The 49,714-nt window shown below is 62.6% G+C and carries 39 protein-coding genes; 16 read left to right on the forward strand and 23 right to left on the reverse strand.

Features of this window, described 5'->3' with window-relative positions:
- Nucleotides 1–231: 231 nt before the first annotated feature.
- The gene (locus tag CKO42_RS18345; RefSeq protein WP_200247219.1) at nucleotides 232–1,713 is read right to left on the reverse strand and encodes an ISKra4 family transposase; all 1,482 of its coding nucleotides are present in this window, start codon (nucleotides 1,711–1,713) and stop codon (nucleotides 232–234) included.
- 409 nt (nucleotides 1,714–2,122) lie between these two features.
- Between CKO42_RS18345 and CKO42_RS27490 the strand changes: the two genes are divergently transcribed.
- Nucleotides 2,123–2,371, forward strand: a complete 249-nt coding sequence (locus CKO42_RS27490) for a DUF2887 domain-containing protein (RefSeq protein ID WP_338034947.1) — start codon at nucleotides 2,123–2,125, stop codon at nucleotides 2,369–2,371.
- Between the two features lie 350 nt (nucleotides 2,372–2,721).
- Here the strand turns inward: CKO42_RS27490 and CKO42_RS18355 are convergent, their stop codons facing one another.
- From CKO42_RS18355 to CKO42_RS18370, 4 genes are all read right to left on the reverse strand, one after another.
- Entirely contained in the window at nucleotides 2,722–4,980 is a 2,259-nt protein-coding gene (locus tag CKO42_RS18355) for a putative bifunctional diguanylate cyclase/phosphodiesterase (protein WP_200247222.1), read from the reverse strand.
- A 70-nt stretch (nucleotides 4,981–5,050) separates the two neighbouring features.
- On the reverse strand, nucleotides 5,051–5,533 hold the full coding sequence (locus tag CKO42_RS18360; RefSeq protein ID WP_200247225.1) for a circadian clock KaiB family protein: 483 nt from the start codon (nucleotides 5,531–5,533) through the stop codon (nucleotides 5,051–5,053).
- A complete protein-coding gene (gene kaiC / locus CKO42_RS18365) occupies nucleotides 5,530–7,248 on the reverse strand; it encodes a circadian clock protein KaiC (RefSeq protein ID WP_200247227.1) in 1,719 nt (572 codons plus the stop codon). Before kaiC ends, CKO42_RS18360 begins: the two co-directional genes overlap by 4 nt.
- Before the next feature lie 129 nt (nucleotides 7,249–7,377).
- Nucleotides 7,378–10,356: a sensor domain-containing protein gene (locus CKO42_RS18370; RefSeq protein ID WP_200247230.1), complete on the reverse strand. Its 2,979-nt coding sequence runs from the start codon at nucleotides 10,354–10,356 to the stop codon at nucleotides 7,378–7,380.
- Nucleotides 10,357–10,473: 117 nt separating this feature from the next.
- On the opposite strand from CKO42_RS18370, the gene CKO42_RS18375 reads away from it, so the two are divergent.
- The 4 genes from CKO42_RS18375 (at nucleotide 10,474) to CKO42_RS18390 (ending at nucleotide 13,934) form a co-directional block, all read left to right on the forward strand.
- Complete coding sequence (locus CKO42_RS18375) at nucleotides 10,474–11,739, forward strand: NAD(P)/FAD-dependent oxidoreductase (RefSeq protein ID WP_200247232.1); 1,266 nt, start codon at nucleotides 10,474–10,476, stop codon at nucleotides 11,737–11,739.
- A 111-nt stretch (nucleotides 11,740–11,850) separates the two neighbouring features.
- Nucleotides 11,851–12,420, forward strand: coding sequence for a DsrE family protein (locus tag CKO42_RS18380; protein WP_200247234.1), 570 nt, complete (start codon nucleotides 11,851–11,853; stop codon nucleotides 12,418–12,420).
- A 133-nt stretch (nucleotides 12,421–12,553) separates the two neighbouring features.
- Complete coding sequence (locus CKO42_RS18385; protein ID WP_200247237.1) at nucleotides 12,554–12,985, forward strand: FKBP-type peptidyl-prolyl cis-trans isomerase; 432 nt, start codon at nucleotides 12,554–12,556, stop codon at nucleotides 12,983–12,985.
- A gap of 226 nt (nucleotides 12,986–13,211) precedes the next feature.
- Nucleotides 13,212–13,934 (forward strand): RibD family protein, encoded by a 723-nt coding sequence (locus tag CKO42_RS18390; RefSeq protein WP_338034949.1) that lies wholly within the window; start codon nucleotides 13,212–13,214, stop codon nucleotides 13,932–13,934.
- A gap of 346 nt (nucleotides 13,935–14,280) precedes the next feature.
- Here the strand turns inward: CKO42_RS18390 and CKO42_RS18395 are convergent, their stop codons facing one another.
- The gene (locus CKO42_RS18395; RefSeq protein WP_200247239.1) at nucleotides 14,281–14,823 is read right to left on the reverse strand and encodes an EF-hand domain-containing protein; all 543 of its coding nucleotides are present in this window, start codon (nucleotides 14,821–14,823) and stop codon (nucleotides 14,281–14,283) included.
- A gap of 304 nt (nucleotides 14,824–15,127) precedes the next feature.
- Here CKO42_RS18395 and CKO42_RS18400 point away from each other — a divergent pair, with 304 nt between their 5' ends.
- The 3 genes from CKO42_RS18400 to CKO42_RS18410 all read left to right on the forward strand — a co-directional run bounded on the left by CKO42_RS18400 (nucleotide 15,128) and on the right by CKO42_RS18410 (nucleotide 18,594).
- The gene (locus CKO42_RS18400; RefSeq protein ID WP_420844330.1) at nucleotides 15,128–17,023 is read left to right on the forward strand and encodes a glutamine--tRNA ligase/YqeY domain fusion protein; all 1,896 of its coding nucleotides are present in this window, start codon (nucleotides 15,128–15,130) and stop codon (nucleotides 17,021–17,023) included.
- A complete protein-coding gene (locus tag CKO42_RS18405; RefSeq protein WP_200247244.1) occupies nucleotides 17,020–17,601 on the forward strand; it encodes a DinB family protein in 582 nt (193 codons plus the stop codon). Before CKO42_RS18400 ends, CKO42_RS18405 begins: the two co-directional genes overlap by 4 nt.
- Nucleotides 17,602–17,823: 222 nt before the next feature.
- Nucleotides 17,824–18,594, forward strand: coding sequence for an LOG family protein (locus tag CKO42_RS18410; RefSeq protein ID WP_200247247.1), 771 nt, complete (start codon nucleotides 17,824–17,826; stop codon nucleotides 18,592–18,594).
- Nucleotides 18,595–18,643: 49 nt separating this feature from the next.
- Here the strand turns inward: CKO42_RS18410 and CKO42_RS18415 are convergent, their stop codons facing one another.
- On the reverse strand, nucleotides 18,644–19,285 hold the full coding sequence (locus CKO42_RS18415) for a L,D-transpeptidase family protein (RefSeq protein WP_242479513.1): 642 nt from the start codon (nucleotides 19,283–19,285) through the stop codon (nucleotides 18,644–18,646).
- A gap of 103 nt (nucleotides 19,286–19,388) precedes the next feature.
- Nucleotides 19,389–20,837 (reverse strand): cryptochrome/photolyase family protein, encoded by a 1,449-nt coding sequence (locus CKO42_RS18420; RefSeq protein ID WP_200247249.1) that lies wholly within the window; start codon nucleotides 20,835–20,837, stop codon nucleotides 19,389–19,391.
- 190 nt (nucleotides 20,838–21,027) lie between these two features.
- On the opposite strand from CKO42_RS18420, the gene CKO42_RS18425 reads away from it, so the two are divergent.
- Both CKO42_RS18425 and CKO42_RS18430 read left to right on the forward strand, forming a co-directional pair.
- Complete coding sequence (locus tag CKO42_RS18425) at nucleotides 21,028–21,495, forward strand: hypothetical protein (protein ID WP_200247251.1); 468 nt, start codon at nucleotides 21,028–21,030, stop codon at nucleotides 21,493–21,495.
- Nucleotides 21,496–21,608: 113 nt separating this feature from the next.
- On the forward strand, nucleotides 21,609–22,025 hold the full coding sequence (locus CKO42_RS18430) for a nucleotidyltransferase family protein (RefSeq protein ID WP_242479514.1): 417 nt from the start codon (nucleotides 21,609–21,611) through the stop codon (nucleotides 22,023–22,025).
- Here CKO42_RS18430 and CKO42_RS18435 read toward each other — a convergent pair.
- Together CKO42_RS18435 and CKO42_RS18440 are read right to left on the reverse strand one after the other, a co-directional pair.
- Nucleotides 22,022–22,342, reverse strand: coding sequence for a hypothetical protein (locus tag CKO42_RS18435; protein WP_200247254.1), 321 nt, complete (start codon nucleotides 22,340–22,342; stop codon nucleotides 22,022–22,024). The genes CKO42_RS18430 and CKO42_RS18435 overlap by 4 nt on opposite strands.
- On the reverse strand, nucleotides 22,332–23,267 hold the full coding sequence (locus tag CKO42_RS18440) for a histone deacetylase family protein (protein ID WP_200247256.1): 936 nt from the start codon (nucleotides 23,265–23,267) through the stop codon (nucleotides 22,332–22,334). The genes CKO42_RS18435 and CKO42_RS18440 overlap by 11 nt, the downstream gene beginning before the upstream one ends.
- Nucleotides 23,268–23,366: 99 nt before the next feature.
- On the opposite strand from CKO42_RS18440, the gene CKO42_RS18445 reads away from it, so the two are divergent.
- Nucleotides 23,367–26,060, forward strand: coding sequence for a bifunctional acetate--CoA ligase family protein/GNAT family N-acetyltransferase (locus tag CKO42_RS18445; RefSeq protein ID WP_200247262.1), 2,694 nt, complete (start codon nucleotides 23,367–23,369; stop codon nucleotides 26,058–26,060).
- Between the two features lie 47 nt (nucleotides 26,061–26,107).
- Here CKO42_RS18445 and CKO42_RS18450 read toward each other — a convergent pair whose 3' ends face one another.
- Nucleotides 26,108–26,422 carry a P-II family nitrogen regulator gene (locus tag CKO42_RS18450; protein WP_200247265.1) on the reverse strand — a complete coding sequence of 105 codons (315 nt, stop codon included), beginning with the start codon at nucleotides 26,420–26,422 and terminating at the stop codon, nucleotides 26,108–26,110.
- Between the two features lie 87 nt (nucleotides 26,423–26,509).
- The gene (locus tag CKO42_RS18455) at nucleotides 26,510–27,502 is read right to left on the reverse strand and encodes a sodium-dependent bicarbonate transport family permease (RefSeq protein ID WP_242479515.1); all 993 of its coding nucleotides are present in this window, start codon (nucleotides 27,500–27,502) and stop codon (nucleotides 26,510–26,512) included.
- A gap of 359 nt (nucleotides 27,503–27,861) precedes the next feature.
- On the opposite strand from CKO42_RS18455, the gene CKO42_RS18460 reads away from it, so the two are divergent.
- On the forward strand, nucleotides 27,862–28,176 hold the full coding sequence (locus CKO42_RS18460; RefSeq protein ID WP_200247270.1) for a hypothetical protein: 315 nt from the start codon (nucleotides 27,862–27,864) through the stop codon (nucleotides 28,174–28,176).
- On the opposite strand, the gene CKO42_RS18465 is transcribed toward CKO42_RS18460, so the two are convergent.
- Entirely contained in the window at nucleotides 28,160–29,854 is a 1,695-nt protein-coding gene (locus tag CKO42_RS18465; RefSeq protein WP_200247272.1) for a SulP family inorganic anion transporter, read from the reverse strand. The genes CKO42_RS18460 and CKO42_RS18465 overlap by 17 nt on opposite strands.
- Nucleotides 29,855–30,099: 245 nt before the next feature.
- Here CKO42_RS18465 and CKO42_RS18470 point away from each other — a divergent pair, with 245 nt between their 5' ends.
- From CKO42_RS18470 to CKO42_RS18480, 3 genes are all read left to right on the forward strand, one after another.
- Nucleotides 30,100–31,011: a TonB-dependent receptor gene (locus CKO42_RS18470; protein ID WP_200247275.1), complete on the forward strand. Its 912-nt coding sequence runs from the start codon at nucleotides 30,100–30,102 to the stop codon at nucleotides 31,009–31,011.
- A gap of 96 nt (nucleotides 31,012–31,107) precedes the next feature.
- A complete protein-coding gene (locus CKO42_RS18475; RefSeq protein WP_200247277.1) occupies nucleotides 31,108–31,455 on the forward strand; it encodes an STAS domain-containing protein in 348 nt (115 codons plus the stop codon).
- Between the two features lie 621 nt (nucleotides 31,456–32,076).
- The gene (locus tag CKO42_RS18480; RefSeq protein ID WP_200247279.1) at nucleotides 32,077–32,985 is read left to right on the forward strand and encodes an EAL domain-containing protein; all 909 of its coding nucleotides are present in this window, start codon (nucleotides 32,077–32,079) and stop codon (nucleotides 32,983–32,985) included.
- A gap of 130 nt (nucleotides 32,986–33,115) precedes the next feature.
- On the opposite strand, the gene CKO42_RS18485 is transcribed toward CKO42_RS18480, so the two are convergent.
- The 9 genes from CKO42_RS18485 to CKO42_RS18525 all read right to left on the reverse strand — a co-directional run bounded on the left by CKO42_RS18485 (nucleotide 33,116) and on the right by CKO42_RS18525 (nucleotide 45,420).
- Nucleotides 33,116–35,761, reverse strand: coding sequence for a glycosyltransferase family 2 protein (locus CKO42_RS18485; RefSeq protein ID WP_200247281.1), 2,646 nt, complete (start codon nucleotides 35,759–35,761; stop codon nucleotides 33,116–33,118).
- A 3-nt stretch (nucleotides 35,762–35,764) separates the two neighbouring features.
- Nucleotides 35,765–36,310, reverse strand: a complete 546-nt coding sequence (locus CKO42_RS18490) for a hypothetical protein (RefSeq protein WP_200247283.1) — start codon at nucleotides 36,308–36,310, stop codon at nucleotides 35,765–35,767.
- Nucleotides 36,307–37,917: an FAD-dependent oxidoreductase gene (locus tag CKO42_RS28315; protein ID WP_200247285.1), complete on the reverse strand. Its 1,611-nt coding sequence runs from the start codon at nucleotides 37,915–37,917 to the stop codon at nucleotides 36,307–36,309. Before CKO42_RS28315 ends, CKO42_RS18490 begins: the two co-directional genes overlap by 4 nt.
- Before the next feature lie 301 nt (nucleotides 37,918–38,218).
- Nucleotides 38,219–39,529: a peptide-methionine (S)-S-oxide reductase MsrA gene (gene msrA, locus CKO42_RS18500; protein WP_200247287.1), complete on the reverse strand. Its 1,311-nt coding sequence runs from the start codon at nucleotides 39,527–39,529 to the stop codon at nucleotides 38,219–38,221.
- Nucleotides 39,530–39,706: 177 nt separating this feature from the next.
- Nucleotides 39,707–39,937, reverse strand: coding sequence for an antitoxin TumA (gene tumA, locus CKO42_RS18505; protein ID WP_200247289.1), 231 nt, complete (start codon nucleotides 39,935–39,937; stop codon nucleotides 39,707–39,709).
- A 114-nt stretch (nucleotides 39,938–40,051) separates the two neighbouring features.
- Nucleotides 40,052–43,492, reverse strand: a complete 3,441-nt coding sequence (locus CKO42_RS18510; protein WP_200247291.1) for an efflux RND transporter permease subunit — start codon at nucleotides 43,490–43,492, stop codon at nucleotides 40,052–40,054.
- 7 nt (nucleotides 43,493–43,499) lie between these two features.
- The gene (locus tag CKO42_RS18515; RefSeq protein ID WP_200247293.1) at nucleotides 43,500–44,612 is read right to left on the reverse strand and encodes an efflux RND transporter periplasmic adaptor subunit; all 1,113 of its coding nucleotides are present in this window, start codon (nucleotides 44,610–44,612) and stop codon (nucleotides 43,500–43,502) included.
- Nucleotides 44,613–44,658: 46 nt separating this feature from the next.
- Nucleotides 44,659–44,931 carry a hypothetical protein gene (locus CKO42_RS18520; protein ID WP_200247295.1) on the reverse strand — a complete coding sequence of 91 codons (273 nt, stop codon included), beginning with the start codon at nucleotides 44,929–44,931 and terminating at the stop codon, nucleotides 44,659–44,661.
- Between the two features lie 48 nt (nucleotides 44,932–44,979).
- Nucleotides 44,980–45,420: an FKBP-type peptidyl-prolyl cis-trans isomerase gene (locus CKO42_RS18525; protein ID WP_200247297.1), complete on the reverse strand. Its 441-nt coding sequence runs from the start codon at nucleotides 45,418–45,420 to the stop codon at nucleotides 44,980–44,982.
- A 244-nt stretch (nucleotides 45,421–45,664) separates the two neighbouring features.
- Here CKO42_RS18525 and CKO42_RS18530 point away from each other — a divergent pair, with 244 nt between their 5' ends.
- The gene (locus CKO42_RS18530) at nucleotides 45,665–46,765 is read left to right on the forward strand and encodes a glycoside hydrolase 64/thaumatin family protein (protein WP_200247299.1); all 1,101 of its coding nucleotides are present in this window, start codon (nucleotides 45,665–45,667) and stop codon (nucleotides 46,763–46,765) included.
- Between the two features lie 240 nt (nucleotides 46,766–47,005).
- On the opposite strand, the gene CKO42_RS18535 is transcribed toward CKO42_RS18530, so the two are convergent.
- Entirely contained in the window at nucleotides 47,006–49,654 is a 2,649-nt protein-coding gene (locus CKO42_RS18535) for a PAS domain S-box protein (RefSeq protein WP_338034948.1), read from the reverse strand.
- Nucleotides 49,655–49,714: the final 60 nt, after the last annotated feature.

Raw genomic sequence — 49,714 nt, forward strand, 5'->3', positions numbered from 1 at the left:
GTGACCAAGATGCTCGTCTGAACGACCCCATTTTCAAGAATGGCGACTTTGTAGTGCCACTCGCCGATTTCATGCAGCGCAAGCTAATGATCTAAAAGGAATTATAAATATGGGTGTTAAAGATGGGTTAACGCAGCAGCGGCTCCCGGTTGCCGTGACTTATTGAGAAGTTACCCGAGCGCGCCGCTAAGTGATTGATTCACCGTTGTCCCATCGCGTGACACAAGGCCCTCAAGCAGCGATCGGCAAGGCCTGATCATCGTTGGCGGCCTGATCGCCATACAGGCGTGTCAGCTCGCTGTGGATGCGAAAGTCCATAAACGGCCCCCACAGCTCGCTGAGCGCGACGCTGCGCAGCTGCAGCATGGCGTGGGCACCCGGCACGGTCCAGCGCATGCCGGAGCGCTCCATGCGATCCTTGACCAGATGCCGACAGGCGCCTTCGATCACACCAGTGGCGATCGGGAAGCCAGCCTCCAGATAAGCGTCATAGGCCATGCGATGGCGGTTGCCATCGAGGTAGGTGTACACGCTGTCGAGGCGTTTGCGCGCCCGGCCCCGGCGGGGCTTGCGCTGTGCATCGAGGTCGGCGAGGACGTCAGCGACCTGGCCATGGAGCACCTGACCCAGGGCGGTTTTGACCCAGGCCCGGCGCTGTTCCTGCGTGTCCTCAAGCACCTCGGCGGCCTCCCAGAGGTAGCCGGCGACATGGATGATATCGAGGATCTCGGTGACATCCTCGCCTGGCAGATAGGTGGCGGCGGCCTGCCACAGCGAGCGCTGCCCATCGATGAGCACCACCGTGTGCTGCGCGCCGTCGGGATTGCGCAGCCGATTTTGCTGCTGCAGCCACGCGAAGATCATCCGCGTTTGCTCGCCGCTGTGGTCCTCGGCATCGCGGATCAGGCCGGCGCGCACGGCTTTGTGCAACGGCTTCGGACGCGCCGTCGGCGGTCGCTTCAGCGCGGAGGTTTTCTCGGCAAACAGCGCCTCGAGCACCGCGTCTGGGGTGCGCACGAACGGGGCGATGCTGTAGACGCTGCCGAGCAGGGCCATCTTCTTCTTGCCACCCACCCCCTGGGTCTCGCTGGCACGCATCGCCACCCCTTTGCCATCGACGGTGTTGACCACCAGGGTCTCTGCTGACGCCGGCGTGGGTGGCGGCTGCTGCGCCCAAAACGCGTCCACAGAGGTGCTCAACCCGGCCTGCTGACGTTCCAGTGTCTGCACCGATTGGCGCACCTCGAGCACGCGCTCGAGCAGGTCGTTGGTCTGTGCGTAGGGCTGCTCGATCATCAGCTGTTCGTTCCAGGACTGCAGCAGAAACGAGGTGCAGGTCTCGGGGAGTTTCAACCGCGCATCCAAGGGGATCAGCTCGATGGCCTGGCCTTCGCGCTGGCCATAGACGAACCGCTCGAGCTGAAACTCACCAAACACGCTGCGATAGGGGCGCGTGCGCGGCGCCAAGCGCTTGAGCACGCGTCCCTGCTCCGTGAGGTGCTCCTCACCGACATCCCCATCACCACTGGCGGCAAAGAAGGCCCCCAGCAGGCTATGACCCAAGGCCAAGACCCCGCGCCAGAGGCCTTGTTCGACCTCGTGGGTCGCCCGTCTGTCCTCAAGCGACGCCTCAACGAAGTTGACCAGTTCTTGCATCTGCTCGATCAGTTGGGGGCCGTGGCTGGTGAGCGTGGACGTGTGTAGACTGAACATGGCGGCCTATCAGGCGGTGGCGGTTCAACGGGATGGTTGTCCTGATCAGCCTACGCCTGTGAGCACCGCCTTGCTCAAGGGCGTCGTTTCATGCCCTGTGGGTGGGGCACGCTCCGGCGCCGGTCGGCGCGCTCGGCAGGTTGCACCCTAGCGCGCCTTGCCCATCGACTTGTTCGGCACTTGCTTTGGCTAACAGCTGGCGTCTAGCGGGTTCTGCGACGAGCTTCTGGAGCGCCAGGCGCAACCGCTCGCTCCCAATGGCCTCTTGGTGTCCAAGATAGTCGATCAGGCCAGCATCGGCCAGTGCCGCGCAGGCTGGACGTTGGTTCTCGGCGATGCTGATGACCAGGCTGGGTAGGCCAAGACAGTCCTCTGCCTGCTCACCAACGGCCTGCGCATCGACGGCGTCGTGCTAACGGCAGACCCCAAGCAAGCCATCTGGGCGATCGAGGTCCAAGCCCAGAAAGACGACGCCATCTACCACCGCCTGCTCATCGACATGGGCCTGCTCGGCGAGCGCAGTCTCGAGCAACCGGTGCGCGGCCTGCTGCTGTTCCTCAGTCCTGAGCACGACCACCAGACCGAGCCCTCCCTGGCTCAGCGCCATCGACCGCGCCCGCGACCCGCAGTGCCCCATCCGCCGCGTCTACCTCATTGAGGTGTTTGAACACCTGCGCCATAGCCAACCCGAGCATCCGCTACTCGCCAACTTATCTGCCCTATCTGGTCGAAGACCGCGAACGCTTGCGCGAACAAGCCCCGCTCGCCTATGGTCAAATCCAACAGGCCCCATTGCCTGAACAAGCACGCCGCTATTGTCTCGACGTCTGCCCTCGCGCTCCACCTGATGGAGATCGCGCCCGCTGGTCATCAACAGCGAGGACGTCGGGCGTTATGCCTATCGGCAAGGGCTGTTCGTGCTCGCCCAATCGGGCGATGCCATGGTGATTCACAATGATGACCGGGCTGATGCCTCGGGGAGCGCTTAGATAGCGCTCTGGTCGAGGTTCAGGTCGCTGAGTGACTCGGGCTGCCGGCAGTGCTGTAGCTCGACAGGGCCGCAGGTGGCCCAGGACGACCGAACAAATAGCCCTGGAAGGCACGACAGCCATTGCGTGTCAGGAAGCGTCTTTGGGCCTGTGTCTCGACGCCCTCGGCGATGACCGAGAGCCCGAGCTGCGGCGCGAGGGCGAGGATGGCGCGTACGATCGCAGCGGCATTGGCGTCGTGGGTGACGTCGTCGACGAAGGAGCGATCGATTTTTAGCGTATCGAGAGGCAGCCGTTTGAGGTAGGCGAGTGACGAGTAGCCAGTGCCAAAATCGTCGAGCGCAAACCGCAGCCCAAGTGTGCGCAGGGCCACCATCTTAGTGATCGTGTCCTCAACATCCTCGAGCAATAGACTCTCCGTGAGCTCAAGCTCGAGCAGGCTCGGGTCAATGTCATGTGAGAGGACTGCCGAGCGCACCATGGCGACGAAGCCTGGGTCACGAAACTGACGTGCGCTGATGTTCACAGCGAGTGAGCGTTGTGCGCTGCGAGTCTCGGCTGCCCAGTCGGCCAGCTGCGAGCAGGCTGCGTGCAGCACCCATTTACCGAGCGGCAGGATCAGTCCAGACTCCTCGGCGAGATGGATGAAGATATCTGGACCCAATAGCCCGCGCTCGGGATGTGCCCAACGCACTAGGGCCTCGGCGCCAATCAAGGCCCCGGCGCTGTCGACTTGGGCCTGGTAGTGCAGTACGAACTGCCGGCTCAGTAAGCCCATGCGTAGATGCGCCTCGAGTTCGGTACGCTCCTCGAGTGCGATCTGTGTCTGCGGGTCGAAGAAGCGAAAGGTGTTGCGGCCGGCGTCTTTGGCTTGGTACATCGCCAGGTCCGCGCGCTTCAGCAGCTCGTCGACGCTCGCGTCGGCGGGCTCGATCAGGGTGGCGCCGATGCTTGGGCTTACATGATGGGGCTTCTCCCCGAGCTGATAAGGCTCGGTGAGCGCCTGCTGAACCTTTTCGGCGACGGTGCGGGTCTGCTGCGCGGCCTGATCGGCCTCATCGCTCAGGCCTTCCAAGACGACAACGAACTCGTCACCGCCGAGCCGGGCGACGGTGTCGCGTGCCCGTACGTTTTGCATCAGACGCTCAGCGACCTGCTGCAAGAGATTGTCGCCCATATCGTGGCCGAGGCTGTCGTTGAGGTCCTTGAAGTGGTCGAGATCGATGAACAGGAGCGCGCCATGATGGCCGTCGCGGCGGATCGTCGCCAGGGCGTGATTGAGTCGGTCGAGCAGGAGGCGCCGGTTGGGCAGGTGGGTTAAGGCATCGAAGAACGCGAGCTGCTTAATCTGATTCTCTGCGACTTTACGTGCGGAAATGTCCTGATTCAGGATCACCGCACCGACGATGCCGCCATCGTTGTCCTGGATCGGGACGGCCGAGGTCAGGATGGTCTTTGCTGAGCCGTCGATACACTCGATGTCGACCTCTTTATTCAAGATCGTCTCTCCGCGGAGAATGGCGCGTGATGCTGGGCAATCCTGGGGCGCGACTGCGCGACCACACTTGCTCGAGCAGGCTTTGCATTGGCGGAAATGCTCGAGCCCAATGCATTGGGTGCCGCTCCAGATCTGCTGTGCGACCGAATTACCGTAAGTGATCTTACCGCGACGGTCTAGGAACCAGACCCCGACGGGTAGGTGCTCGACAATGGTCTTGAGCTGGTGCTCACTCTGTCGTACCGCGGCTTCGGCATGCTTCTGCTCGGTCAGGTCGGTGGCGACCACGCAGAAGGCACCCTGCTTCTGCTCCAACGGTAGCTCAGTCAGCGAGAGGTGGCAGGGAATCAGGGCGCCGCCCTGACGAATCAGCTGCAGCTCTAAGCGTTGTTGGGGGCGCGGTGATTGGGTTTCCAGCCAGGTTTGGTAGGCCAAGCGATCAGTCGCGCTGATCAGCGCGCTCAGCAGGGTGCCGGTGAGAGCCTCACGTGGAAGGTCGAGCATTGCCGCCATGCGGCGGTTGGCAAAGTAGATGTGGCCGGTGGCGGTCAGCGTCATGGCCCCTTCGCCCATCTCTTCGACCATCAGGCGATAGTCGTGCTCGGCGCCTTGCAGCTCGAGCACTCGGCCGCCTTGATGGCCGGCGATGAGCAGGGCGTCGATCTCGCCGGCGCGGATCGCGTCGAGCACCGCCTCGGCCTCGGCCAAGCGCTGCTGTAGATCTCGAATCTGCGCTTTAGCGTCGGCGGGCGAGTCAGGGGGTTGGTCGGTGACAATCATGGGCGTGGTAGGGGGATCAACCGGTTGCCGGTGCAGTGCATCTGTCCGGCGTAGGCCTGGGCGTTAACCGCTAAGGGTTGACGTGCCAGATCGACTGCCGTAAGTCGAGGCCGACAATGGCGCGCTCGGTGTCGGAGAGGTCGCCGATGATCTTACGCATGGGAAGTGGAAGCCGGCGCACGACGGTCGGAATCGCGAGGATCTGATCACCTTGCGCCAAGTGTGGCTTCTCGAGCAAGTCGATGACCTCGATCTGGTAGCGCCCGCTCAGATGGGCCTCGCACATGGCCTGCAAGTTAGCGAAAGCGGCCAGCGACTTCGGCGTCTGGCCGGCGACATACAGGCGCAGCGTCCAGCGCTGATTCCCTTCGCTGGTTTCGGCCTCATCCAGGGTGACGGTTGCGTCGGTCGCCGCAGCCGTTGGGGTGTCGGCCGCGCTGCTGGCCAACGGGATGCTCGATTCGCTGATCGCGTGGCGAAGGTTGCGGTCTTGGGGCTCGGCGACAGGCTCGGTGCGAACCGGCGGTTTGTCGTCGTCGGCGGTTGCGCTCATGTTTTATCCTCCTCCGCCATCTGGCTGTGTGCATCGGCGCGGCGTACCGAGGCCATCGATGCGCGATGTTGAACCGACCGTGCCTGACGTTGTAGCTCGCGGTCGATGAGCGCTAGGGTTTCGGATTCCTGCGCCTCGAACTCCTGCTGCATTGCGGCAATTTGGGCGGTCAGGATGGTGCGGCGGCGTTCGAGGTCGTGCTTGCGCCGTTCGATCTCCTGCTGCCGCTCAAGTTGCTCGCTCTCCTCAACGGATTCTTGCGCCAGCCGGGCACTGCCGGTCAAGACCCCGCCTGGCCCAACATAGACGTCACGGAGCTGGATGCCATTGTCGGTAATCAGGAATTCGCGCGTCTGATTGGAATGGGCCATGCCGCGAGACTTGAGGATGCTGAGGGCGCGGTTACGCTCGCCGCCGGTGTTCACTGACATCAACAGCAGCCAGGTATCGATCAGCGAGGAGATGGCCGAATCGGTCCGCTCCAAGGATTCGCCGCCGAGCGTCAGGCTGGTAAAGAGCGCCGTGATCTGGCGCGTCTTGAGAAAGTCGATGAGCCGGGTCAGCATGCCTTTGACCTCGAGCTCATTACCTTGGGTGATGAAGCTGTTCAGTGGGTCCAAGATCACCACTGATGGTGCGAACTGCTCAACCGCCCGATGGATGAGCGTGAGGTGCATCTCAAGGCCGGTGAAGCTAGGACGAGCGGCGTGAAAACGCAGTAGATCCTGCTTGGTCCAGCGTGCCAGGTCGAGACCGATCGTGCTCATGTTGCGCTGAATCTGGGCTGCAGGCTCCTCAAAGGCGAAATAGAGCGTGCGCTCGCCGCGGGCGCAGGTGGCCGCGGCAAAATGTCCCGCCAGACTCGATTTACCGGTGCCGGCGGTGCCCGAGACGAGCACGCTGCTGCCACGAAAGAAGCCGTTGTCGCCGAGCATGGTGTCGAGCCGCGCGACACCACTCGAGATCCGCTCGGTAGAGACCGGGTGGTCGAGGCCAAGCGAGGTGATTGGGGTCACCGAGATGCCGTCGGCATCGATCAGGAAGGGGTAGTCATTGGTGCCGTGGCTTGAGCCGCGGTATTTGAGCACGCGCAGGCGGCGGGTCCAGGTCTGATCGCGCTGCTGATGATCGAGCGTGATGACGCAATCGGAGACATATTCTTCGAGGCCCTGGCGGGTCAGCTGACCGTCGCCGCGCTCGCCGGTGATGATGGCGGTGACGCCTTTGTCTTTGAGCCAACGAAACAGGCGTCGCAGCTCGGCGCGCAGAATCAGCGGATTCGGTAGGCCGGCGAAGATCGTCTCGATGGTGTCGAGCACGACGCGCTTGGCGCCGATCGAATCGATCGCATAGCCAAGACGGATAAACAGTCCGCTGAGATCGAAATCACCGGTTTGCTCAAGCTCGCTGCGCTCGACCGCGACAAAGTCGAGCGCGAGCTGGCCGCGCGCGACCAGGTCGTTGAGGTCAAACCCTAGCGAGGCGACATTCTGGGCCAGTTCCTCGGCGGTTTCTTCGAACGCAATAAAGACCCCTGGCTCGCCAAAATCGGTTGCACCTCTGACCAGGAACTCCATGGCTAGAAGTGTCTTGCCGCAGCCTGCGCCGCCGCAGACCAAAGTCGGGCGGCCGCGGGGCAAGCCGCCGCAAGTAATCTCGTCGAGTCCAGAGATCCCTGTTGCGGCCTTCGGCAATGCACTGTCTATGGTGCTCACGCGTCTCCTCAAGCTAATCAGTATTCGTTAATGCTCGGGCATCATACAACGGCTGGCGGAATCGAGCTTGCGCAGCATGACGTATTGTGATTCGGCATTCGGTGCCGCCAACGGGGGTTCACCCGTGCGTCAGAATGCTCCGGTGCGCGCAGCACTGTTAGGGCTGAGCCGCTCGCGCCAGTGCGTGAGTAGATCGTCGGCGGGTAGCGGCTTGGCAAAGTGATAGCCCTGGCCAAGATCGACCTGCTCGTGGCTGAGGAAGGCAAGCTGCTCGGCGTCCTCGACGCCCTCGGCGACAGTCTCTAATCCCAGTGTGCGGGCCATCGCGATGATGGTGCGCACGATCGCCTCGTCGTTGTCGTCGGCGCCGATGTCACGCACGAAGCTTTGGTCGATCTTCAGTTGATCCAGGGGGAGTATCCGCAGCATTGCCAGGCTGGAATAGCCGGTGCCGAAGTCGTCGATGCTGATGCGTGTGCCAAGCCGCTTGAGTTCGGATAACAGTGCGCGCGCGGCATCCGGGTTGCGCATGAGCATGGATTCGGTGACCTCTAGCTCGAGCCGTTCGGGTTGGAGCGTGAAGGCTTGCAGGGTTGTCGCGATGGTTGCGGGCAGGGCGACCTCGTCGAGCTGACGCGCGGATAGATTGACCGCGATCCGCGGCAGATGGAGGCCTTGTCGGTCCCAGTCTGCGAGCTGCTGGCAGGCGGCTGCGATGACCCAGGTGCCGATCTCACTGATCACGCCGATGTCTTCAGCGAGCGGGATGAACTGGCCGGGTGGGACCAGGCCGAGGTCTGGGTGTTGCCAGCGCACCAGTGCCTCGACCCCGACGAGCGCACCGTCGCTGAGCCGCACCTGCGGCTGGTATTGCAGCCGCAGCTCGTTGCGCGTGACCGCACCGCGCAGCGCGTGCTCGGTGATCAGCCGTTCTAACGCACCTTCCGTGAGCGAGCGGTCGAAGAACTGAAAGCTGTTGCGACTCAGGCGCTTGGCCGCGCCAAGCGCCTGGCTCGCCTGACGGGCGAGGCTATCGGCGTCGCTCCCATCAGCCGGATACAGGCTGATGCCGATGCTGGCGGTTACCACCAGCTCGCGATCGGCAACAGTGACTGGCTTGGCGATGCGCGTCAGCAGCTCGCGCGCGAGGGCCGCAACCGGCGCCGCCTTGGCGCGCTCTTCAAGCAGCAGTGCGAATTCGTCGCCGCCGAGCCGCGCCAGCGTATCACTTGGCAGCAGCTCGGAGCGGATGCGGCGCGCCATCTCGATGAGGAGTTGGTCGCCGTCCTGATGGCCGAGGGTGTCGTTGACCTGCTTGAAGCGGTCGAGATCGAGATTGAGCAGCGCCAGATGGCCTTTACCCGATGCGCGCGTCAGCGCGTGCTCAAGGCGCTCGTTGAAGAGTGCGCGGTTGGCGAGGCCAGTGAGGGCATCATGATGCGACAGATAGTCGATCTTCTCTTGCGCCTGTTTTGACTCGCTGAGGTCGGTAAACAGGCCAACGTAGTGGCCCACCTCGCCGTTCGGATCGTGCACGGCACTGATCGACAGCCACTGCGGATAGAGTTCGCCGTTCTTGCGCCGATTCCAGAGCTCTCCGCGCCAGCTTCCGTGCTGGGCGATCTCGGACCAAATCGCGCGGTAGAAGGCGCTGTCGTGCATTCCAGATTTCAGCAGCCGAGGATTTTGCCCGAGCACCTCGTCGGCGCTGAAGCCGGTGATGCGGGTGAAGGCCGTATTCACCCGCACCAAGGCGCCATCGGCGTCGGTAATCGCGACGCCCTGCGGGGTCTCGGCGAGCACCTGGTCAGCGAGCTTGAGTTTCGCCAAGGATCGCATCTGTTGGGCGAGGCGCCAGGCCTCGTTCGCTAATAGTTGCGCGGATTCGATATCGATCCTGTCGTAGTCAGTCACCTTGTTTCCAAGGCCGAACAGCATCGTGACTTGATTGCCATCGAGGACCGGCACCACCAGAGCGCGCTTGAGTGCGATGTGTCCAGTGGGCAAGCCCTTCGCGTGCGGATGCGCCGGATAGTCACCGATGATCATGGGTGTTCGCCGGCGCAGTGCATCAGCCCACAGCCCCGCCTGCTGCAATGGATAGTGCATGTTGTGGTTGACTTGGCAGCCGGCGTCGAGGGTGCGCAAGGACCAGGCGGCGAATTCGACCGAGGTCTGATCGTTGTTGACGAAGTGCGCGAAGCCGATTTCGCTCTCAGTGAGATCTTCGGCGAGTGCGAGCGCGTGCTGGAGCATAGCCAGCTCGTCCAGATCGTCCGCGATGCGCGGTAGGGCTAACAGGGCCTCGTCTCGGCGTGCCTTCACGGCGAGCATCAGGCGATTGTGCTGCTGCTCGGTGATGTCCTGCACCGTACCGATGGATCGTAGAGGCGTGCCGTCATCGGCGTACTGGGTTTCGGCATATTCGTTTAACCATTTGACGCTCCCATCCGTGAGTTGGATGCGATGCGCAATGGCGTACGGATGATGCTGTGCGACCGATGTCTGAAAGGCGCGATCAACGGCCTCGCGGTCCTCGGGATGAACTAGGTCGAGGAAACTGTGGTAGGAAGGCTCGATCTTGCCGGGCTCGTGGCCGAGCAACCGATAGATCTGATCGGACCAGAAGAGCTGCTCGGTCTTGAGGTCCAGCTCCCAACTGCCGAGGCCGCCGAGGCGCTCGGCGTCGCGCAGCCGCTGCTCATTCGCGCGTAGCGCCTGCGTGGCTTGCTCCTGCAAGGTGACGTCGTGGGCAATGGCATAGATGCGACCGGTGTCGGGCGCAGCCACGGCAGACCAGGCCAGACTGCGCCACTCGCCATCTCCGCGGCGATAGCGATTGACGAACTGCGAGGTTGCTCCGCCGGCGCTGAGCTTGGTGGTTTCGGCTTGGGTGGCGAGAAGATCGTCCGGGTGGACGAACTCTAAGAACGAACGCCCGATCAGCGCCTCGGGGCTCCAGCCGAGCTGCTCCCGCCAAGCCGGGTTGCAGCGACGGATGCGACCGTTTTTGTCTGCGATTAACAGAAGCTGTAAGGAGAGCGAGAAGAATCGATCGACGTCTTGCCTGCCGGCCACTTCGCCGTCGATATCTGCGACAATGCCCAACTGCTTCACCGATTCCAAGTCAAGACGTTAACGGGCTAAGGATAGCCAGCAAACGCAGCCTTGCCAAAGTGTTTATTGATCTCACGCGCAACAGGGCTTTGACCCGACCGGCGATCGATGACCTCCGCAACCATCAAGGGGAGCAGCATGGCCAAGGCTATCGAGCCTGAAGTGATTATAGTCGGTGCCGGACCTGCCGGCAGCGCGACCGCCTATCACCTGGCTAGCGCTGGCATCCGGACGCTGCTGATCGACAAGGCGGCATTCCCGCGCGACAAGGTCTGCGGTGATTGCCTGAGTCCGCGCGCGCAGCATTATCTTGGGCGTCTCGGGCTGTTGGAGCGGGTCGCCGCCGAAGCGCATCAGGCGACACGGATTCGCTTTCGGGCGCCAGGGGGCGCCGAGGCCGAGACCTTGATCACCGGCGATGGTGCGATGCCGAATCGCACCCTGGTGCTGGCGCGCCGCCGCTTCGATCTGCTCCTGCAGGAGCACGCACTGGCGGCGGGTGCGCGCTTTCAAGTCGGGCATGTGCGTGCGCTGGCCACCGGCGGCGGCGTCGAGCTTGAGGGCGAGACGCTGCCGGCGCGGCTGGTGGTGATCGCGACTGGTGCGGCGCTATCCCTCATCAAGCGGACAGCGTTGGCGCCAAGGCGTGGCGTGCATAGCGTCGCGGCGCGCTGCTACTTGGCGCAGATGTCTGCTCCGGGGCCGGACTTACGCTTCTTCTTCGATCATCTACCGCTCCCTGGCTACGCCTGGCTGTTCCCGACCGGCCCGACCAGTGCAAACCTCGGCTACTGGTACAGCGGTGGGAGCGGGGTGTCGGCCGCCTCGCTGTTGCCCGGGCTGCTCAAGCAGCATCCGGAACTCTCGCGCCTGACGGCGGGCGGCGTAGGTGTTGGCCCGGTTGCCGGCTATCCGATCCGCAGCGATTTTCTGCGGGCACCAAAGCGGGCAGACGGACTGCTCGCGGTTGGCGAGGCGGCTGGACTGGTCAACCCGTTCACTGGCGAAGGGATCGATTACGCACTCGAATCTGCAGAGCTTGCGGCCACTTCGGTTATCGAGGCGCTGCGCCGAGCGCCGAGCGATCGACCCGTCTCTGCGCGATCGCTGGCCGGCTATTCGCGCAGCCTCCGGCAGCGCTTTGGCGCACTCTTTGTCCTGATGGAGCTTGCGCAACGTTATGCCTTCACGCCTTGGGTGTTTGACCGGCTGTTCGGCCGTGGCGCAGACGGGCAGCAGCTGGTCGACACCCTGATCCAGGTGTGCTTTGGCGCTGCGCCGCCGTCGCGCGTGCTGGCACCGCTGGAGCTGATTCGGCTCATCAGCTCGCGGCCGGTGGCGACCACATCGGTGGCGGAAGATAAAGAATCGTGACAAAAACGGTGGGATGAAAAAGACCTAGTCTTCGAGTAGGCTTTAGCTCCGCCCCTGAAAGGTCGTCATTCAATGCTCCCCCCTAACCAACGATGGAGTCCGTCTATGTCGATGAACAAGAAGTCTCTCGCCTATTGCTGTTCTGCACTCGTTGCTTGCGGGCTGCTGTTGTCCGCGGCCGCATCGACGGCCGATGAGAAGGTGGCTGAGTGGGTGGCCCCGATCATCACCGGCTACGGCTACATCAACCCGTTGCCAGACGCAAAGCTGCAACCGGACCCGAGTGAAGACTACAAGGTGGTGTTCGATATCGCGAAGGGTGCGGAGAACACTGGCGGTATCAATGCCGGACTCTGGCATGTTGCACGTGCGGTGAATCTGTTCGGTGATGACGGCAAGCCTGCGGAGAACCTGGAGATCGCGGTTGTGATTCACGGCACGGCAACCCGCGCAGTGCTGGACGACACGACCTACGAGGCCCGCTATCTGAAGCGCAATCCGAACGCCGAGCTGATCGAGAAGCTCAAGGCGGCCGGCGTCAAGCTCTACGTCTGTGGCCAGGCCATCGTCGACAGTGGGTATTACTACCAGAATGTACGCGATGACATCGATGTGGTGCTTGGTGCGATCGCCGCTGAGATCAAGCTGGTCACCGAGGGCTACGTCCTGGTCTATCTCTGAGCCTCGGGTTTGCGCTCGGCGCGAGGCTCGTCTAAGGTGGGCTGAAATCATTGGCCGCGCCTGCTCTGGCGCGTGCTACTCCATGCATCTCAGCCGAAACCCTTCCACGAGTATTCCTATGGCTAACTCTCCGATGACCGAAGCAAAGAGCGGCGATACCGTCAAAGTCCACTATACCGGCACCCTCACCGATGGAACCGAATTCGACTCCTCGCGCGGCCAGGAGCCGCTGGAGTTTACGCTCGGTCAGGGACAGATGATCAGCGGCTTTGAAGAGGCCGTGGTCGGCATGACGCTCGGCGAGAACAAGACCATTACCATCGCCTCCGGCGAGGCCTATGGCGAGCGGAACGAGTCCATGGTGCAGCAGGTGCCGCGCACCGCGATCCCGCCCGAGATCAAGCTTGCCCAAGGCATGCTGCTGCAGGCCCAAGGGCCGGACGGTGAGACGCTGCAATTCACGGTCGCCGATTTCAACGACGAGGAGGTCACGGTCGATGGCAATCATCCGCTGGCCGGTCGCGATCTGACCTTTCAGCTCGAGTTGGTCCAGATCGCTGAGTAACGGTTCAGAACCATCTTCCGCTAACGCTCATCGATGGCAGGCGCTGCTTGCCGCCTCGAGCGGCGATAGGGCGGCTGCCGCAGCGCTTGGTCTGGTTTGCGATCCAGTTCAGCACTGGCGTTGGTCTCGGCCTCCATCTGAAGCGTCAGTTGATGGGCTGCAAGACCTCTGGTCGCTTTATCTACCATTTCTTCCGATCGATGGCAGTGCGGACCGCAGCTGCATCATCGGCCATCTCGGCCAAAGCCTGGACGGTTGCATTGCAACCCACGTCGGCGACGCCTGTTTCGTCACCGGACCTGAAAACATCACCCATCTGCATCGGATGCGCGCGCTTGCTGATGCGGTGATCGTCGGCGCGGGCACGGTCGCGGTTGATGATCCAAAACTGACCACCCGTCTGGTGCCCGGCCCGAGCCCGGTGCGGGTGGTGCTCGATCCGGATGCACGGGTGCCGAGCGATCGCCAGGTCTTTACCGATGGCCGTGCGCCGACGCTACTGTTTCGCCGCCCGACGAGTGTTCGCCCGACAGGTGTTCGCCCGACAGGTGTTCGCCCAACAAGTGATCGTGGAGGCGAGGATGGCGACGCGGCGGTGGGTTATGGCGATGCGGAGCTGATCGAGGTGCCTGAGGGAAGCGCTTCGGCCGCCAGATTCGACTTGGCAGCGGTCGTCGATGCGTTACGAGTTCGCGGGCTGCGGCGGCTGTTCGTCGAGGGTGGTGGGGTGACGGTGTCGCGGTTTCTGCAGCAGGGGTTGCTCGATCGGCTACAGATCACGGTTGCGCCACTGATCATCGGTAGCGGCCGACGCGGCGTGACGCTCCCAGCGACTGAACGGCTTGCGGATGCGTTACGTCCGGCGCATCGGCTCTATCGGATGGGTGAGGACGTGCTGTTTGATTGCGCTCTGCAGACCGATACTGCTAACCGAGACGGCTTGCCGTGAAACAGGAGCTTCATCGTCCGGGGGGCTGTGTACTTTGTGCTTGCCGTGAAACAAGTGTTTCATCGATCAGTGTGGCGACGCGCTAGGTCCGTTACCGTGAGTCTCACGCGCTTCGTCGTCTGGGCACTGTCGCGCCGTATTTGAGCATTAGGCGAAACGCACGATCGACATCAGCTGAAAGCATGAGCGCAGGCAGCGGACCCTGAGCGTTTGCTGCGTAAGTAACTGTCTATTTTCTACTTCCCGATGATCGCCTTACACTGGTGCTCAAATCGGGAATAAGTTGAAGGACAGTTTCTAAAGATCTGTCGGCCTTCCTTGGCCGAGCGTTGCGGATCTGCTGTGCTTATTGCTGCGGACCGGCTGCGCCTTCTTGCTGTTGCTGCATCTGCTGCATTTTCTGCATTTGCTCTTGCATCTGGCGCTGCATCTCCTCGAAGAATGCCGTCGCTTCTTCATTGGTTGCAAAGCCGTCGCTGTCAGCATCCATCCGCTCGAACGATTCGACTGTCGGCTGCTCGAACTCTGCGGGGCTGACCTTACCGTCACCGTCTTTGTCGAGATTCTTGACGAAGGTCTCGCCGGGGTCGGGCATGCCGCGCTCTTTCATGGCTTCGAGCATCTCGGCAGGCACCTGGTTGTTGAATGCGGTGCTCGCCTCCTCCATGCTGATGAAGCCATCGCCGTCGGTGTCGGTCTCGGTGAAGCGCGGCTTTTGCGGTGCGAGTGCCTCCTCGAGGCTGACCTTGCCGTCACCGTCGGTGTCGAGCTGCTGGATAAAGGCGTCGGCTGGCTTGGTTGGGGCTGGTGCGTCATCCTGGGCAACGCTGAGACTGGTGACGAAGGTGCCGGCGATGGCGATGGCAAGAATGGAAGCGGCTCTCTGCATGATCTGGCTCCGAATATGGTGAACGAGCTTGCTTGTGAACGAGCTTGCGGGTCTCGGCCTGCGATGGAGACGGTGCGGGTTTCTTCTCAGGCGTGATGCGCTGTCGATAGAAATTGCCCAAGGACTTTATGGCCTTCAGCCGGACGCCGAGCTGGCGATAGGGTAGTGGTCCTAAGGCGTGCTGGCAAACGCAGGGTTCAAGGATGCGCGACAAGCCAGTATGCTGCGCGTTTTTCGCCGGTCGGCTGCTGATCCCTAGCCGGTCGGTCTTTGGGTGCTTTTTGCTATGGCTGATTCTGTCTCGATGCCGACCCGGACCCACTTCATCCGTCAGATTGTTCAGGACGATCTGGCGAGTGGGAAGCATACAACGGTGGTCACGCGCTTCCCGCCTGAGCCGAATGGCTATCTGCACATCGGCCACGCAAAGTCGATCGTGCTCAACTTCGGGCTGGCCGAGGCGTTGGGCGGGGTCTGCAATCTGCGCTTCGACGATACCAATCCGGGTAAGGAGAGTCCGGAGTTCGTCGAGTCGATCAAGGCCGATGTGCGCTGGCTCGGTTTCGACTGGGGTGGGCGCGTGCGCTTTGCCTCGGACTATTTTGAGCAGCTGTATGGGTTTGCCGTTGAGCTGATCGAGCAGAGCTTGGCCTATGTCTGCGATCTTTCCGGTGAGGAGACGCGCGCTTATCGCGGTACGCTGACCGAGCCGGGTCGCGACAGCCCCTTTCGTGATCGCAGTGTGGAGGAGAATCTGGACCTCTTCCGCCGTATGCGCGCCGGCGAGTTCCCGGATGGCGCGCGGACGCTGCGGGCGAAGATCGACATGGCATCGCCCAACATCAACCTGCGCGATCCGGTGTTATATCGGATTCGGCACGGGGTGATCCATCACCAGACCGGCAGCGAGTGGTGTCTGTACCCGACTTACGACTACACGCATCCAATCTCAGACGCGCTGGAAGGCATCACCCATTCCCTCTGCACGCTGGAGTTCGAGGATCATCGCCCGCTCTACGATTGGTGCGTCAGCCACGTCTCGGTGCCCTGCCAGCCGCGCCAGATCGAGTTTAGTCGGCTCAACCTCGAGTACACGGTGATGAGCAAGCGCTTGCTGACGCAGCTGGTCTCCGAGCAGATCGTCGATGGCTGGGATGATCCGCGCATGCCGACCATTGCTGGGCTGCGCCGACGTGGCTACACGCCAGGGGCGATGCGCGGCTTCTGTGAGCGCATCGGCGTGACCAAGGCCGACAACCTGGTCGAGATGGGCATGCTTGAGAGCGCGATTCGCGATGAGCTGGATGCGTCCGCGCCGCGCGCGATGGCGGTGCTGCACCCGCTGCGGGTGGTGCTGACCAATCTGCCGGCTGATGCCCCGGCGGCGGTCGAGGCGCGCAATCATCCGAAGGACGAGGCGATGGGCGTGCGTGAGCTGCCGCTCAGCGCGGTGCTCTGGATCGATCGCAGTGACTTCGAGGAGACGCCGCCGAAGGGCTTCAAGCGCCTGATCCCGGGCGGCGAGGTGCGGCTGCGCAATGCCTACGTGATCCGCTGTGACGAGGTGGTGAAGGATGCGGATGGCGTGGTGATCGAGCTGCGCTGCACGGTTGACCCTGACACCCTCGGCAAGAACCCGGAGGGGCGCAAGGTCAAGGGCGTGATCCATTGGGTGCCGGCCGAGACGGCGATTCATGCTGAGGTTCGGCTCTATGATCGCCTATTCACGGTGCCGCAGCCGGGTGCGGGCGATCGCGACTTTCGCGCGGATCTGAATCCGGATTCGCTCCGTGTACTGAGCGGTGCGATGCTTGAGCCGAGCCTGGCCGCGGCGGAGCCGGGCGCGCGCTTCCAGTTCGAGCGCGAGGGCTATTTCGTCGTCGATCCGGACTCGACGCCGGAGCGTCCCGTCTTCAATCGCACCGTGACCCTGCGTGATACCTGGGCGAAGGCGCAGGATAACGCTGGTCAAGCGGGTGCTGGGCAGGGGCAGGGCGCAAGGAGCCAGAGAGCGACAGGCAAGAAGGCACGCTCGGGTGATGGCAACGCCAACGCCAATGGCAAGGCCAATGGCAAGGCCAACGCCAAGGCCAACGCCAAGGCCAAGCACGATGCCAAGCAGGAGGGTTCGGGCAAGGGCACGGACAAGGCTCAAGCCGCTTCAGCTCAGGGCATCGGCGCATCCGGGGGCGTCGCATGAGCTCGACAGCGCCACCACCACTTGAGCTGCCGGGGAAAGGCATCAGCTGGCTCGAGCGCCAGCTGCTTGGGGCGGGGATTCGTGCGGCAGCGCGTTTCTACGGCAAGGACCGGATGACGCAACTGTTTCGTCAGGAGGCCGAGCGCGCCATCGCCTTGGCGCGCGGCCTGAGTGAGGCGCAGGGGCGTCAGCGGGTGCGGGTCGAGCGCTTCATCGGCATCGAAGACAGCAGCCGCGACTGGTCGGTGTACATGACGCTCGAGCATCTGGTGATCGTCAACACGGCGATCGCCGCGATCTTGCCGCAGCTGTATTCGGGTAGCTTGGTCGGGACTCAGGTCAAGATCGAGGAGGTCAAGCCGGTGCCGGAGGCCGGCCCGGAGCAGATCGGCGATCTGGTCGCCTTGGTCGAGCGCTATAGCGACATCGTTGACAAGCTTGGCAATCTGCGTGCTGGGGCGAGGCTGCCGCATCCCTGGTTCGGTGCGCTCTCTGCGGCGCAGTGGCATGCCCTCGCGGCCATCCATAACAGTACCCATCGGCGCCAGATCGAGCGCATCATGCAGGCGTTGAGCTGAGCTGAGCTGAGCAATCGAGGCTCGTGTCAAAGCGCACTGGGATACTTCAAAACGCCAAACAGGCGTCCAGCAACGGCTACCTAAATTGAGCGCCACGATCCGGAAAAATCGGCAATAGGCCTTGCCAACCCTACCAGGGCCTTGGTTTTTTTAATATTTCAATCGGCGTGCATCTGCGCCATCTGCGGTTTATAGGATAAAGATTGGTCTGCGGTGATCAGGATGCAAAACACACCAGCAAACGCGCTACAAAACGCACCACGAGACGCGCTACTAAGCGCTCAACCGAAAACGCCAAAGTCCGCGCGTGAGCGCGAACTGCTGCGTGGCGCCGATGATCTGCTGGTCGATTTCGATCGTGGGGTCACGGTCTTCAACGAGCTGGTGAGAGGCTGCCGCAGTCTGTTCGACCTTGGACGCAGTATCACCATCTTCGGATCGGCGCGTTTTCCCGAGGGGCATCGCTGGTATCAGCTGGCGCGAGCGACCGGCGCCGATCTGGCGCGTGCCGGCTGTACGGTGATCACTGGCGGTGGCCCCGGCATCATGGAGGCGGCCAATCGCGGCGCTCGAGAAGCCGGCGGCATGAGCGTCGGCTGCAATATCCGGCTGCCGCATGAGCAACACCCGAATCCCTACCTCGATCGGGTGCTGACCTTCGACTATTTTTTCGTGCGCAAGGTCATGCTGCTGAAATACTCGTCCGGATTCGTGTTCATGCCCGGCGGCTTCGGCACCCTGGACGAGCTGTTCGAGACCCTGACGCTGATCCAAACCGGCAAGGTCGAGGCCTTTCCTTGCGTGCTCGCCGGCACGGCCTTTTGGCAGCCGATGCTGGATGTGGTGATGACGCAGCTCTACGATGCCGGCGCGGTTGCGCCCGGCGAAGTCGAGCTTAAACTGCTCGACGACCCGGCCGAGATCGTCGCCCATCTGCTCGCGAATCAAACCGCGACGCCGCCTGGCCCTTGGTCTGAGCAGGAACCGTCTTAACGTGAATCTCGCGCGATCCATCTGCCGGGGTGGCGCGGCGCCATGAGCCTTAGGGTCGAATCTCGATCGGCGTGCCATCCTCGACGGCGCGCCAGACGATCTCCATCGGGCCATTGCGTAGCGCGATGCAGCCGTGGGTGTGGTCGCGGTATTGGTTTAGCCAGCCGAGCCAGCCGCTGCCGTTGACCTGACCATGGATCATGATCAGCCCGCCGGGATCATCGCCGCGCGCGGCCGCGGCGGCACGGTCGGCCGCATCGGGATAGGAGACATGCAGCGATTTGAAGCAGCAGCTACCCGGGTTGCGCCAGTCGAGGATGTAGCGACCTTCGGGCGTGCGGCCATCGCCCTCGCGCTGCTTGTGACCAATGGGGTCGAAGCCGAGGCTGATGCGCCATTGTCGGTAGATCTCGCCATTGCGGATCAAGGACAACCGCCGCGCGCCCTTCTCGACCAGCACCAGATCGGCCTTGGGCGGATCGGCGCCGAGTAGATCGACGCGCCAGGCGGGGAGCTGATATTCGAATTGATGCAGGCTCAGGATCAGCAGCGAGAGCAACATCAAGCCCCAGCCGGTCCAGCGTAGGTGCTGGCCGGGTTGAGACTGGCTTGGCTGGGGCTTGCGTGGCTGGAGCAGGGAATGGGACTGAGGTTGAGGCGTGCTTGGCTGAGGCTGAGAGTGGTTTGGCATCGTCTGGCTGCTCATGTCAGCAGTGGTGAGGCTTAATGGGCGGTCTCTGAGCGCTGCGACTCAGCGGGTCAATGACAAGTCCGACGACTGCCGGCAAGTCTGCTCAAGAGCTGCCCTTGACCTGATCATAAGCCGCCAAGGCCTCGGCGCGGCTCTCCTTCAGATCAACGATCGGCGCTGGATAGTCACGCCCGAGCCGCACACCGCATTGGGCCAAGAGGCTCGCCGGCGCCTGCCAAGGTTGATGGATGAACCGATCGGGCAGGCGGGCCAGCTCCGGGCACCAGCGCCGGACATAAAGCCCTTTTGTGTCGAAGCGCTCACCCTGCAGCACCGGGTTGAAGATCCGGAAGTAGGGCGCGGCATCGGCACCGCAGCCGGCGCTCCACTGCCAGCCCTGGGTGTTATTGGCCAAATCGGCATCGACTAGCGTGTCCCAAAACCAGCGCGCGCCTGCTTGCCAGGGTAGGCGCAGGTTCTTGGTCAGCAGCGAGGCGACGATCATTCGTACCCGGTTGTGCATCCAGCCGCTGTGCCAGAGCTCGCGCATGCCGGCATCGACGATGGGGATGCCGGTGCGGCCGCGTTGCCAGGCCCGAAGCAACGGCTCGGTGTCGCCGCTGCGCCAGGGGAAGTCGGCGAAGCGCGGGTTCAGGGGCTCGCTCGGCGTGTGTGGGAAATGATAGAGCAGCTGATAGCTGAATTCGCGCCAGCCCAGCTCGCGCTCAAAGGGCTCGGCGACCTCGGCAGCGATGCCGCGGTCGCGGATGGCAGCGAGGATTTGGCGCGGGCTGATCTCGCCGAAGTGTAGGTGTGGCGAGAGCCGCGAGGTGCCGCGCTCGAACGGCCAGTCGCGGGCCTCGTGATAGGGCTCGATGGGGCCGTTGAGAAAGCGCTCCAGCTCCGCGCGGGCGCCGGCTTCGCCCGGCTGCCAGTTCGCTTGCAGGCCCTGATCCCAGGGGATCTGCGGGCGCAGATCTAGGGCCTCGAGGGGCAGCTGCTCGAGTGGGGTTGGCAGCGGTTGGAGTGCGTCTGGCGCGGCGCTCTGGTCGGTCAGGTCGTCCCGTTTCAGCAGTTCGGCCCTGAGGCGGCGCCAATAGGGCGTGAAGACGCGATAGGGCTCGCCGGCGCCGGTCTTCAGCTCCCAAGGCTCACTGAGCAACGCGGCATTGTGACTGCTGCAGCGGATTCCTTCGGCGCGCAGAGCCTGCTTGATTGCGCTGTCGCGCGCGATCACCGCTGGCTCGTAGCAGCGATTCCAATGCAGCGCTGTGGCCCCGGTCTCGACGATCAGTTGCCGCAACACGGCAAGGCTCTCACCGCGACGGATGAGCAGCCCGCTACCTCGCTGCCGCAACCCTTGGTCAAGCGCGCTCAGACTCTGATGCAGCCACCAGCGCGAGGCTGCGCCGTGCTGCCATTGCGCTTCCTCTTCAGGGGCGTGGATGTAGACCGGGATCAGTCGCTCGCTCTGTGCAACTGCAGCCCTGAGCGCAGGGTTATCGCCGAGCCGCAGATCGCGACGCAGCCAGAGGAGGGCTGTGGTGGGCATGCTGTCTATGGGTTGCTTCGGGCTGCTTGCTGGAGAAAGCCGATTATCGCAGACTGGTCGCGAAGACGATTCGTCTGCTGAGTGGTAGGCGCGAGACCAGCTCGCTTGTTCCGGAGGCTTTGGACGCTAAGAGGCCAGCTGTGAGGTAACGATGGGTGCGGCCTCTGCATAATGTCAATCTGATGGTGCCATGTCGCGTAGACGACACAAGAAAAAGAGATCTCGCGCAGAGACACAAAGGCGCAGAGAAGAAGATGAAGAAGATGAAGAAGATGAAGAAGAGAAGAAGAGTAAGGACAAGAGAAGCGCACTGGGAACATCGAGCAAGCTCTTTCTTCCTTTGCGCCTCTGCGTCTCTGCGCGAGCCTCTTCTTGCCACGTCACAACATCACGCGACCTCATGTCGAGGCCGCACCCGGTAACGATCATGTATGCAGCAATCACGGGCACTTTTGAAAATGGTGAGGTGACGCTTGAAGAGCCGCCGCCGACCCTAGGTCGAGCGAAGGTGGTGGTGATGTTTCTGGTCGATGACCCCCAGGATCAGTCCAACCGAGAACCGCGCAAGGGGGTGCGCCTTGGTAGTCTTGCCGAGAAAGGCTACCAAATCCCTGACGATTATAATGTGCCGCTAGATGATCTGAGCGGATATCAGTGACATGCGCCATTTGATCGATACTCAGATAGCGACGGTCCTGAGCGAGGGGATTCCTATTCTTTCGTCAGATGCCAATTTCCAACGTTACCGGCCTGCTGTTCAGGTTGTCATGAATGGTTGATCACCTGTCGAACGACATCCGCGATTACAGTGACATCGATGCCGCCACTGCGGATGCGGTTCAGCGCTTCATGGCCCGCGCTAAGGCTTCGCCGGCACTAGCGGGCGTTGTGGTAGGCGCGGTGCTGTTCGGCAGCCGCGCACGCGGCGAGCAAAGGCCCGACAGCGATGCTGATGTCGCAGTGCTGCTGGCAGGCGAGCATGCTTGCCGGGTCGATGTTGCGTTGCATCTGGCCGATATCGCCTTCGATCTGATGCTGGAAACGGACATTCTGATCGAGGCGATCCCATTCTGGCAGGACGAGTGGTCGCACCCGGAACGCTTTTCAAACCCGGCGCTGATCGAACGCATTCGACAGGAGGGGGTGTCGCTGCGGACCCCGCAGAGATCCGCACGCACAGCGGGTTAATCGGCGCTTTCGGCAAGCATCTGGTCAAGACCGGACGCATCCCGGCCGATCTTGGCCGCACCCTGAACCAGGTAGAGCGTATGCGCTTGCTTGCCGACTACACGGGCGAGGAGATCGAGTCGGAGCGGGCGCGTTGGGTGGTCGAGCGCGCGGCGGCATTTCTTCTCGTCTTCAACCAGGCCTTTGCGCCTGTTTAACCTGAATCTCACGCGATTCATTTTCCGGTGTAGCACCACGCCATGAGCGTGAGCCTCTTCTATTCGGACAGAGGCAAGAGCTGGCTTTGGTGTCATCAACCCTTCGGCCTCATGAGCCATGCCCAATCAGCTCATCAATATGCACGGCGACGCTGCGCCCGAGCGCTGAGAGGCTATAGCCACCCTCGAGGCAAGAGACAATCCGCTCATGCGCATGGCGCACCGCGATCTGCCGCAGCTCGGCGGTGATCCAGGCATAGTCCGGCTCGCGCAGCATGAAGTGCGCCATGTCATCCTCGGCATGGCCATCGAAGCCGGCCGAGATCATGATCAACTCGGGTGCGAAGGCGTCGAGTCGCGGCAGACAATGTTCCTGCATCGCGGCGCGAAAGGCCTCGCCGTTGGTGCGGGAGGGTAGTGGCAGGTTGATCACATTCGATGCCGTCGGGCCGGCACCGGAGCCAGGATAGAACGGGTGCTGGAAGCTGGAGCAGAACAGCACCCGCTCATCTCCGGCGTAGATATCCTCGGTGCCATTACCATGGTGGACGTCGAAGTCGACGATGGCGATGCGCTTGAGCCCGTGCGCATTCATCGCGTGCGCGGCGCCGACGGCGACGTTGTTGAAGAAGCAGAAGCCCATCGAGCGCGCGCGCTCGGCATGATGACCCGGAGGGCGCACTGAGCAGAAGGCGGCGTGGTGGCGATCGCTCATCACCAGATCGACGGCGAGGATCGCGGCGCCGGCTGCATGCAGCGCTGCGCTCAGTGAGCCGCGCGACATGGCGGTGTCGCCATCGACCCAGACCAGTACATCATCGGCGCTGGGCGCAGCCTCGAACAGGGCATTGACATAGTCGGGGTCGTGCACCGCCAAGAGTTGCTCACGGCTTGCCTTGGGCGCGTCATAATGGGTCACCAGCATCTCCATGCCGGCGGCGATCATCCGATCCGAGATCGCGTGCAGGCGCTCCGGCACCTCGACATGGTGCGCGCCCATCTTGTGCTCGAGACAATCTTGGTGAGAGATAAAGGCCAGGTTCATGGGGCGCTTACTCAGGTGCTCGGGACGGTAGTCCGAAAGCTTAATCGCTTTGTCATCTTTTTGCTTTATTACCCGATTCGCCCCAGGAGGGGCCAGCCGATGCGACTCTCCGATGTCGACCAGCTTTTCGTCCCTGATGCAGTCGCCGTGTTTGGCGCCAGTGATCGCGAGGGCTCGGTCGGCGCGATGGTCTATCGCAACGTCCTCGCCGGTGGCTTCAAGGGGCCTTGCTATCCGATCAACCCGAAGTATGAGACGGTTGATGGCCAGCCCTGCTGGAAGGATCTTGCGGCGCTCGATAAACATGTGGATCTGGCGCTGATCGCGACCCCGGCCGAGGCCGTTCCCGGCATCTTGGATCAGTGCGGTGAGTTTGGGGTACGTGCGGCGGTGGTGCATTCGGCTGGCTTCTCGGAGCAAGGCGATCGCGGCAGCGCGCTGCAGGAGCGTCTGGTGGAAGCGGCTCGGCGTAATCGGATTCGGGTGTTGGGGCCGAATTGCTTGGGCGTGATGCGGCCCTCGCATGGGCTGAACGCAACCTTTGGTAATGAGCTGCCACGCGCCGGCAATGTCGCTCTGGTGTCGCAATCCGGGGCGGTTTGCACCGCGATGCTGGATCGCTCAGGGCCGCGCCGGCTCGGCTTCTCGGCGGTGGTCTCGCTTGGGGCCGCGGCCGATGTCGATTTTGGCGACATTCTCGACTATCTGGCGCTCGATCCGCAGACCCAGAGCATCTTGCTCTATGTCGAGGGCGTGCGAGATGCGCGTCGCTTCATGAGTGGGCTACGGGCGGCAGCGCGGCTGAAGCCGGTGGTGGTGGTCAAGACCGGTCGGCATCCGGCCGGCTCGCGCGCGGCGCGCTCGCACACCGGGGCCTGGGTCGGCTCTTCGGAGGTCTTTCGTGCCGTGCTCGAGCGCGGTGGCGCGGTGCAGGTCGAGCGGTTGGCGCAGCTGTTTGCGGCGGCGCAGGTGTTCGGCGCGGGTCGGCGCCTGGCCGGCAATCGCATCGCCGTGGTCACCAATGGTGGTGGTCCCGGCGTGCTGGCGGCCGATCGGGCGGTCGATCATGGGCTGATCCTGTCCGAGCTGACGGAGGCGACGCGTGCCAAGCTCGAGGAGGCCTTGCCGGATCATTGGTCACATGGCAATCCCGTCGATGTCATGGGCGATGGCTCGGCACAGCGTTATCGCGATGCCCTTGAAGCCTGCCTCGCGGATGAGGGCATCGATGGCGTGATCGCCTTGATGGCACCGTTGGCGACCAGCGATCCGACCACCGTGGCGAAGGAAGTGATCGAGGTCGCAAAGAAAACCCGCAAGCCGGTGCTGACCTGCTGGATGGGTGAGAGCCGGGTGGCTGAGGCGCAGGGGCTGTTCGCCGAGCATGGCGTGCCGCACTTCGAGTCGCCTGAGGTGGCGGTGGATGCGATGTCATTCCTCGCTGAGCAGCGCCGCAATCGGATGCTGCTGATGCAGTCGCCGGGGCCGCTGTCGCAGCAGTTGGGGCCGGATATCGAGGGCGCCCGGCTGATCATCGAGGGCGTGATGGCCGAGGGCCGCAAGGTGCTCGGCAGCATCGAGGCCAAGGCGGTGCTCTCGGCGTTTCGCATCAACAGCACCCAGGCGGTGCTCGCGCGCTCGCCGAACGAGGCGCTGATCGCCGCCGAATCGCTCGGCTTCCCAGTAGTGATCAAGATCAATTCGCCGGATATCCGCTACAAATCCGATGTCGACGGTGTGCGCCTCGGGCTGAGTGACGCGCAGAGCATTCGCCGCGCTTATACCGAGTTGACGGAGCGCGCGCAGAAGCTACGGCCACAGGCGCAAATCCAGGGCGTGACGGTTGAGCACATGGTGCCGACCCGCGCCGCGCGTGAGTTGATGGTCAAGGTGGTGCGCGATCCGATCTTCGGCCCAGTGATCAGCTTCGGCGCAGGTGGCACCGATATGCAGGTGCTCGAGGATAAGGCGCTCGGCCTGCCGCCGCTCAACGCCTTCATCATCCAGACCATGATCGAGCACACGCGGGTGGCACGCCTGATGGGCGCCTACAGCAATATGCCGCCGATGAACCGGCAGGCGCTCTCGCGCATCCTGCAGCGGGTCTCGGAGATGGTCTGTGAGCTGCCGGAGATCATCGAACTCGAGATTAACCCGTTGATCGGCAATGATCTGGACGTGATCGCGGTCGATGCCCGCATTCAGGTCGACTATCCGCCGCCGCAGATGCCGGTCTATGGGCACATGGCGATTCATCCCTATCCGCAGCATCTCATCGAGCGCGTGCCATTGCCCGATGGCACCGATCTGACCATTCGCCCGATCCGCCCCGAGGATGCGCAGATGGAGCAGGACTTCGTCCGTGGCCTCTCCGATCAGACCAAGTATTTTCGCTTCATGCAGACCATCAAGGAGCTGTCGCCGGAGATGCTGGTGCGCTTCACTCAGATCGATTACGACCGCGAGATGGCGCTGATTGGAGTGATCCGTCCGCAGGGCGAAGAGGGGGTTGGTCCAGAGCAAGAGGTTGGCGTCGCGCGTTATATGGCGCATCCGGGTGGCGATACCTGCGAGTTCGCGATCGTGGTCTCGGATGCGAGTCGCCGGCGTGGGATCGGCGCCCGACTCATGCGCTCGCTGATGCAGAACGCGCGCAACAAGGGGCTGCGGATCATGGAAGGTGAGGTCTTGAGCGCGAATTCGCGCATGCTGGCACTGGTCAAGTCGCTCGGTTTTCGCATCGAGACCGATCGCAATGATCCGACCGTGAAGCTGGTGTCGAAGGTATTGTGAGGGGGCTGGCATCCATTGCCAGCCCGGGCCTTCTGCGGTTTGTAGGATCAAAGGCTGTGAGCGTACAGGACCTCAACCCGTCCGATATGGATGATGCCGGAGAAGTTGTCGAAGTACTTGTCGGCGACCTGCTTTGCAATCGTCCGGGCGACGTCCTCGCTGGCGGTGATGACCTCGATCTTGATGTTCGAGTAGGTGTCCGAGACGATGGGTCGACCTGGAGACGGGGTGTTGCGGCTACCGACGCCACCGGCGTCCATCACGGTGTAGCCGGTGGCTCCGGCTGCCTGGATGATCTTGGTGACCTTAGGCAGCAGCACCTTCTCGGTGATGATGACGAGCTTCGTGGCCATTTGTGTCATGACTTGATACCTCTTGGCATGAATCGCGGTATGAATCGCGGTGTAGATCGACGGGGCCGAGTGCCTTCGGCCCCTCCGTGTGGTGCGTCAGGCCCCGAAGACCAACTGCGCCAAGCCGATGTAGAGCGGAATGCCGATAGCAATCGCGACAGGCGTGCCGATACTCGTCGATGAGCCAATATAGGACGATGGGTTGGCGGTTGGGATACCGGCACGCAGGGTTGGCGGCCCGGAGATGTCGGAACTCGAGCCGGCGATGATCGCGAGCAGCACCACGCCGCCTGGGCTAAACCCGGTCAGCACATGGGCAATATAGCCGAGGCCGAACGCAATGAGACCGTTCATCAAGGGCGCGACAGCGGCGTAGACGGCAAACCAATGCGCCACGCGCCGGAGCTCGTTCAACCGTGCATAGGCCTCGATGCCCATGATCAGCATCAATACCGACAGCAGACCGCGGAAGAGCGGTTCGTAGAAGGTGTCGAAGACCCTGTCAGGATTCGTGAAGAGGCCGAGGGCGATGCCGAGCAACAATGCCGACAGGGCCGGACCCTGCAGACTTTCTTTGACGATGGGCCAAATTGCCACCTTGTCGCCAGTGCCATCCTTCTTTTTTAGGTAGACGCTGGCGAGCACGATGGCCAGGACCAGGGCAGGGATGTCCATGAACGGGTACAGCGCAACGGCCCAGGGCTCGTAGCTGATGCCTTCTGACTCCAGCACGACCGTTCCTGCGGCGAGCGTCGACCCGCTGACGGCGCCGAACAGACCGGCGGTTGCGATCCCGTCCTCCGTGCGGATACCGGGCAGCAAGGCCAGTGTGTAGCGGCCGATGATGACGGTCAGACAGCCCACGACCACGGCGAAAAACGCGGGCAGCAGCATCGCTCCGATGTCCGCCTCGCCGATCGCCATGCCGCCCTTCAGGCCGACCTTCAACAGCAGCATGAAGACGATGAACTTGTAGATGGCATCGGGGATCGTCAGTCGTGAACCGAGCGCGGCGATCAGGATGCCTCCAAGCAAGAAGGCCAGGGTTGGCGATTGCAGCTGCGATACAAAACGCGAGCCGAATTCCATTAGTATTTCCAATGGTATACTCCTCTCTGTCAATTGAACGCCAATGACGTCAGTGGATGGCCTGTCTGAGGCTAGGATGCGATTGGTGACGAGGTTTCCTAGCCTTCAGCTGCCTAGGAGAGAGCATAGGGGCATTCAGCGCCAAACGTTTATTGATATTTAATCGGCTCCCTATCGGTAAAAGGTGATTGATTCGGGAATTCCGATGGGAGTTGTCGGAAAAAACGAGCTTGAGCTTCGCTGCATTGCCCCGACGCTCTCAACAGAGCGATGAAGCGTGGTGGCCAAAGCGGCCAACACGGCTTCGCCAGCCTTTTAGCCGCGATTAGCGGCGATTAGCGGTGACCGAGGAACTGACAATGACCAGATGGCGATCGGTACAAAGCCCGTTGGGTGTGAGGCTTGGCGCAGGGCTCCTGCTGCTGTTCGTCGTCTCGCCGTCATTGGCTGCTTGGGGGGCGAGCGCGTTCTATCCGACCTCGGTGGTGCCGTCGATGCCGGAGCCGGAGCGGGCTCAGCAACTGCTTGCTGAGCCACGCGGGCTGATCGAGGCGCTGCGCGCAGCGCATTCGCAGTCTGCGCGTAAGGGATGGATGGGTGTTCCAGGGCAGCCGGGAAGTGACCTTCGTCGCTCTGGAGCGGCTGCCTCGGGGGCTTCTAACTCCGATCGCTGAGGAGTCGACCGGCACGTTCCGCAACCGCCCGTTTCAGCGCTGCGGAGCGACTGTCGATCCAGTTTTCAACCGGAATGATGCGATTGAGGCCAAGGTTCTCGAAACGCTGCCGCGGCTGATCATGAATGCCGGCGAAGTAGACCCGACAGCCATGCTCAACGGCTTCTCGGGCCACGGTCTCCACCGCCAGTGAGGTGGTGACACCAATGTGGGGCACCTCGGTCAGATCAATGATCAATGAGCGCGCGGAGAGCAGATCATTTTGCTGCCGCGTGACGGCCTTAGCGGCGCCGAAAATCAGCGGTCCGCTCAGGCAGAGCATGACCACGCCATTGCTAGGGTCACGGAGGATGCGCACATCCTCTGGCGAGGCGTTCGGGCAGTCTAGCCCGTCGTCAGTGTGCGGCAGGCCCAGCACGCGCACGCCTTCCGATTGCAGATCGGCGAGGCGTCTTATGGTGAGGACGTTGGCGACAAAGAGCCCGATGCCGACCGCGGTGATCAAGTCGACAAAGACGGTCATGGCGATGACGCCGTACATGATCAGGGCGCCACGAATTGACACCTTGTGCGCGCGTCGCAGGAAGCCCCAGTCAATGATGTCGATGCCGACCTTGATCGCAATGCCAGCGAGGACGGCCTTCGGGATCGGCTCGACCAACCCGCTAGCGCCGAACACGACCACTGCCAAGATTAGGGCGCGGGTCAGGCCGGAGAGCGCGGTGCGGCCACCGGTCTGGATATTGACCACGGTGCCCATGGTCGCGCCGGCGCCGGGCAGACCACCGAACAGGCCTGAGGCTAGATTGCCGAGGCCTTGGCCCATCAGCTCCTTGTCTGAGTTGTGCTGAGTGCGCGTCAAGCTATCGGCGATGACCGAGGTGAGTAGGGCGTCGATGGAGCCCAACAAGGCGAGCACCAATGCGTTGATGACAATGGTTTGCCATTGCGCTGTGGTGAAGGTGGGTAACTGCAGCGTCGGCAGTCCACCTGGTACCGAGCCGATGGCGCGGTAGGTCTCGCCAGAGAAGAGCTGTGGCAGCACGAAGATGGCCAGCAGGGTACCGGCGATCAGCGCCAGCAGCTGCGGCGGCACGAAGCGCCGGAGATGCTTTGGCATCAGCAGCAGAATCGCCAGTGAAAGCAGTCCTAAGGAGGCTTCGGCAGGTTTGATATTGGCGATGAATCCAGGGATGGCAGTCAAGGACCCAAGCACGCCACCGGGCGGTGAAGCATAGCCAAGCAGCGGCGGCAGTTGGATGATGATCAGGATGAAGCCGATGCCGGACATGAAGCCCGAGATCACCGTGTACGGCATCATGGTCACGTAGCGCCCGAGCTTGAGCGCGCCGAAGATGACCTGGAAGACGCCGGTGAGCATGACGGTGGTGAAGGCCATCGCCATGCCCAGCTCGGGGTTGGCGGCCATCATGGTCGCGATGACGGCAGTGAAGACCACCGTCATCGGCCCTGTCGGCTCGGAAATCAGGGTGGGCGTGCCGCCGAACAGGGCGGCGAAGAGGCCGATTAAGACCGCGCCATAAAGCCCCGCCTCGGCGCCTGCGCCGGAGGCGACGCCAAAGGCAAGCGCCATCGGCAGCGCGATGACCGCCGCCGTGACGCCGCCGAACAGGTCGCCCTTGAGGTGTTTGAGATTGATCTGATTGAAGACTCGCATCGGCCTTCCTTACCCCCGCAGCATCGCTATTATCGAGTGTGCGTAGGGTAATGGTTCTGGCGCGGGAACCGAAATCAAAATGGCGGATCGATGTCATAGATCGTCTGAGATTGCCAGCGACAACGTATCCTGCAGTTCAAGCTGTTGATCCTCGTCGAACCGCAGGCCGCGGCTGGACGTTATACTGCTCGATGCTACGACTTGGTGGCTCTTGTTATATACCCTCGAACACTGGAAACGCTTCTATGGGCTGGTCTCGGTCGTTGTTCACATCGCTGATCTTGAGCTCGTTGCTGGCGAGCGGGCACGCGCTTGCGCAGCCGAGCACCAATGCTTGGCGCCTGCGTCTGGATACCGGTGCTGCGCATCGATGGCAGACCGATATCAATGATGGTGGTGAGGTTGAGCTGGATGCCTGGTCGGTCCGCCTTGCCGCTGATAAGGCGGTGGCTCCGGATCTGCGTTTGGGGCTTGCGGCTGGCTATGGCGAGCGCCATTACGGCTTCGAGGGCGAGACGGGTTTTGCGGCCTTGAAGCCTTGGTCAGACGTGCGTCAGCTGCGTCTGAGCGGCAGTCTGAACTGGAAGGCGGACGAGCGTTGGAATCTCTTCGCGATACCGACGATCCGCTGGTTTGCCGAGGAGGGTGCTGACCTCGGCGACGGTCAGATCGGCGGACTGCTGGCCGCTGCGAGTTATCGGGTGAACGATCGCCTCAGCATTGGACCTGGTTTTGGCATCTTCTCCGAGCTGGAGAATGAGGTCGACTGGTTTCCAATCTTAGCCATCAACTGGAAGCTTACCGAGAACCTGGCGTTGCGTACCGGCAGTGGTTTTGCCGCAACCGAGGGGCCAGGGCTGGTGCTGGACTGGCAACCGTCGGAGCGTTGGTCGCTACTGCTCGGAGCGCGCTATGAAAAGGCGCGGTTCAGACTCGATGACGAGGGCGTTGCGGCGGCGGGTGTCGGTCAAGAGAGATCGGTGCCGGTCTACCTGGGGGCAGCCCGGAGCTTCGGCAGCCACCTGCGCTTGAGCCTGATCGCCGGCGTTGAATTTGCTGGCGAGCTGCGGTTGGAGGATGCTGACGGAGTGCTGATCGAGAAATCGCGCTTTGATCCTGCGCCCTTTGGCGGTGCGACGCTCGATCTTCGATTCTGAGCAGCTGTGCGCCTCACTTGAATGGGCGGCTGCGCGCCTCGCTCGAGGGGGAGCCGACCCCTTGACGGTCAATGCATCTGATGTGGAGGAAGCTGGATGGAGATCCTTGAAGAGACGAATGAAAGCGCCTTGGTGTTGACGCCGCAGGGGCGGCTCGATAGCCGAACCGCGCCGCTGCTGCAGGAGCATCTTCTAGGCCGTATCGACGGTTCGCCCTCGGTGCTGATCGACTGCTCGCGTCTCGATTATGTGTCGAGCGCGGGTCTGCGGGTGTTCCTAATGGGCGCAAAGCGCTGCAAGCAGGCGGAGCGTGGATTCGCGATCTGCAGTCTTCAAAACGCGGTGAAAGAGGTCTTTGAGATTAGCGGCTTTCTCACGATACTCACCTCCTATCCCGATCGAAAAAAGGCGCTACAAGCGATCTCGGCAGCTGCAGCTGGTTGAAGGTTGGCCATCTGCAGCCTGCTTCTTGCGTTTGCCGGGACATCCTCGGTCACCTCATCAAGGGTCGATGCTGATCAGCCGCGCTGAGTGAGCCACAAGTCACGTCGCACCAGTCAGGTCATACGCTCGACCGGGCTGGTGGCGCAGGGTCGCTGCTGTTTCACGGCAAGCGATGTTTTTTTGCACGCGATAGTGCCGCCTCATCCCCAACAGGCCGGAACGGATTCGCTCCATCAGCGTTGCGCGCTTGCCAGTGCGTCGCAGAACTCGGTCGAGGGCATACGCCTCGCTGGTCTCGGCAGCGCTCGCGCCGCGCTTAACCCTGGGATTTTTGGCGCCGAGGCCCTTTGCTTCGTCACTGTGTGTGCTTAATATGATCTGCAATACGCTGCTTGCGAGGCATCGCTGTCGTTTTTGCCGGCGAGGTCGGGACCAGGACCAGGAAGGGGTTTTCCCATGACTTTTGAACATGATTGTGAACGTTGCGGTCGACCATCTGCCCCCGAGAAGGAGGCGGGCCGGCTCTTCATTTGGCCACCCCTAGGGCACACGAGACAAAAACTGAGGGCGGCGCTGAAAGACAGCCCACTGACAGTCTCCGACATCTCGGGGGAACTTGGTTTGATCGTTGACTTACCCCCTGATCGCGAGAGCCTGTTAGCCACCCTCCTTGCAGGGTGTCTGACGCGGGCGGAGATCCGTGATAGCCGCTCCCTGTTCATGGTCGGAAAAGAGGACCCAGGTCTGGCGCAGCTGGGCCAGGTAGAAAGCCTGGAGGCCTTTATCGCGCAGCGGCGGGGCCGTTGGCTGCAAGAGATGCTGCACGCCGCACGGGTGACGACCCATTTCCAACCGATCTTCCATGTCGCCGCTCCGGATCGGGTCTTTGCTCATGAATGCCTGCTGCGCGGAATCGACGAGCACGGCGAGATCGTTTCCCCTGGCCTGATGTTTGAGCTTGCCATGGAGGCCGATCTGGTTTTTCCACTGGATCGCTTGGCGCGCATCACGGCCGTTCAGAATGCAGCGGCACAGGGGGTGAGTAGTCGGATCTTCATCAATTTTACGCCGGCTGCCGTGTATGACCCGATCAACTGCCTGCGTACCACCGTTGCTGCGGTCGAGAAGGCGGGGCTTCAGCGCGAGCGCATCGTCTTCGAGGTGATCGAGACCGAGCGTATCGGTGACCCCAACCACCTGGCTAATGTCCTGAGATATTACCGTGACGCGGGTTTCAAGGTGGCACTCGATGATCTCGGCGGCGGCTATGCTGGGCTTGGCCTACTGCCGAGTCTGAGTCCCGACTTCGTCAAGCTGGATCGCTCGCTGATCGATGGGGTGAGCGGCAACCGGATTCAGTCGGTGGTGATCGAGCGCGTCACGCAAATGGCACACGACCTCGGCATTGAGGTGATCGCCGAGGGCGTCGAGCAGGCTGAGGATCTCGACTGGCTGCAGGCAAACGAGGTCGATTATGTGCAGGGTTTTCTGCTCGGCAGGCCAGCGCCAACGCCGTACTCATCGCTTTAAGGCGAGTTTTGTCAGTTTTCTATCCTGGGTCGTCGCTGTCCCAAGGTGTCTCTTTGGTGAGCTTCTAGTGTGCTTCTAGTACCCCCTGTTGTGGCCCTTTGCGTTGGCTTGACCCTGAAGCGGGCGCCGCTCAGGCGCTGCTACTGCTGCTGCGCATCTCGCGCAAGGTACCAACCAGGTTTGCCGGTAGCCGCGGCAGGGCACTGATCAACGAGACCAATATCGCCGCAGCATAAGGGACGGCCTGCACGAGCAGCACGGCCGCCCAGACCCGCACGTCGATCATATAGGCGTCCGGGCGTTGCAGCACCGCGAAGGCGCCGAGCAGAAAGGCGAACAGCAGCAGTGCCTCTTCACGCGCATCCATCAGCGCCCGGAACAGGGCCACCGACGTCGCCAGTTTCGGGGTGCGAAAGAATCCGAGCTTGCCAGAGAAGACGCCAGCCCAGCTTGCGCGGGCAATGGTATGCGAGAGCGCGAGTCCAGCCAGACCCGCAGCGAATGCCTGACGCCAGGTGGCATCGACCCGGCGCCGATAGAGCACGAAACTCTTGATCATCTTGAAGCCAAACAGCACCAGCGGGACCAGCGCGATGCTCATGTAGGGTGGCGTGATCGTCTCCGGGGCCGCGACCATGGCGATGGTCCAGGCCAGCGCGGCGAAGTTGAACAGCAGATTGAAGCCATCCGCGAACCAGGGTAGCCAGCCGGAGAGGAAGTGCCAACGCTGACCGCTGGTGAGTCGCGTGCGACGCAGGCCGAGCAGTTCGCGGCGATGCGCGATCAAGACCCGTACCGCCCCATAGGCCCAGCGGAAACGCTGTTTCTTAAAGTCGGCGAAGGTGTCCGGGATCAGCCCGCGGCCATAGGTCGCCGGGATGTAGAGCGCCTTGTGGCCGGCTTCGAACACCCTCAGGCCAAGCTCGGCGTCTTCGGTGATACACCATTCCGACCAGCTGCCGACGGCCTCCAGCACGTTGCGCCGGATCATGGTCATGGTGCCGTGCTGAATAATGGCGTTGCGCTCGTTGCGGGTGACCATACCGATATGGAAGAAGCCACGGTACTCGGCCAGGCACATGGCCTTGAAGGCGTTTTCCTCGCCGTCACGATAATCCTGCGGGGCCTGGACGATGGCGACCTCGTCGTCGAAGAAGGCTGGGATCAGATCGTGCAGCCAGTTTGGGCTAACCAGATAATCAGCGTCGATGACGGCGACGATCGCGGCTTTGGGGTCGGTCTCACGCAGGGCGAAGTTCAGGGCGCCGGCCTTGAATCCGGCGAGCGGGCTGACATGGAAGAAGCGGAAACGCTGGCCGTGGGATTGGCCCTTGAGCATCAGGCGCCGGTTGAGCTGCGCGCAATGCGCACGAACCGGCTCCCAGACCGCCGGATCTTTGGTGTTGTTGTCGATCACCAGGACCTCGAAGCGCGGGTAATTCAAGGCGGCGAGGGCGTCTAGGGTCTCGATCAGCAAGGCCGGTGGCTCGTTATAGGCGGGCACATGCAGCGACACCATCGGCAGCCACGCATCGGGCACCTCGCGGCGCGGAAAGGCGCGCCGCCAGCGCTTGAGCCAGAGCGACTCGGCCCACTCGTGCGCCTCGGCGGAGAGCAGTATCAGCACGCCGATGCCGCCTATCAGCAGCAGCACGCCAACGACGGTGGTCAGCGGTGTCATGTATTGCTGGGTGTACTGATAGACCAGCAGGACAGCTGCGGTCGAGACCGCATAGGTGATCAGCGCGAGGAAGCCCTTGCCGGACGAGGACAGGCTCGAGCTGTCGCGGTAGAGGAGCAGCAGCAGGAGCACGGCGATGCCGACCGAGAGGGCGGCAAGCTCATGCCAGTTCGGGATGCGCACCACCGGCTGAGTGAGCGCAAACTTGGGCTCGCGCTCGGCATCATAGACGCCCCAATAGGAGCCAATGGAACCCTCGATCTTTGTCTTCCACAGCTGGTCGAAGGCCTCCATCACGTAATAGACGGTGCCTTCTTGCTCAGCGCGGGCGAGCACGCGGCGCAGGAATCGGGTCTGATTGGCCTGTGAGGGCTCGGCACCACGATTGCGCCGCCCATGACTCGGCCAGCCGACCTCGCCGATGATGACCTCCTTATCCGGAAAGGCTTGCTGCACTTCGTCAAGCTTTTTGAAGGAGAAGTCGACGGCTTGGTCGATCGGTACCCCTTCCCAGTAGGGCAACAGATGGATGGCGATGAAATCGACATGCTCGGCCAGCTCTGGATACTTGAGCCAGACGTGCCAGGGCTCGGCGGTGCCGACTGGGATCTCGGTGAGTCGGCGGATGCGATCGAGGTCACGCATCAATTCGGAGACTTCGACGTCTTCACGCAGGATCGCCTCGTTACCGACAAAGACGCGCACGATATTCCGATGCGGCTCGCGCAGGATGTCGATCAGGCGCTCGAGCTCAGCCTGATTGGCCTTAGCATCGGGCCCGATCCAGGCGCCGAGCGAGACATTGAGTCCGTGGGCACTGGCAAGCGCAGGGATCTGACCGAGTGGGCCATCAACCGAGTAGGTGCGGATGGCGTGGGCCTCGCCTTGCAGCAAGGAGAGGTCTTGATCGATCTCGGTGAGCGATGGATAGATGCGCCGTTGGGGGTCCTGGTCGGCGCGCATCGGTTGGAAGGAATAGCCTTGGATACGGGTCGGCCAAGGCGGCTCAACCGAAGGCTGGTTCATCATCGCCCAGAGCGCGACGCTCAAGCCAGCGATGAGTAGCGGGATGACGATGGAGAGTGTGCGGTGCATCGCCTAGGACTCTGGGGCTAAGGCGGCGAGCGCGTAGAGTCGAGCTTCACTGGGGGCGAGCAGCCAGCCATCGACGGATAGCAGCGTTGGGATGCTGACATATTCGTGCTGGATCAGGGCGGTGAGAGCCTGCTGCAGCGCGATCCTGTCGGTCGGCACCGGGCGCTGTTGGGCATTCAGCGCGGCGAGCAGCTGATCGATGAGTCGGCTCACATCCTGCTCCTGCGGATGGTCGGCGAGATAGCGCTGACCGAGGCGGCCGGCGGCGACTGGGTCGCTCAGCGTGGCGAGCAGTGCGTTCGGGCTGATCGCCGGGGGCGCGGCAGCTTCGGCGCCCGCTGCGAGGCCGATAGCGCTGCTGGGGCTCGCTGAGGGTGTTGAAGTGAACGCCGAGCTTGCGGCGCGCGCGCCTAGCGGAAGCGAGAGCAGTCCGAGCACCAGGCCGATGAAGGTGCGACGGTCGCGTCTGGCGAGCGAATCGCTTGCGCCGATTGCTGTTCGGGTTGCTAGTCCGGTCGCTTTTGATCTTGGCCCAGAGGCGATGCTCATGCCGATTGTTGCTCAAGGTGGTCGGCGAGCCGATAGGCGAGCGCCAGGATGTTCAGCGTTGGGTTGGCTGAGCCGCAGGTCGGGAACAACGAGGAGCCGGCGATGTAGAGATTGTCGATACCATGTACCCGGCAATGTCGATCGGTTACCCCGCGCTTGGGATCATCGCTCATGCGGGTGGTGCCCATGTGATGGCTCCCGCCCGAGACCCGCGGCTCCCAGCGCCCATCGTCTGGCAACCGCGGCCGCATGCGGCCGATGCCGGTCGCGCTCAATTCGCGGCCGAGCGCATGGATGTTGGCGATCAGGCTGCGTCGATCCTGTTCGGTTAGCTTCCAGTCGAGCCGCGTTCGGCGCAGCCCCAAGGCATCGCGCTCGTCGCTGAGCGTCACGCGACTGTCGAGGTTGGGCACTTGCTCGCAGGCGCAGCCAATCCCCATGCGCACCCCGAGGCCGTTGCTGGGTTGCTGAGCGTTGCCCAGTTGCTGAGCGTTGCCTTTGGCCTCGCGCTCAAGGCTAGTGCGGTGGGTGTCACTCAGCGTTGAGGGATCGGTCAGGAAGGGGCGTGCAGCGGCAAGCATGTTGCGCGGACTGACGGTCGCTGGATCGGCCGTTGCCACCGAATCGGGTTCAAGCTCGGGGCCGAGGGTTTCGATGACCGACATGGTGAAGGAGGCCGATAACATCTGCTCGCGGCGCAAGAAGTCTCCTCGCGGGATGTAGCAGACCCTTGCGGTGCGTCCGTCGAATCGGACCTGTTCGCGGTAGATCCGTGGTAGTCGGCTGAGATCGGCGATGACGATCTCGGCAAAGCCGCCGAGGTGCGGATGCTCCATGAAGCAGCGCCCGACCATATCGTTCTGGTTGCCAAGCCCGGTCGGCATCACATCGTTGGAGAGCAGCAGCAGACGCGCGTTCTCGATGCCGCCGGCAGCCAGCACATAGCGTTTGGCATGCACCTGGTGGCGGCGACCGCTGAGCGTCTGAATCTGCAGGTGATCGACCGCCCGCGCTGAGGGCAGGGCGCTGATCCGAGTCAGGTTGCTGTGCAGCAGGACGCGAATCTGATCGGCCCGCTCGAGTTCGCCGCGATAACGCTCGCCGAACCGAGTCGGTGGGCTGTACTGGAAGAAGCGCGTCATGAACCGGCCGGCGCGCCAATCGACCATCGGCTCGCCGGTCGCCTTTGCCCAGTAGTCGCCGTTCTCATACTGTGCCGGGGCCGTCTCGACCGCCGTGCTCGCGGTCTCCCAATAGGGGTCCAGCTCCTCGCGGCCAAATGGCCAGCCGCTTAGCGGAATCCAGTCGCGCTGCTCGAAATCGATCGGGTCCAGCGGTCGACAGAATCCACCCCAGTGGCCTGAGGAACCGCCGAAATAGCGCAGCCGCGAACTGCTGAGCGGATACTCGATGCCGGGGGTCTCGCCTTGATACAGGTCTTGGGTCTCGGCCTCGGGGCTGAGGCCGCCCGATTCGATCAGGCAGACGCTGGTTTTGGCATTGGCGAGCCGGCGGGCGAGGCTGATGCCAGCGGGCCCTGCGCCAATGATGGCGAGATCGGCCTCAATGCGGCTGTTGTCGTCGAGATGGCGAGCGTCGATGAGCACGCGGGTGAATCGCTCCGGGCTGGGTCAAAAGTCGGTTGACCTTTCAGCTCGCGTGCCTTTCAGGGGGCAGGGCAAATCTGCTGGCGAGGTCTTCGCGCACCTCGTCAGGGCCACTGCACCTGTATCGATACCAGCGATATGCCAGCTATGGATTGGCGATTGCCGGTGACGGGGCGAGCTTACTCAGCGTCATCCGAAAACGACTCAGAGGAGCAAAAGGGCTACCCAAAGTCGTACGAGGCAACTTAAGAGTAGCGCATTCGCCCTACAGATTGCGCGCAAATTTGCTGCTCAGCCGATTTCAATCCGCGTCTGGGACGAAACTCAGCACATTGCCGTTGATGCAGTAGCGCTTGCCGGTAGGCGGCGGGCCATCATCGAAGACGTGGCCGAGGTGGATGCCAGAGCTGGCGCTGCGCACCTCGGTGCGGCGCATGCCGTAGGCGTTGTCTTCGTGATAGGTCAGGGCACCTTCAACCGGGTTGAAGAAGCTCGGCCAGCCGCTCTTGCTCTCGAATTTGGTATCGCTACGAAACAAGGGAGCGCCGGTGATCGGGTCGACGAAGACGCCGGGACGCTTTTCATCGAGATGCGAGCCGGTGAAGGCGCGCTCGGTGCCTTGCTCGAAGGCGATGCGCTGCTGCTCTGGAGTTAGGATCTGGAAGCCGAGCCACTGCCAGAAGCGCTCCTTGTCACCCTTGTAGCCGGTGTAGCGCGAGATCTCCTTGCCGTCCTCGAACAGCACCATGGTCGGGGTGGCGAACAGATCCTTCTCTAGCGTCCAACCTTCGGGTGGGCGCGGATTCAGGGTCGAGATCACCGGCACCTCCGAGGACCAGCCATCCAGCACCTCGGTGCGGAACTGTTGACAGAAGGGGCAGTCCTCGGCCTCGAAGACGATCAGCTGGCGCTCGGCGTTGAGCGCCTTGGCGTCGAGCCGTGGCGATGGCTGAGTCCGCGCCGCCTGATCCGCTGGACCTGCGGCAGCACCGGGGTAGGCGACCTGAGTGCCACCGAGACCGCAGTAGCCATCCGGATTCTTCACCAGATAGTCTTGATGGTAGGTCTCGGCGCGATTGTAGTGGCGAAGCGGGGCGATCTCGGTGGTGATCGGGCCTAAACCGGCGGCGCTCAGCGCTTGCTGATAGGCGTCGCGGGTCTCGAGGGCGACGGCACGTTGCGCCTCGCTGTTGAAGTAGATCGCGCTGCGGTAGTTGCTGCCGACATCATTGCCCTGGCGGTCGCCTTGGGTCGGATTATGGTTCTCCCAGAAGCCGATCAACACCCGCTCGAGGCTGACCTGCTCGGGGTCGAAGGTCACCTTGATGACCTCGGCATGATTGCGCTCATCGCTTTTGCCGCGCTGGATGCGCTTCTCGAGGTTGAGCACCTCGCGATAGCTGGTGCGCTCGGCATCGCCACCGGCGTAGCCGGATTCGACATCCAACACGCCCGGGATCTCAGACAGGCGTTTCTCGGCGCCCCAGAAGCAGCCCATGCCGAGGACAATGGAGTCGGTTGCGGCTAGGGCTTGGAACGGCAGGATAGCGAAGAGGGCGGTTAAGAAGGTGGCGGAGAGGACAGCGGTCAACGAACGGAAAGGTGGGTGCATGAGGTTTAGGGCCTGATCTGAACGAAGCTGACGCCTATGACCAGCGGGAGGGTCGAGTTGTTTCATCGCCCGCCGCATCGCCTTTGCCAGGTTGCGCCTCCCAGTCGTCCAGGTCGCGGATAAATTGTCAGCGTGCTGTCCCGAGCAAGGTGATCGGCAAGGTACTGTTCCAGCCGGCTATGCAGCCTCATGTAATCGGGCGTCCAACTCGGCGCGCAGGGCTAGGAAGTGTTGGTAATCGTTCGCCCATTCGGTGGCCTCGGCGGTGTCGCCTGCCTCACCCCGGGTGTAGCGGTCAAAGAACGCCTCCGACTCCAAATGGGCTTCAGCCTCGTAGCGTGCCAAACGCTTGGTAACCGCGATTAGTGCATCGACGGGTGATTCATAGCGGATACTCTGTTTGCGCATCGCATGCTCCTCATGTCGAACTTGTCTCTCCGGCAGGCAAACCGGCAGGTGTGGCGTTTTCACTAGCCGAGCTCACCGTCTGACAACGCAAGCTCGGCCGTAACGCATCCCTGCTCAGCCCGTCGCCGTCCGAATCCACTCCACCCGCTTGCGCATCACCCCATAGTAGACCACCGGAATCACCACCAGCGTCAGCAGGGTGGAGACGAACAGGCCAAACAGCAGCGACACCGCCAGACCCGAGAAGATCGGGTCGCTGAGGATAAAGGAGACCCCAGCCATGGTCGCCAACGCCGTGAGCACGATCGGCTTGGTGCGCACCACCGCCGAGCCAATGACCGCGCGTTCCAGCGGATCACCGGCGCGCACCTGCTGATTGATGAAGTCCACCAGCAGGATCGAGTTACGCACGATGATGCCGGCGAGGGCGATCATGCCGATCATCGAGGTGGCGGTGAACTGGGCGCCAATCAGCGCGTGGCCGGGCAGGATGCCGATGATGGTCAGCGGGATCGGCGCCATGATGATCAGCGGTACCACATAGCTGCGGAACTGGAAAACCACCAACAGATAGATCAGCACCAGCCCAAAGGCATAGGCGATGCCCATGTCGCGGAAGGTCTCGTAGGTGACCTGCCATTCGCCATCCCATTTGATGCTGGGCTCGTAGGGGTTCTCCGGTTGGCGGGTGTACCACTGCGACAGGTTCGCATCGAGTTGGCCGGCGATGGTGAAGAGTCCATACAGCGGGCTGTCGATCGCGCCGGCCATGTTGGCGGTGACATAGACCACCGGCAGCAGATCCTTGTGGTAGATGCTGTGCTCGCGCTGGCTGTCGACGACGGTGACGATCTCCGACAGCGGCACCAGCTGGCCGCCGCGCGAGCGTACCCGCAGCGCCAGCACCTGATCCAGATCGGCCTTGTCGGCCTCGGCGTATTCGACCCGGATCGGCACCGCGTACTTGACATTGGCTCCGTGCAGGTAGGCCATGTCCTCGCCACCGAGCACGCTGGCCAGGGCTTGGGCGACGCTGGCCTGATCGACTCCGAGCTGCGCCGCCTTGGGGCGGTCGACGACGAGCACGAACTTGCGCCCCGGATACTCCATCGAGTCATCGATATCGACGATGTCATCGGTGCCGGCGAAGACTCTGCGCACCTGCTCGGCCAGGGCCATCTGCTCGGCGTAGTCGATGCCATAGATCTCGGCGACCAGCGGCGCGAACACCGGCGGTCCGGGCGGAATCTCGACGATCTTGGCGTTGCCACCATGGCGCTCGGCGATTGCCTGCAATGGCTCACGCAGCCGCAGCGCGATGGCGTGGCTCTTGTCCTCGCGTTGATCATCGGCGACCAGGTTGACCTGCAGGTCACCCTGATGCGCCTGATCGCGCAGATAGTACTGGCGCACCAGACCGTTGAAGTTCATCGGCGAGGCAGTCCCGGCATAGGCCTGATAATCGGCGACCTCGGGCTGCGTCTCCAGATAATGCCCCAGCTCCGCGAGCACGCGCGCGGTCTGCTCCAGGCTGCTGCCCTCGGGCATGTCGAGCACGATCTGCAGCTCGCTCTTGTTGTCGAAAGGCAGCATCTTCAGGATGACCGCCTGACTCAGGGGCAGCAGCAGCGAGGCGCCGATCATGAGCAGGATGCCAGCCAGCAGCAGCCAACGGTTGATCAGGCCGCGCCGACCTTCTAGGAACGGCGTGATCACCCGATCGAACAGCCATTGCAGCTTCGGATTGGCCTCGTCTTCTCCCGTTTCGTGCTTCTGATGCGCTGGTGCCGATTCGCTGCCTGCCACGTCTTGCGGAACTTGCGGGGCATGGTGGTCTTGACCGGCGAGCGCCGCATCATGACGCCGCCCAAGCACCTGATAGGCGAGCCAAGGCGTGAGCACGAAGGCGACGGCCTGGGAGATCACCATCCCCATTGAGGCATTGATCGGGATCGGGCTCATGTAGGGCCCCATGAGCCCGGAGACGAAGGCCATCGGCAGCAGGGCAGCGATGACGGTGAAGGTGGCGAGGATGGTGGGGCCACCGACCTCGTCGACCGCGCCGGGCATCAGGTCGAGCATCTTGCGCCGCCCGATGGCCATGTGGCGGATGATGTTCTCGACCACGACGATGGCGTCGTCGACCAGGATGCCGATCGAGAAGATCAGCGCGAACAGCGATACCCGGTTGAGGGTGAAGCCATAGGCCCAGGAGGCGAACAGGGTCAGCATCAGGGTGACGATGACCGCGCCTCCGACCACCAGCCCGGCGCGCCAGCCCATCGCCAGCCCCACCAAGACGATGACGGTGATGGTCGCGGAGGCCAGCTCGGTGATCAGCTTGCGCGCCTTGGCGTCAGCGGTTTGCCCGTCGTTACGGGTGATGCTGACCTCGACGCCCTCGGGGATGAAGATGCCCTCGAGCTGCTCGAAGCGCGCGATGATCTGCTCGGCGACGGCTACCGCATTGGTGCCTTCCTGCTTGGCCACGGCGATGGTCACCGCCGGCGTGGTGCCGACGAGCGAGGGGCTGTCAGCGCCGCTGGGGCTATCGGTGCCGCCGGAGCTGGCGCTAGCACTGGCACTGGTACTGTCACTAGAGCCGGCACCGGCACCGGCACCGGGGCCAGCGCCCATCCAGACATAGGCTTGGGGTATCTCGGGGCCGCGCTCGATACGGGCCACCTCGCGCAGATAGACCGGGCGCCCGCCGTGCATGCCGACCACCAGCTCGGCGATATCGTCGACGCTGGAGAGCATGGTCCCAGCCTGGACCTGGATCTCACGGTTATCGGCGACGATGGCGATGTCGTCCCGGCTGCTGTTGCCCGCCTGCAAGGCGCGGCTCAGGTCACTCAGATCGATGCCGTGCGAGGCCAAGGCTTGCGGATCAAGAATGACCCGCATCACCTGCTGCGGCGCGCCCACCGTGTAGACATCGCGGGTGCCGGGCACCCGTTTCAGCTCCTGCTCGATGGCATGGGCGACCTGGCCCAGCTCATAGGCCCCGAGCTGCTGATCCGCCGACCAGAGGGTGGCGGTGAGGATGGGCACGTTGTCGATGCCCTTTGGTTTGATCAATGGCTGACCGACACCGAGACCTTCGGCCAGCCAATCGGCGTTGGAATTGACCTTGCTCCACAGCCGCACGATGGCCTCGGTGCGGTCCTCGCCGACCTCGAACTGGACCGAGATCAGCGCCATCCCCGGGCGCGAGACCGAGTACACATGCTTGACGCCCTGGATCTCGGACAACACCTGCTCGGCCGGACCGGCGACCAGGTGCTCGACCTCGCTCGCTGAGGCGCCGGGGAAGGGGATGAAGACGTCGGCGAAGGTGACGTTGATCTGCGGCTCTTCCTCGCGCGGCGTCATGATGATCGCGAACAGCCCGAGCAGCAGGCCGACCAGCGCCAGCAGCGGCGTGATCTTGGCATCCTGGAAGCGCTGGGCGATGCGCCCGGAGATGCCAAGCGTCGTTCCCTGGCTTGGTGGCGCCGTAGCTCCGTCGGCGCTAGCGGCCTCAACGGTTCCAGCGCTGTTCTGGGTTGACATCGGCGACTCAGCCATCTTGGCGATCCTGACGGCCCTGGCGATTCGCATCCGCTTGGCGTTTGAGCGCGACACCGGCGGCGATGGGGTCGAGCGCGACCTGCTCGCCCGGGCTTAGGCCGGAGAGGACGACGATCTCGCCATCCAGGCTCGTGCCAATGCGAATCTTGCGCAGGTGGATACGACCGTCGTCGCTGACCACATAGGCCCCGGTGACCTCGGAGCGGTACACCACCGCGGCGCTGGGGATGGTGAGCTCCTCCTTGTCGCCGGTGACGATGGCGGTCTTGACGAACATGCCGGGGAAGAGCCCTTCGGTGTTCGTCTCCAGATCGGCGCGCACCTTAAAGGTATTCGAGCCAAGATCGGCGAAGGGGAAGACGGTGATGCGGCTTGGCGCGGTCACCTCGCCATTGGGCAGATGGATCTTGATCTCGCCGCGCTCGCGCACCGCCGGGATCGCGCTCTGCGGCACATCGATGATCACCCGCAGTTCTTCGAGCGAGATGCCGCTCATCACTGGGCTGCCCGGGCTGGCCACCTCGCCAAGCTCGACATGACGGCGGATCACGATGCCGGAGTAGGGCGCGCGAATCTGGGTGTAGTCGAGCTGTTCCTGAGCCTGCTCGAGATTGGCCTGGGCGGATTCCAGGCGCGCCTTGGCGCTCTCGAGATCAGCCTCGGCCTGATCCATCGCCGATTCAGAGACGTTCTTTTGTTGGTACAGCCCTTCGATGCGGGCGTACTCGTCGCGGGACTGTTCGAGCTGCGCCGAGGCCGATCGCAGGTCGGCGGCGGCTTGTGCCAGCCGCGCGCGATGTTCGGTATCGCGCAAGCGGGCGATCACCTCGCCCTTCTCAACGAAGTCATCGACATCGTAGAGGATCTCTTCGACCTGTCCGCTGGTCTGGGCCGAGACCGTCGTGCGATTGATTGCCTCGACCACCCCGTCGAGCCGGTATTCCTCGGGCACCACGCGATAGCTGGCCTCGGCGGTGGCGAGGTTGGCACTGGCGTCGTCTTGGCTTGAATTCGCATCGGCCGCGTTGCTGAACGCTGAGAGGGACAGCAGCAGCGGGGCAAGGATTGCTAATCGAAGCCGGAGTCTGTGAGTCGATGTCATCGATAGATGCTCCGTAAATTAGTATTTCCTTATATTACCTGAAACCCTAGGCGAGAAGCTCGTCCGGCGTCGTCGCACGATTGCTCTCAAGCATGCGTTGGAAACGCTGCGGATCACGCTTCAAGATGTCGATGTACTCGTCTAGCAGCGCGGCCCAGTGTGGGCCGCCGTGCTCCTGAAACTTAGCCAGCGCGACCAATAGGATCTTTGCCGCCGCGCGCAGCTCGCGTAGGTCACCATCGCCGTAGTGCTGCACGAGCTCGGTGAAGAGAGCCTCCACCCGCTCGACAGGAGGCTGGGGGGCGTTTGCTTTAGACATGGGCAATTGGCCTAGCATGCTGCTGGGTCTTGACGGCCCAGTATACTGTCAGAATACGTCGAGCACCTGCGCGCGGATGCGCAAGCCGCGGTGCGCGAGTGGATGATTGAAGTCGATCTCGACCTCGGTCAGGTCGGCACTCAGAACGGTGCCGGCGGTCTCCTGTCCGCCAGGGGTCTGAAACTGGACCACCTGCCCCGGCTCGGGCGCAAACCCCTCAGGCATATCGCTGAGCGGGACCCGATGCACCAGCCCCGCGTCGTGGGCGCCGAACAGCGCCGAGCCATCGGCCAGCATCTGCTCATCGGCGCCTGGCGCCAGATCGATCAGCAGGCTTTCGAAGCCTGGCGCCAGCGTGCCATCGCCGATGCGAAAGCGCATCGGCTCATCACCGAAGCTGGAGAGTACCTCGGTGCCATCCTCGAGATAGACCGCGAGATGCAGACAGACCTGGCTGCCCGGGCCGATCTTGGCGGTGTTGTTACTCAAGACTGGTTGCCTCGCGTCTGCGTTCAATACGGCTCAGTATGCCGGCCTAAGGCGGCCCTGTCTTGCGCTACTGTGCGATGGCCAGTGACGCCGCTAGGTCCTGCTTGCAGCGACTGGTTGCTGTAGTCTCGGCCGTTAGTCAGGGGTCTACTCAAAAAGGTGATGCATGATTGCCAATTCAGGTTCCAAACTGACGCTGCTGCTCGCGACCGCGTGTAGCTCGTTGATCCTGGCTCCGCCTCTCATGGCCGAGACGTCAAACAACGATTGGTGTGAAGCCGAGGTCGCCACCTTGGCGGGCGATTACATGGCCTGCCTACTGAACGCTCATGCCTGGAACCTCACCGGCGGGTCCGACGAGCCGGACGATCTGGCGTTAGACGTTCAAGCCTGTGGTTCGACCTACCTGTCTGGTTATCTCGCCACGGTGATGCATGATCCAGGCAGCTGCCCCGGCGCCGAGGCCTCTTGGGACGGGATCGTCGATCATCTGCTGCAGCTCAGGGACAGCTCTTGGGATGCGGTCGACCAGGTTGCGCTGCTGGTCTCTGGGAACTCAGTCTTCACCGACCAAGGGCAGGTCGTCTTTTTCAATAACTGCGCGGTCGACGTGAAGCTCATGTCGCCCGATCTTGGAACGGTCGATGGCAATGTCATCAAGGCCGGCGACCACGAGTCCCTGATCCTCAGCCAGTTCGCCGCGAATCAAGCCAACGTAGTCATGGTGGCCCCGGTGACCACCAAGACCGAATGTGATCGGATTCAGTGCCAGGATTGGACCGCGCTGCAGCCGAATACGGAGCAGCGGCAGCCCAGCATGTGGAAGGAGCCCAACTTGCTCTATGCGGCTTACTGCCAGCCGACCAATGCGGCAGCCGCGCAATGCCTGAGCGATGGGGCCAGCACGCCATGCTGCGGCCCGAACATGAATTATGACCGGACCTTCGGCACGCACGTAGAGATCACCCCGAATACACCCAACGGCAATGACTTCGTGAATCTCAGCACCAACTCAAAGCCACCCGAGCTATGCAACGGCACCAACCCTGACAACTGCGTCCTGCCCAGCGCAAATATCTTCTTCAATGTGCCGGTCCAAGTGGAGATGAGCGGCGGCGACTGTGCTTGTGGCACCCTGGGGCAACGCAGTCAGTTGCAATGCGCCGCGGTCGACTGTACCGATGCCTACACCTATCCGACCGACCCGAAGCAATGTGCCTGCTCAAGCGGTGGCAAGCGCGGCTATACCGTCACTTATTGCCCAGACCAGGCCTCGCAATTGCCATCGATCCCGGCCGGGGCCGGTAACCCGCTCACGAAGTTACAACGCATTGGAATAGATTAACGATTCCGCCTCGTTGTGCCTTGCTGGACACCGCGCGGGACGCACCCTGACGACCGTTCAACTGCGCTTGCTAGGATCATGCTCATCGTCGTGGACCGATCCTTCGAAGTTGAAAAAGCGCATGCGCTGGTGGTCTCCGATGCCTCAAGTAAGGGGCGGCAGGCTAGTATGGGGCGGCTCTGGTCGCGCCTAATCGCCGTTCGCTCTGGTTGCCGGACGCTGCTCGGCGGGGAGGTCGGATCACCCGGCATGCCAACTTTCAGTATCAGCGGCTTCCAGGTCTTCCTGCGCCTGCGCGGCCAACGCTTGGAGCAGCTGTTCAAGCGATCTGGCGAGTTCTTCGGCATTCTCGAACGCGGTTTGATCACCGGCGCGGGCCTGTTCACAGAGTCGATCGGCCTGCTTTCGCAACGGCTCGGCGCTGAGGTGAGCGGCAAAGCCCTTTAGCATGTGCGCGATGCGGAAGCATTCATCGAGGTCGCCCTCAGCGGCAAAGTGTCGCAGGCGATCTGGGGTATCGCGCTGGCTGCTGAGCGCGGTTTCGATCAGGCGCTGCACAAAACCGGGAGACTGTTCGAAGCGTTGCTGGAGCAGATCCCAGTCGACTGGTGACTCTTGGGTTAGCTTGGCATCAACCCGGCTGGTTGCGCCAACCGCGATGGCTGCTGTGGCTCGTTCTGGTGATGGTGCCAGTGCCTGCGTGCTGAATGATCCCTGCGTTCTGTCGGGCGTCTTCTTTGTGCTGACAGTGAATATGCTTTCAGACTCGTCAGCCTCAGCCTCAGTCTTAACTTCAGCGTCGGTATCGGCATCGGAGAGGCCAGCCGGCGCTGAGCGGAAAGGCCGCTTCTGTCGAAGTTGGTCGCGTCGTTGGTCGATCGCGGCCAACAGGGCTTCGAGGTCGATCGGTTTGGTCAGATGCGCCACCATGCCGGCATTCAGGCAGCGCTCGCGCTCTTCCGCCATGGCATGTGCGGTGAGGCCGATAACTGGCAAGTCCGGCCAACCGGCGCGGATGCGTCGTGTTGCCTCGTAACCATCCATCACCGGCATCTGCACATCCATCAGTACCAGGTTGACTGCGTCCGCGCCGATCTCTTCCAGCCGCGTCAGCGCTTCTTGGCCATCCCGTGCCGTTGTGATCTGCGCGCCTTCGTGGCTCAGTAGATCCTCGAGCACCATCAGATTCAGCGCGACATCGTCCACCGCTAAAATGTGCATCCCGGCCAGGGACTGGGTATCGACGCGGCTTGAGTCGTCGAGCCGAGGGCTGCGCGATGGCTCTGCCGCTGGTAGTGGCAGGCGCAGTTCAAAGCAGCTGCCGATATTGGGTTCGCTATCAACGCTCAGGCTGCCGCCCATCATCTTCGCCAGAGCCAGACTGATGCTCAGCCCGAGACCGGTGCCACCATAGCTGCGCGTAGTGCCGACATCGGCTTGTTCGAACGGCTGGAAGATGCGTGCAATCTGCTCCTCGTTCATGCCAATGCCGGTATCGGTGATCTGGAATTGCCGTTCCTCACCGGCAGACAACAACCGCAGTCGAACCTCGCCGGTCTGGGTGAATTTGATCGCGTTGCCGAGCAGGTTGAGCAGGATTTGACGCAGCCGCATGGCATCGCCAAGCACCCAAGCAGGCAGATCGGCATCTGGCAGGATGCTCAGGCGCAAGCCCTTCGCATTGGCCTGGGGGCGCAACAGGGATTCGAGTTCGGCGAGACAATCGGCCAAGCAAAACGGCTGAGCCTGGATGCTGAGCTTGCCGGCGCCGAGCTTAGAGAAGTCCAAGATGTCATTCAGCAGAATCATCAGATGCTGCCCGGCGGTCTGGATATGCCGAAACAGCTGCCCGGTCTCTTGGGTGTCATAGTCGCGCCGGCCGATCTGCGCGAGACCCAGGATGCCGTTGAGCGGCGTGCGGATCTCGTGACTCATATTGGCAATGAAGGCGTTCTTGAGCGCTGCGAGGCGCTCGGCTTCAACCAGCGCCTGCATGCGCGCGGACTCCATCCGGTGCCGCTCAGTGATGTCATTGCCGGCAGCGAGCACGCCGACAACCCGCCCAGCCGCGTCGTGCAACAGGCTGCTGCGCCAGGCGATCAGATGCGTGGAGCCATCACTGCTGACCAGGCTGTTCTCGAGGTAATCCTCGGCACGCAATGAACCCTCGAGGAGTTGCGCAAAGACGTCGCGCAGTTTCGGGCGATCCTCTGCCGCCAGGCAGAGATCGAACCAGTCTTGGCCCAGCAGATCCTGCTCGGTCCGGCCGAGCAACTCGCAGGTGTAGCGATTCGCCAGTGTGACCCGACCCTGGGTATCGAGCGAGAGGATGATCGAGCTTGCGGAATCCAGATAGCGCTGCGCCCGATCGCGCTCCTGGCGCAGCGCTTCGGTGGCTTGGCGCAGGGGCGAAACATCGGTGATATTGCCGAGCACACCCTGAGGCTTCCCATCGCTGGTGCGTAGCAGGGTGGTTGAGAGCAAGACCGGGATCTGTTCGCCATCGGCGCGTTGCAGGGTCCATTCGCGAGTCTCCTCGCCGTCGTGTAACAAGGGCTCGCTAAAGCTCCTGAATCCGGGGTGGATCTCCTCGCCGAGCTGTGCCGACAGCTCGTCGGCGCGTGCCGCGATCTCGTGCTCGAGGTGGAAGCGCAGGGGCGTTTGCTGCCCGATCATCTCCTCCGCGCTGAAGTCGAGCAGGCGTTCGGCGGCTGGATTGAACTGGGTGACCAGGCCATTCATATCGGTAGTGACCATGGCGGAACCCGCGAGATCGATCATTTGAGCGGCGAAATGCAACTGTTCATCGGCCAGCCGACGCTCATATATGGTCCGCCCCGCGATGCAAGAGCCACTTGACTGTTCAGCAGAAGGAAACGTTGCGGCCATATATCCGGCGTCGTGATGAGGTGGCGTGATCGCTCCTCGCGCCCTGATGGAATCCGCGCG

Source organism: Lamprobacter modestohalophilus (assembly GCF_016583905.1).
Lineage (GTDB): Bacteria > Pseudomonadota > Gammaproteobacteria > Chromatiales > Chromatiaceae > Lamprobacter > Lamprobacter modestohalophilus.

Bases quoted from the DNA above. Each gene is read 5' to 3' on its own strand.
- CKO42_RS18345 (WP_200247219.1), bottom strand. From the start codon at position 1,713: ATGTTCAGTCTACACACGTCCACGCTCACCAGCCACGGCCCCCAACTG.
- CKO42_RS18355 (WP_200247222.1), bottom strand. From the start codon at position 4,980: ATGATTGTCACCGACCAACCCCCTGACTCGCCCGCCGACGCTAAAGCG.
- CKO42_RS18360 (WP_200247225.1), bottom strand. From the start codon at position 5,533: ATGAGCGCAACCGCCGACGACGACAAACCGCCGGTTCGCACCGAGCCT.
- CKO42_RS18375 (WP_200247232.1), top strand. From the start codon at position 10,474: ATGACCTCCGCAACCATCAAGGGGAGCAGCATGGCCAAGGCTATCGAG.
- CKO42_RS18380 (WP_200247234.1), top strand. From the start codon at position 11,851: ATGAACAAGAAGTCTCTCGCCTATTGCTGTTCTGCACTCGTTGCTTGC.
- CKO42_RS18385 (WP_200247237.1), top strand. From the start codon at position 12,554: ATGACCGAAGCAAAGAGCGGCGATACCGTCAAAGTCCACTATACCGGC.
- CKO42_RS18395 (WP_200247239.1), bottom strand. From the start codon at position 14,823: ATGCAGAGAGCCGCTTCCATTCTTGCCATCGCCATCGCCGGCACCTTC.
- CKO42_RS18400 (WP_420844330.1), top strand. From the start codon at position 15,128: ATGCCGACCCGGACCCACTTCATCCGTCAGATTGTTCAGGACGATCTG.
- CKO42_RS18405 (WP_200247244.1), top strand. From the start codon at position 17,020: ATGAGCTCGACAGCGCCACCACCACTTGAGCTGCCGGGGAAAGGCATC.
- CKO42_RS18410 (WP_200247247.1), top strand. From the start codon at position 17,824: ATGCAAAACACACCAGCAAACGCGCTACAAAACGCACCACGAGACGCG.
- CKO42_RS18415 (WP_242479513.1), bottom strand. From the start codon at position 19,285: ATGCCAAACCACTCTCAGCCTCAGCCAAGCACGCCTCAACCTCAGTCC.
- CKO42_RS18420 (WP_200247249.1), bottom strand. From the start codon at position 20,837: ATGCCCACCACAGCCCTCCTCTGGCTGCGTCGCGATCTGCGGCTCGGC.
- CKO42_RS18425 (WP_200247251.1), top strand. From the start codon at position 21,028: ATGTCGCGTAGACGACACAAGAAAAAGAGATCTCGCGCAGAGACACAA.
- CKO42_RS18430 (WP_242479514.1), top strand. From the start codon at position 21,609: ATGGTTGATCACCTGTCGAACGACATCCGCGATTACAGTGACATCGAT.
- CKO42_RS18435 (WP_200247254.1), bottom strand. From the start codon at position 22,342: ATGGCTCATGAGGCCGAAGGGTTGATGACACCAAAGCCAGCTCTTGCC.
- CKO42_RS18440 (WP_200247256.1), bottom strand. From the start codon at position 23,267: ATGAACCTGGCCTTTATCTCTCACCAAGATTGTCTCGAGCACAAGATG.
- CKO42_RS18445 (WP_200247262.1), top strand. From the start codon at position 23,367: ATGCGACTCTCCGATGTCGACCAGCTTTTCGTCCCTGATGCAGTCGCC.
- CKO42_RS18450 (WP_200247265.1), bottom strand. From the start codon at position 26,422: ATGACACAAATGGCCACGAAGCTCGTCATCATCACCGAGAAGGTGCTG.
- CKO42_RS18455 (WP_242479515.1), bottom strand. From the start codon at position 27,502: ATGGAATTCGGCTCGCGTTTTGTATCGCAGCTGCAATCGCCAACCCTG.
- CKO42_RS18460 (WP_200247270.1), top strand. From the start codon at position 27,862: ATGACCAGATGGCGATCGGTACAAAGCCCGTTGGGTGTGAGGCTTGGC.
- CKO42_RS18465 (WP_200247272.1), bottom strand. From the start codon at position 29,854: ATGCGAGTCTTCAATCAGATCAATCTCAAACACCTCAAGGGCGACCTG.
- CKO42_RS18470 (WP_200247275.1), top strand. From the start codon at position 30,100: ATGGGCTGGTCTCGGTCGTTGTTCACATCGCTGATCTTGAGCTCGTTG.
- CKO42_RS18475 (WP_200247277.1), top strand. From the start codon at position 31,108: ATGGAGATCCTTGAAGAGACGAATGAAAGCGCCTTGGTGTTGACGCCG.
- CKO42_RS18485 (WP_200247281.1), bottom strand. From the start codon at position 35,761: ATGCACCGCACACTCTCCATCGTCATCCCGCTACTCATCGCTGGCTTG.
- CKO42_RS18490 (WP_200247283.1), bottom strand. From the start codon at position 36,310: ATGAGCATCGCCTCTGGGCCAAGATCAAAAGCGACCGGACTAGCAACC.
- msrA (WP_200247287.1), bottom strand. From the start codon at position 39,529: ATGCACCCACCTTTCCGTTCGTTGACCGCTGTCCTCTCCGCCACCTTC.
- tumA (WP_200247289.1), bottom strand. From the start codon at position 39,937: ATGCGCAAACAGAGTATCCGCTATGAATCACCCGTCGATGCACTAATC.
- CKO42_RS18510 (WP_200247291.1), bottom strand. From the start codon at position 43,492: ATGTCAACCCAGAACAGCGCTGGAACCGTTGAGGCCGCTAGCGCCGAC.
- CKO42_RS18515 (WP_200247293.1), bottom strand. From the start codon at position 44,612: ATGACATCGACTCACAGACTCCGGCTTCGATTAGCAATCCTTGCCCCG.
- CKO42_RS18520 (WP_200247295.1), bottom strand. From the start codon at position 44,931: ATGTCTAAAGCAAACGCCCCCCAGCCTCCTGTCGAGCGGGTGGAGGCT.
- CKO42_RS18530 (WP_200247299.1), top strand. From the start codon at position 45,665: ATGGCCGAGACGTCAAACAACGATTGGTGTGAAGCCGAGGTCGCCACC.
- CKO42_RS18535 (WP_338034948.1), bottom strand. From the start codon at position 49,654: ATGGCCGCAACGTTTCCTTCTGCTGAACAGTCAAGTGGCTCTTGCATC.